The organism is Geodermatophilus sp. SYSU D01176 (assembly GCF_054050015.1).
Map to the genome: position 1 here is coordinate 1 of NZ_JBJGYN010000028.1, position 56,204 is coordinate 56,204.

The 56,204-nt window shown below is 75.3% G+C and carries 56 protein-coding genes and 1 pseudogene (1 of these 57 running past the window's edge); 25 read left to right on the forward strand and 32 right to left on the reverse strand.

Annotated elements, in window-relative coordinates:
* Positions 1-144: 144 nt before the first annotated feature.
* Complete coding sequence (locus ACI78Z_RS15425) at positions 145-681, forward strand: hypothetical protein (RefSeq protein ID WP_457037415.1); 537 nt, start codon at positions 145-147, stop codon at positions 679-681.
* Between the two features lie 41 nt (positions 682-722).
* On the opposite strand, the gene ACI78Z_RS15430 is transcribed toward ACI78Z_RS15425, so the two are convergent.
* Positions 723-1,778 carry an NlpC/P60 family protein gene (locus tag ACI78Z_RS15430; RefSeq protein ID WP_457037416.1) on the reverse strand — a complete coding sequence of 352 codons (1,056 nt, stop codon included), beginning with the start codon at positions 1,776-1,778 and terminating at the stop codon, positions 723-725.
* A 364-nt stretch (positions 1,779-2,142) separates the two neighbouring features.
* Here ACI78Z_RS15430 and ACI78Z_RS15435 point away from each other — a divergent pair, with 364 nt between their 5' ends.
* From ACI78Z_RS15435 to ACI78Z_RS15445, 3 genes are read left to right on the forward strand one after another with little or no spacing between them, the layout of a single operon-like run.
* Positions 2,143-2,355, forward strand: a complete 213-nt coding sequence (locus tag ACI78Z_RS15435; protein WP_457037417.1) for a hypothetical protein — start codon at positions 2,143-2,145, stop codon at positions 2,353-2,355.
* A gap of 43 nt (positions 2,356-2,398) precedes the next feature.
* A complete protein-coding gene (locus tag ACI78Z_RS15440; RefSeq protein ID WP_457037418.1) occupies positions 2,399-3,952 on the forward strand; it encodes a phytoene desaturase family protein in 1,554 nt (517 codons plus the stop codon).
* Entirely contained in the window at positions 3,946-4,815 is an 870-nt protein-coding gene (locus ACI78Z_RS15445) for a YihY/virulence factor BrkB family protein (protein WP_457037419.1), read from the forward strand. Before ACI78Z_RS15440 ends, ACI78Z_RS15445 begins: the two co-directional genes overlap by 7 nt.
* Here the strand turns inward: ACI78Z_RS15445 and ACI78Z_RS15450 are convergent.
* The 8 genes from ACI78Z_RS15450 to ACI78Z_RS15485 form a co-directional block, all read right to left on the reverse strand.
* Positions 4,779-7,184 (reverse strand): penicillin-binding protein, encoded by a 2,406-nt coding sequence (locus ACI78Z_RS15450; RefSeq protein WP_457037420.1) that lies wholly within the window; start codon positions 7,182-7,184, stop codon positions 4,779-4,781. The two genes, ACI78Z_RS15445 and ACI78Z_RS15450, sit on opposite strands and share 37 nt — an antisense overlap.
* A gap of 100 nt (positions 7,185-7,284) precedes the next feature.
* Positions 7,285-9,297 (reverse strand): HelD family protein, encoded by a 2,013-nt coding sequence (locus tag ACI78Z_RS15455; protein ID WP_457037421.1) that lies wholly within the window; start codon positions 9,295-9,297, stop codon positions 7,285-7,287.
* Between the two features lie 164 nt (positions 9,298-9,461).
* Positions 9,462-10,166: an acVLRF1 family peptidyl-tRNA hydrolase gene (locus ACI78Z_RS15460; protein ID WP_457037474.1), complete on the reverse strand. Its 705-nt coding sequence runs from the start codon at positions 10,164-10,166 to the stop codon at positions 9,462-9,464.
* Positions 10,124-10,528, reverse strand: coding sequence for a rhodanese-like domain-containing protein (locus tag ACI78Z_RS15465; protein ID WP_457037422.1), 405 nt, complete (start codon positions 10,526-10,528; stop codon positions 10,124-10,126). Before ACI78Z_RS15465 ends, ACI78Z_RS15460 begins: the two co-directional genes overlap by 43 nt.
* Before the next feature lie 20 nt (positions 10,529-10,548).
* On the reverse strand, positions 10,549-11,763 hold the full coding sequence (locus ACI78Z_RS15470; protein ID WP_457037423.1) for an MFS transporter: 1,215 nt from the start codon (positions 11,761-11,763) through the stop codon (positions 10,549-10,551).
* Between the two features lie 215 nt (positions 11,764-11,978).
* Positions 11,979-13,793: a phosphoenolpyruvate carboxykinase (GTP) gene (locus ACI78Z_RS15475; RefSeq protein WP_457037424.1), complete on the reverse strand. Its 1,815-nt coding sequence runs from the start codon at positions 13,791-13,793 to the stop codon at positions 11,979-11,981.
* A 244-nt stretch (positions 13,794-14,037) separates the two neighbouring features.
* Entirely contained in the window at positions 14,038-14,556 is a 519-nt protein-coding gene (locus ACI78Z_RS15480) for an SRPBCC family protein (RefSeq protein WP_457037425.1), read from the reverse strand.
* Entirely contained in the window at positions 14,553-14,882 is a 330-nt protein-coding gene (locus ACI78Z_RS15485; protein ID WP_457037426.1) for an ArsR/SmtB family transcription factor, read from the reverse strand. The genes ACI78Z_RS15480 and ACI78Z_RS15485 overlap by 4 nt, the downstream gene beginning before the upstream one ends.
* Before the next feature lie 73 nt (positions 14,883-14,955).
* Between ACI78Z_RS15485 and ACI78Z_RS15490 the strand changes: the two genes are divergently transcribed.
* A complete protein-coding gene (locus ACI78Z_RS15490; protein ID WP_457037427.1) occupies positions 14,956-15,174 on the forward strand; it encodes a hypothetical protein in 219 nt (72 codons plus the stop codon).
* Between the two features lie 77 nt (positions 15,175-15,251).
* The gene (locus tag ACI78Z_RS15495) at positions 15,252-15,494 is read left to right on the forward strand and encodes an acyl carrier protein (RefSeq protein ID WP_091377409.1); all 243 of its coding nucleotides are present in this window, start codon (positions 15,252-15,254) and stop codon (positions 15,492-15,494) included.
* A 101-nt stretch (positions 15,495-15,595) separates the two neighbouring features.
* Here ACI78Z_RS15495 and ACI78Z_RS15500 read toward each other — a convergent pair whose 3' ends face one another.
* From ACI78Z_RS15500 to ACI78Z_RS15510, 3 genes are all read right to left on the reverse strand, one after another.
* Entirely contained in the window at positions 15,596-16,246 is a 651-nt protein-coding gene (locus ACI78Z_RS15500; protein WP_457037428.1) for a DsbA family oxidoreductase, read from the reverse strand.
* A gap of 39 nt (positions 16,247-16,285) precedes the next feature.
* The gene (locus tag ACI78Z_RS15505) at positions 16,286-16,663 is read right to left on the reverse strand and encodes an FKBP-type peptidyl-prolyl cis-trans isomerase (protein ID WP_457037429.1); all 378 of its coding nucleotides are present in this window, start codon (positions 16,661-16,663) and stop codon (positions 16,286-16,288) included.
* 96 nt (positions 16,664-16,759) lie between these two features.
* Positions 16,760-17,506 (reverse strand): SDR family oxidoreductase, encoded by a 747-nt coding sequence (locus tag ACI78Z_RS15510; protein WP_457037430.1) that lies wholly within the window; start codon positions 17,504-17,506, stop codon positions 16,760-16,762.
* 59 nt (positions 17,507-17,565) lie between these two features.
* Here ACI78Z_RS15510 and ACI78Z_RS15515 point away from each other — a divergent pair, with 59 nt between their 5' ends.
* The gene (locus tag ACI78Z_RS15515; protein WP_457037431.1) at positions 17,566-19,275 is read left to right on the forward strand and encodes an alpha-glucosidase; all 1,710 of its coding nucleotides are present in this window, start codon (positions 17,566-17,568) and stop codon (positions 19,273-19,275) included.
* A 117-nt stretch (positions 19,276-19,392) separates the two neighbouring features.
* Here ACI78Z_RS15515 and ggh read toward each other — a convergent pair whose 3' ends face one another.
* Positions 19,393-20,742, reverse strand: coding sequence for a glucosylglycerate hydrolase (gene ggh / locus ACI78Z_RS15520; RefSeq protein WP_457037432.1), 1,350 nt, complete (start codon positions 20,740-20,742; stop codon positions 19,393-19,395).
* Positions 20,739-21,545 (reverse strand): sugar phosphate isomerase/epimerase family protein, encoded by an 807-nt coding sequence (locus tag ACI78Z_RS15525; protein WP_457037433.1) that lies wholly within the window; start codon positions 21,543-21,545, stop codon positions 20,739-20,741. The genes ggh and ACI78Z_RS15525 overlap by 4 nt, the downstream gene beginning before the upstream one ends.
* Positions 21,546-21,713: 168 nt before the next feature.
* Here ACI78Z_RS15525 and ACI78Z_RS15530 point away from each other — a divergent pair, with 168 nt between their 5' ends.
* The 5 genes and pseudogenes from ACI78Z_RS15530 (at position 21,714) to ACI78Z_RS15550 (ending at position 26,224) form a co-directional block, all read left to right on the forward strand.
* Complete coding sequence (locus tag ACI78Z_RS15530; RefSeq protein ID WP_457037434.1) at positions 21,714-23,126, forward strand: ABC transporter substrate-binding protein; 1,413 nt, start codon at positions 21,714-21,716, stop codon at positions 23,124-23,126.
* A gap of 14 nt (positions 23,127-23,140) precedes the next feature.
* On the forward strand, positions 23,141-24,079 hold the full coding sequence (locus tag ACI78Z_RS15535; protein WP_457037435.1) for a carbohydrate ABC transporter permease: 939 nt from the start codon (positions 23,141-23,143) through the stop codon (positions 24,077-24,079).
* Positions 24,079-25,026 carry a carbohydrate ABC transporter permease gene (locus ACI78Z_RS15540; RefSeq protein WP_457037436.1) on the forward strand — a complete coding sequence of 316 codons (948 nt, stop codon included), beginning with the start codon at positions 24,079-24,081 and terminating at the stop codon, positions 25,024-25,026. The genes ACI78Z_RS15535 and ACI78Z_RS15540 overlap by 1 nt, the downstream gene beginning before the upstream one ends.
* Before the next feature lie 4 nt (positions 25,027-25,030).
* A pseudogene (locus ACI78Z_RS15545) lies at positions 25,031-25,165 on the forward strand (winged helix-turn-helix transcriptional regulator); the annotation flags it as partial.
* A 51-nt stretch (positions 25,166-25,216) separates the two neighbouring features.
* The gene (locus ACI78Z_RS15550) at positions 25,217-26,224 is read left to right on the forward strand and encodes an ROK family protein (protein WP_457037437.1); all 1,008 of its coding nucleotides are present in this window, start codon (positions 25,217-25,219) and stop codon (positions 26,222-26,224) included.
* A gap of 10 nt (positions 26,225-26,234) precedes the next feature.
* Here ACI78Z_RS15550 and ACI78Z_RS15555 read toward each other — a convergent pair whose 3' ends face one another.
* Positions 26,235-26,612 carry a VOC family protein gene (locus ACI78Z_RS15555; protein ID WP_457037438.1) on the reverse strand — a complete coding sequence of 126 codons (378 nt, stop codon included), beginning with the start codon at positions 26,610-26,612 and terminating at the stop codon, positions 26,235-26,237.
* Positions 26,613-26,678: 66 nt separating this feature from the next.
* Between ACI78Z_RS15555 and ACI78Z_RS15560 the strand changes: the two genes are divergently transcribed.
* Positions 26,679-27,455 (forward strand): TetR/AcrR family transcriptional regulator C-terminal domain-containing protein, encoded by a 777-nt coding sequence (locus ACI78Z_RS15560; protein ID WP_457037439.1) that lies wholly within the window; start codon positions 26,679-26,681, stop codon positions 27,453-27,455.
* A 7-nt stretch (positions 27,456-27,462) separates the two neighbouring features.
* On the opposite strand, the gene ACI78Z_RS15565 is transcribed toward ACI78Z_RS15560, so the two are convergent.
* From ACI78Z_RS15565 to ACI78Z_RS15580, 4 genes are all read right to left on the reverse strand, one after another.
* On the reverse strand, positions 27,463-28,755 hold the full coding sequence (locus ACI78Z_RS15565) for an MFS transporter (protein WP_457037440.1): 1,293 nt from the start codon (positions 28,753-28,755) through the stop codon (positions 27,463-27,465).
* 102 nt (positions 28,756-28,857) lie between these two features.
* Positions 28,858-30,114, reverse strand: a complete 1,257-nt coding sequence (locus ACI78Z_RS15570; RefSeq protein ID WP_457037441.1) for an acyl-CoA dehydrogenase family protein — start codon at positions 30,112-30,114, stop codon at positions 28,858-28,860.
* A gap of 254 nt (positions 30,115-30,368) precedes the next feature.
* The gene (locus tag ACI78Z_RS15575; RefSeq protein ID WP_457037442.1) at positions 30,369-30,740 is read right to left on the reverse strand and encodes a cupin domain-containing protein; all 372 of its coding nucleotides are present in this window, start codon (positions 30,738-30,740) and stop codon (positions 30,369-30,371) included.
* A gap of 152 nt (positions 30,741-30,892) precedes the next feature.
* Positions 30,893-32,893, reverse strand: a complete 2,001-nt coding sequence (locus ACI78Z_RS15580) for an acetoacetate--CoA ligase (protein ID WP_457037443.1) — start codon at positions 32,891-32,893, stop codon at positions 30,893-30,895.
* A gap of 87 nt (positions 32,894-32,980) precedes the next feature.
* On the opposite strand from ACI78Z_RS15580, the gene ACI78Z_RS15585 reads away from it, so the two are divergent.
* From ACI78Z_RS15585 to ACI78Z_RS15610, 6 genes are all read left to right on the forward strand, one after another.
* Positions 32,981-33,388, forward strand: coding sequence for a DUF2237 family protein (locus tag ACI78Z_RS15585; protein ID WP_457037444.1), 408 nt, complete (start codon positions 32,981-32,983; stop codon positions 33,386-33,388).
* A 12-nt stretch (positions 33,389-33,400) separates the two neighbouring features.
* On the forward strand, positions 33,401-33,901 hold the full coding sequence (locus tag ACI78Z_RS15590; protein WP_457037445.1) for a glutathione peroxidase: 501 nt from the start codon (positions 33,401-33,403) through the stop codon (positions 33,899-33,901).
* Entirely contained in the window at positions 33,898-34,617 is a 720-nt protein-coding gene (locus ACI78Z_RS15595; RefSeq protein WP_457037446.1) for a mycothiol-dependent nitroreductase Rv2466c family protein, read from the forward strand. Before ACI78Z_RS15590 ends, ACI78Z_RS15595 begins: the two co-directional genes overlap by 4 nt.
* Positions 34,618-34,695: 78 nt before the next feature.
* Positions 34,696-35,778 (forward strand): FecCD family ABC transporter permease, encoded by a 1,083-nt coding sequence (locus ACI78Z_RS15600; RefSeq protein ID WP_457037447.1) that lies wholly within the window; start codon positions 34,696-34,698, stop codon positions 35,776-35,778.
* Positions 35,775-36,875 (forward strand): FecCD family ABC transporter permease, encoded by a 1,101-nt coding sequence (locus ACI78Z_RS15605; RefSeq protein WP_457037448.1) that lies wholly within the window; start codon positions 35,775-35,777, stop codon positions 36,873-36,875. The genes ACI78Z_RS15600 and ACI78Z_RS15605 overlap by 4 nt, the downstream gene beginning before the upstream one ends.
* Entirely contained in the window at positions 36,872-37,684 is an 813-nt protein-coding gene (locus tag ACI78Z_RS15610) for an ABC transporter ATP-binding protein (protein WP_457037449.1), read from the forward strand. The genes ACI78Z_RS15605 and ACI78Z_RS15610 overlap by 4 nt, the downstream gene beginning before the upstream one ends.
* A 30-nt stretch (positions 37,685-37,714) precedes the next feature.
* Here ACI78Z_RS15610 and ACI78Z_RS15615 read toward each other — a convergent pair whose 3' ends face one another.
* Entirely contained in the window at positions 37,715-38,719 is a 1,005-nt protein-coding gene (locus tag ACI78Z_RS15615; RefSeq protein WP_457037450.1) for a siderophore-interacting protein, read from the reverse strand.
* Positions 38,720-38,824: 105 nt separating this feature from the next.
* On the opposite strand from ACI78Z_RS15615, the gene ACI78Z_RS15620 reads away from it, so the two are divergent.
* Positions 38,825-39,823: an ABC transporter substrate-binding protein gene (locus tag ACI78Z_RS15620; protein WP_457037451.1), complete on the forward strand. Its 999-nt coding sequence runs from the start codon at positions 38,825-38,827 to the stop codon at positions 39,821-39,823.
* A gap of 16 nt (positions 39,824-39,839) precedes the next feature.
* Here ACI78Z_RS15620 and ACI78Z_RS15625 read toward each other — a convergent pair whose 3' ends face one another.
* The 3 genes from ACI78Z_RS15625 to ACI78Z_RS15635 form a co-directional block, all read right to left on the reverse strand.
* A complete protein-coding gene (locus tag ACI78Z_RS15625; protein WP_457037452.1) occupies positions 39,840-40,787 on the reverse strand; it encodes an EamA family transporter in 948 nt (315 codons plus the stop codon).
* Positions 40,788-40,833: 46 nt separating this feature from the next.
* A complete protein-coding gene (locus tag ACI78Z_RS15630; protein WP_457037453.1) occupies positions 40,834-41,238 on the reverse strand; it encodes a VOC family protein in 405 nt (134 codons plus the stop codon).
* Between the two features lie 70 nt (positions 41,239-41,308).
* Positions 41,309-43,108 carry a BCCT family transporter gene (locus tag ACI78Z_RS15635; RefSeq protein ID WP_457037454.1) on the reverse strand — a complete coding sequence of 600 codons (1,800 nt, stop codon included), beginning with the start codon at positions 43,106-43,108 and terminating at the stop codon, positions 41,309-41,311.
* A 256-nt stretch (positions 43,109-43,364) separates the two neighbouring features.
* On the opposite strand from ACI78Z_RS15635, the gene ACI78Z_RS15640 reads away from it, so the two are divergent.
* The 4 genes from ACI78Z_RS15640 to ACI78Z_RS15655 are packed head-to-tail and all read left to right on the forward strand — an operon-like array spanning position 43,365 to position 45,973.
* Positions 43,365-43,742: a hypothetical protein gene (locus ACI78Z_RS15640; RefSeq protein ID WP_457037455.1), complete on the forward strand. Its 378-nt coding sequence runs from the start codon at positions 43,365-43,367 to the stop codon at positions 43,740-43,742.
* A 21-nt stretch (positions 43,743-43,763) separates the two neighbouring features.
* Positions 43,764-44,567, forward strand: a complete 804-nt coding sequence (locus ACI78Z_RS15645; RefSeq protein WP_457037456.1) for a thioesterase family protein — start codon at positions 43,764-43,766, stop codon at positions 44,565-44,567.
* A 45-nt stretch (positions 44,568-44,612) separates the two neighbouring features.
* Entirely contained in the window at positions 44,613-45,506 is an 894-nt protein-coding gene (locus tag ACI78Z_RS15650) for a mechanosensitive ion channel family protein (RefSeq protein ID WP_457037457.1), read from the forward strand.
* Complete coding sequence (locus ACI78Z_RS15655; protein WP_457037458.1) at positions 45,503-45,973, forward strand: hypothetical protein; 471 nt, start codon at positions 45,503-45,505, stop codon at positions 45,971-45,973. The genes ACI78Z_RS15650 and ACI78Z_RS15655 overlap by 4 nt, the downstream gene beginning before the upstream one ends.
* Positions 45,974-45,977: 4 nt before the next feature.
* Here the strand turns inward: ACI78Z_RS15655 and ACI78Z_RS15660 are convergent, their stop codons facing one another.
* The 3 genes from ACI78Z_RS15660 to ACI78Z_RS15670 all read right to left on the reverse strand — a co-directional run bounded on the left by ACI78Z_RS15660 (position 45,978) and on the right by ACI78Z_RS15670 (position 49,945).
* Positions 45,978-47,006 (reverse strand): zinc-dependent alcohol dehydrogenase family protein, encoded by a 1,029-nt coding sequence (locus ACI78Z_RS15660; RefSeq protein WP_457037459.1) that lies wholly within the window; start codon positions 47,004-47,006, stop codon positions 45,978-45,980.
* Between the two features lie 192 nt (positions 47,007-47,198).
* Positions 47,199-47,777: a gamma carbonic anhydrase family protein gene (locus tag ACI78Z_RS15665; RefSeq protein ID WP_457037460.1), complete on the reverse strand. Its 579-nt coding sequence runs from the start codon at positions 47,775-47,777 to the stop codon at positions 47,199-47,201.
* Between the two features lie 767 nt (positions 47,778-48,544).
* Positions 48,545-49,945, reverse strand: coding sequence for a DUF222 domain-containing protein (locus ACI78Z_RS15670; RefSeq protein ID WP_457037461.1), 1,401 nt, complete (start codon positions 49,943-49,945; stop codon positions 48,545-48,547).
* A 129-nt stretch (positions 49,946-50,074) separates the two neighbouring features.
* On the opposite strand from ACI78Z_RS15670, the gene ACI78Z_RS15675 reads away from it, so the two are divergent.
* Positions 50,075-50,647, forward strand: a complete 573-nt coding sequence (locus ACI78Z_RS15675) for a YdeI/OmpD-associated family protein (RefSeq protein WP_457037475.1) — start codon at positions 50,075-50,077, stop codon at positions 50,645-50,647.
* Here ACI78Z_RS15675 and ACI78Z_RS15680 read toward each other — a convergent pair whose 3' ends face one another.
* The 6 genes from ACI78Z_RS15680 to ACI78Z_RS15705 all read right to left on the reverse strand — a co-directional run.
* Positions 50,648-52,105 carry an APC family permease gene (locus ACI78Z_RS15680; protein WP_457037462.1) on the reverse strand — a complete coding sequence of 486 codons (1,458 nt, stop codon included), beginning with the start codon at positions 52,103-52,105 and terminating at the stop codon, positions 50,648-50,650.
* Positions 52,106-52,180: 75 nt separating this feature from the next.
* A complete protein-coding gene (locus ACI78Z_RS15685) occupies positions 52,181-53,188 on the reverse strand; it encodes a C40 family peptidase (protein WP_457037463.1) in 1,008 nt (335 codons plus the stop codon).
* A gap of 198 nt (positions 53,189-53,386) precedes the next feature.
* Positions 53,387-53,875 (reverse strand): hypothetical protein, encoded by a 489-nt coding sequence (locus ACI78Z_RS15690; protein ID WP_457037464.1) that lies wholly within the window; start codon positions 53,873-53,875, stop codon positions 53,387-53,389.
* A 143-nt stretch (positions 53,876-54,018) separates the two neighbouring features.
* Positions 54,019-54,321, reverse strand: coding sequence for a hypothetical protein (locus ACI78Z_RS15695; RefSeq protein WP_457037465.1), 303 nt, complete (start codon positions 54,319-54,321; stop codon positions 54,019-54,021).
* Between the two features lie 303 nt (positions 54,322-54,624).
* On the reverse strand, positions 54,625-56,013 hold the full coding sequence (locus ACI78Z_RS15700; RefSeq protein ID WP_457037466.1) for a metallopeptidase TldD-related protein: 1,389 nt from the start codon (positions 56,011-56,013) through the stop codon (positions 54,625-54,627).
* A gap of 34 nt (positions 56,014-56,047) precedes the next feature.
* Positions 56,048-56,204: the 3' end of a TldD/PmbA family protein gene (locus tag ACI78Z_RS15705; protein ID WP_457037467.1), read on the reverse strand. Its footprint extends 1,358 nt past the window's final position; 157 of the gene's 1,515 nt are visible here — the last part of the coding sequence; the start codon falls outside the window, past its right edge — the gene reads right to left on this strand; the stop codon is at positions 56,048-56,050.

Below are 56,204 nucleotides of genomic sequence, written 5' to 3' on the forward strand. Positions count from 1 at the left end.
CCCCGACACGCGGCCCCGCCGTTCGGACCACCGCCCCCCGCAACCGCCGCCCCGCCGCCCCCCCCCCCCCCCCCCCCCCCCCCCCCCCGCCCCGCCCCCCCCCCCCCCCCACCTCGTCGTCCCCCCGTGGCAGGGTCCGTGCCCGTGCGGGGTCTGGCGCGGCGCGAGTTCTGCCTGGTCCTGCTGCGCCGGATGGCCGACCTGCGGCCGGACCTGGTGGCCGAGGCGCTGCCCCGGCTGGGCGCCACCCGCGCGGAGGCGCACGCGACGCACACCCGCTGGCAAGCGCTGCAGCACTCGCCGCGGGCGCCGCGCGGGCTGGCGCTGCGCTCCGCCGTCCTCGGCCCGCCGGAGGAGACCGAGGACCGCCGCTTCGGCGACCTCGACCTCGAGGTACGCCGCTGGCCGCTGCCGCTGTGGCCGCACCTGTCCTGGGAGGTGCTCACCGGCCCGGGCGGCAGCGTGCTGCAGGAGCACCTGGTGCGGGCCCCGGGCTCGCCCGCGCCGCAGGCGACGCCGGCCCGGCTGCGGGTGTGGGAGCACACGCTGGACGACGTGGTCGGCCTGCGCGGGGCGCGGAGCGTGGACCCGGGCGTGGTCACCCGCTGGGAGGTGCACCTGCCCGGCGACGTCCGCGCCCGCTTCGTCTGGGGCCTGCTCCAGTCCGTCGACCTGCGGTGACGCCCCGGGCGGCGGTCCCCGCGGGGACCGCCGACCCGGGGTCACACCGCGACGCGGTTGAACTTCGGCGTCGCGCCCATCACGTCGATGTTCGAGATCTTGACGACGTCGCCGGAGGTCGGGGCGTGCACCATCTGCCCGTTCCCGAGGTAGATGCCGATGTGGCTGACCGGGCTGTAGAAGGCGACCAGGTCACCGGGGCGCGCCTCGGCCCGCGAGACCGGCGTCCCCATCTGGGACTGCATGCGGCTGGAGTGCGGCAGGTCGACCCCGGCCGCCTTGAAGGCGTACTGCACGAGGCCGGAGCAGTCGAAGGAGTTCGGGCCGCCCGCCGCCCACACGTAGGGCTTGCCGCGCTGGGCCAGCGCGCGGTCGATCGCCGCCTGCACCGACCCGCCGGCGGCGACCACGGGGGCGGACGCCGCCACCGGCTCCTCGCGGGTGGTGCGGCTGGCCCGGCCGTTCTCGCCGGCGCCGTGCGCGGCCGCGGCTGCGTCGAGCGCGGCCCGTCGCTCGTCGGCGGACAACCGGGCGTAGTCGGCCTGGTAGTCGGTGATCTGGGCCTGCAGGTCTGCCTGTTGGCGGGCGACGGCGTCGTACTGCTGCTGGGCCTCGCCGGCGGCGCGGTCGGCCACGGCCCGAGTCTGGGCGGCGGTCTCCCCGGCGGCGACGGCCGCGTCGAGCAGCTCGCCCTGGTGGCCGGCCACGGCCTGCAGCAGCGTGACCCGGTTGACGAACTCGTCGGCGGACCGGCTGGTCATCAGCGCGTGGAAGGCCCCCATGCTCTCGCCGGTGAACGCGGTGCGAGCGACGCCGACGACGGACTCCCGGGCGCGGGCGACCTGCGCCTCCGCCTCGGTCACCGCCGCGGCCGCGGCCTGCGCCGCCGCCTGCTGGCCGGCCAGCAGCGCGCGCGCCTCGTTGAAGTCCTCGGTGAGGACCTCCAGCTCGTGGCCGCGGGCGGCGACGAGGGCCGCGGCCTCCGCGGCGGTGGTCGGCTCCTCCGCACCCGCGGGAGCCGGGGCGACCGCGACGCCGAGGCCGAGGGCGCCGGCGAGGACGAGGGCCGCGCGGCGGGCGGTGCGAGGGGTCGCCATGGTGCGGCGGCTCTCCGTTTCTCCACGGCCGCCCACCGGGTCAGCTGACGGGTGCGGGCAGGACGCTGCCCGGCGCTCCCGGCGGCACTGCCGGCGCGCGCTCCACCCCAGTCGTTCGGGAGGTTCCCGGCCCCGCGCTCCCGGGGAGGAGAGCGCCGGCTCGGCGGCATCCGCGGGGTGTCACCCAGGCTGGTGACGGAGCGCCCCGACGGATGTACTCACCGTAGGGGCGGTGACGCCGCCGTGACAATTACCCGGATGTGATTTGGGCGCATCTCGACTCAACTCCGCAGGCCACCGGCGACGGGTGGGACCGGTGTGACGGACGGGGTTCGCCGGGCGTGCCGCGGGGCACGCAGCGGTCATGGACCTGAAGCGCCCCCTGGTCGTGCTCGCCCTCGCCGCCGCGCTGGCCGGGTGCGGCGGCGGCACGGAGACCGGCGACAACACCGACCTGGACCGGGGCACCACCGAGTGCGGCGCCGCCGAGGCCGGCGCGACCGACGAGGAGCTCTGCGAGGACACCGAGCAGGACAACGAGGAGCAGACCGACGAGGAGGACGACGGCGACGGCTGAGCGCGGCCCGCAGCGGCAGGTGCGCTCCGGTTACGGTCCGCCGGTGGCTGCGCGCAGGTACGACGCCGTCGTCGTGGGAGCCGGGCACAACGGGCTGGTGGCCGCGGCCTACCTGGCCCGTGCCGGGTGGTCGGTGCTGGTGCTCGAGCGGCTCGTCGAGGTCGGCGGCGCCGCGGTCAGTCGGCAGGTGTTCCCCGGCGTCGACGTCCGGCTGTCGGCCTACTCGTACCTGGTCAGCCTGCTCCCCGACCGGGTCGTGGCCGACCTCGGCCTGCAGCTCACCCTCGCCGACCGCGCCGTCGCCTCGTACACCGCCGTCCCGGGCGGCCCGGGCCTGCTGGTCGAGCGGGACGAGGGGCCGGCCACCGCGGCCTCCTTCCGCGCCCTCACCGGCTCCGACGCCGAGCTGGCCGGCTGGCAGCGGTTCTACGGGCGGGTGGCCACGCTGGCCGAGGACCTCGCCCCGACCCTCACCGAGCCGCTGCTCGCCCCCGGCGACCTGGCCGCCCGGCTGCGCGACCCGCAGCTGTGGCACGACCTGCGCGAGCGGCCGCTGGCCGACGTGGTCGCCGACGAGCTGTCGCACGACGTCGTCCGCGGTGTCGCGCTCACCGACGGGCTGATCGGCACGTACGCCGACGTGCACGCCGACGACGGCCTGGCCGGGCGCTGCTTCCTCTACCACGTGGTCGGCAACGGCACCGGGCGGTGGCGGGTCCCCGTCGGTGGGATGGGCGCGGTGGTTGGCGCGATTGCCGCCGCGGCCCGCAACGCCGGCGCCGAGCTGGTCACCCGGGCGCAGGTGACCGCGGTCGAGCCGCGGCACGACGGCGCCACCGTCCACTGGACCGGCGACGACGGCACCGAACGCGCGGTGGACACCGGCTGGGTGGTCGGCGGCGCCGCCCCGGCCGTGCTCGACCGGCTGCTCGGCGAGGCCCCCCGCGTGAGCGCGGACGGCGCCCAGCTCAAGGTCAACATGGTCCTGGCCCGGCTGCCGCGGCTGCGCTCCGGGGTGGACCCGGCGGTCGCCTTCGCCGGCACCTGCCACGTCGACGAGGCCGCCTCCCGGCTCGACGCCGCGCACGCGCAGGCCGCGGCCGGGCGGCTGCCCGACGTCGTCCCGTTCGAGGTGTACTGCCACTCCCTGTCCGACCCCACGGTGCTCGGACCGGCCGAGCGGGCCGCCGGCTGGCACACGCTCACCCTGTTCGGCCTGCACACCCCCGCCGCGCTGTTCCGCGACGACCCGGACGGCGTCCGGGAGGAGGCGGTGCGCCGGGTGGTGGCCCAGCTCGACGCGCACCTGGCCGAGCCGCTGCTGGACTGCCTCGCCCGCGACGCCGACGGCCGGCCGTGCCTGCAGGCGGCCTCGCCGCTGGACGTCGAGGCGTCGCTGGCGATGCCGGGCGGGCACATCTTCCACGGCGACCTGTCCTGGCCGGTGGCGTCGACGCCGGACGAGGTCGGCACCTGGGGCGTGGGAACCGCGCACCCGCGGGTCGTGGCCGCCTCGTCGGGCGGCACGGTGCGCGGCGGCGCGGTCAGCGGCCTGGGCGGCTACGCGGCGGCCCGCGCCCTGCTGGACCGGTGCTGAGGCGGGCCTGGTCGGCGCGCCGGCTGCGCGCCGAGACCCGCGCCCTGCTGCGCGGGGCCGCCGAGCGGCTGCGCGGGCGGGACGTCGCGCTGATCGCCGCCGGCCTCACCTTCTACGCCGGCATCGCCGTGGTGCCGCTGCTGCTGGTCGCCTTCTCGCTCACCGCGCTGCTGACCTCGGCCGGGCGGGTGCGCGAGCTCAGCGACCGGGTGGGCCAGCTGCTGCCATCGGAGCTGGGCGCGCCGGGGGCACTGCGGACGCTCGCCGAGGCCGGCACCGGCCTGGACCCGCTGGGGTTCGTCCTGGCGCTGCTCCCGCTGTCGTTCTACGGCGAGGGGCTGCGGCGGGCGCTGCTGCGCTTCACCCCGCGCCAGGACCGGCTGACCGGCTGGCGCGGCCGGCTGCTGGCCCTCCCGCTGGTGCTCGCGACGCCGCTGCTGATGTACCCGGTGCTGCTGGCCGCCTCGTTGATGGTGGAGCTCACCGAGCGGGGCAGCGCGCTGGGCCCGCTCGCCGTCGGCTACTACTCCGTGCTGTTCGCGCTCACCGTGCCGCTGCTGTGGGGCTTCGGCGTGGTCGCGGCCGGGGACCTCGACCGGCGGGCCCTGGTGTCCGGGGCGCTGTTCACCGCCGCGTGCCTGTCGGGCTTCCTGCAGGGCTTCGTGCTGTTCCTGGCCCTGCCGCTGGCGCTGGGCGCGCCCTTCGGCGGGCTGACCGTGGTGGGCGCGGTCGTGGCGATCAGCCTGTGGCTGTTCCTGCTGCACCTGGTCGTGATCGGCGGGTGGCTGCTCACCCAGTCCCTCGACGACCGGCTGCGGCGCGGGGCTCAGCCGTCGTCCGGGCGCCCCCCACCGTCGTCCTGACCTCCCTGGTCCTGCCACTGCCCGGGGTCGGGCACCTCCGGTGCCGCCGGCGGGGGTCCGGGCTCGGGTGCCGGCGGACCGTCGGGCTGTGGCGGGGCCTCCGGCTGCTGCCGCTCCTGCCACTCGGGTTGCGGCGCAGGCGCGGGTGCCACCCAGTCCTCGCCGTTGCTCACCAGGATGGAGACGACCTGGCCCGGCACCGCGCGGGCGCCCCGCGGCGGGCTGGTGCCCAGGAAGGTGCCGGAGCGCCGGGCGCTGTCGGTCTCGACGGTCCGGTGCTCGAAGCCGGCGTCCTCCAGCGCCGCCCGGCAGGCCCGCACCGAGGTGCAGCCCGGGACCGGGCGGGTGTTGCCGTTCATGACCACCTCGTCGGCCGGCGGGAACTCCCCGCTGCCCCGCGCCTCCAGGATCGGCGCCATCGCGTCGCGCCAGACGGTGGCCGCCTTGCCGCCGCCGAAGCCGCCGACGTTCTGCTTGCGCTTGGGGTTCAGCACCATGACGCTCGCGGCGATCTCCGGGGTGTACCCCACGAAGGCGATCGAGTCGTTGTCCTGCGACGTCCCCGTCTTGCCGGCGATCTGGTGGCCCGGCACGTACGCGCGGGTGCCGGTCGCGCCGGAGTACCCCGGCTCGACGTCCTTGCGCAGCATCTGGTTGAGCGTGTTGGCCACGCCGGGCTTGATCGCCTCGGGGGTGCAACGGTCCCCGACGGCCAGCGGCTCGCCGTCCGACCCGAGCGCGGGGTCGCCGTGCTGGTCGAGCACCGCGGTCACCGGGACCACGTCGCACTGGGTGCCGCTGGCCGCCAGGGTCGAGTAGGCGCTGGCCAGGGCGAGCGGGCTGGTGGCCTCGGAGCCGAAGGTGAACGAGCCCCGGTTCTCGTCGATGATCTGCTGCGGCAGGTCCGGGTCGCTGAACTGGAACAGCCCCATCCGCTCGGCCATCCGCACCGGCTCCTCGACGCTGCCGAGGGCGTCCTCGAGGGCGAGGAAGTAGGTGTTGGACGACTGGTAGAGCGCGGTGGTGAGGTCCAGCGTCGAGCGGTAGGTACCGGCGTTCTCGACGTCGTAGCGCCCGGTGCCGTCCCGGTAGACCCGGGAGACGTAGGGGTCCGACGTCGTCAGCGTGTAGTAGCTGGAGAAGCCCCGGTCCAGCGCGGCCGCGGCGGTGAAGACCTTGTAGGTCGAGCCGGAGCCCTTGCTCGGGGCGGCGTTGAGGTTGAACGACTCCTGCGCCGGGTCGTTGCGGTCGTAGCCGAAGACGCGGTTGACGCTCATCGCCAGCAGGTGGCCGGTGCCCGGCTCGACGGCGGTGAACATGCCGGCCAGCGAGTTGCCCATGGACAGCGTCTCGAGGACGGCGGCGTCCCCGGCGCGCTGCAGGTCGGCGTCCAGCGTGGTCTGGATGACGTAGCCGCCGTTGTCCAGCTGCTCCTGGGTCAGCCCCAGCTCCTGGATGAGGTAGCGCTGCACGAAGTCGCAGACGAAGGCGCCGACCGTCGCCTCGGCGCAGCCACGGCGCGGGGCCGGTGCGGGGGCGAGGCCCAGCGGCTCGGCCTGCGCGGCGGCCGCCTGCGCCGGGTCGACGAGGCCCTGCTGGGCCATCCGGTCGAGGACCTCGTTGCGCCGCGCGGTGGCCGCCTCCGGGTCGGTGAACGGGTCGTCCTCGGTCGGGCTCTGCGCCAGGCCGGCCAGCAGGGCGGCCTGCGGCAGGCTGAGGTCGATGGCGTCGACGCCGAAGAAGGCCTGCGCCGCCGGCTGCACGCCGTAGGCGTTCTGCCCGAAGTAGACGATGTTGAGGTAGCGGGTGAGCAGCTCGTCCTTGGTGTAGGTGTCCTCGAGCGCCAGCGCCAGCCGGGCCTCGCGGAGCTTGCGGCCGAGGGTCTGCTCGGTGGCGGCGCTGCGCTCCTCGGGGGTGTCGGCGGTCTGCAGCAGGGTCTGCTTGACCAGCTGCTGGGTGAGCGTCGACCCGCCCTCCTGCACGCCGCCGGCGGCGATGTTCGTGAGCAGCGCGCGGGCCGTGCCCTGCACGTCGAGGCCGTGGTGGTCGTGGAAGCGGGCGTCCTCGATGGCGATCATCGCCTGCTTCATCACCTCGGCGATGCGGTCGCCGGTCACCGGGGCGCGGTTCTCCTCGTAGAAGGAGGTGATCACCTCGCCGTTGGCCGCCGTGAGCACGGTGTTCGGGGGCGGGGCGTCGACGGTGAGCTCGGTCGGCAGGTCGCCGAGCAGGCTGGTCGACTGCTGGGCGGCCACGGCGGGTCCGCCGACCCAGGGGAAGAGGAGTCCCGCGACGAGCGCTCCGGCGACCACGACCGTGGCGGCGAGCTTGAGCAGCGTCCTGGCCCGTGCGTCCGTGCGCAGGTCCATGGGCCCCCTTCCGTGGAGTGCCACTCGAACAGGAATCGGCGCCGTCCACAACGATCCGCGCCGTGCCGTCGGCCATCCTGGCCCGCGCACGCCACACCTGTCACGCAGCGAGCAGGTCCGGCAGGTCCCCGGCGTGCAGCACCACCAGCGTGCTCACCGCCCGGGTGAGGACGACGTAGAGCCGGTGCAGCCCGCGCGGCTCCGCGGCGACGATCGCGGCGGGGTCCACCACGACGACCGCGTCGAACTCCAGCCCCTTGGCCAGGGTCGCCGGGACGACGGCCAGCGCCCCCGCCTCGCCGTCGTCGCCGAGCACCGCCGCGGGCAGCCCGGCCTCCACCAGCGCGCCGGCCACCTCGGGCACGGCGGCGTCGGCGCAGACGACCCCGATCGAGCCCGGCGTGGCGGCCAGCTCGCGGACCACGTCGGGCAGCGGGCCGTCGGACCGGATCCGCAGCGACCCGGACCCGCGGCGCACCGCCGTGGCGGCCGGCAGCCCGGGCGCGATCGCCGGCAGCAGCCGGTTGGCGTACTCGAGCACCTCGCCGGGCACCCGGTAGCCGCGGGAGAGCGGCCGGACCTCGGTGTCCGGGCGGCCCAGGCCGGCGAGCGTGCGGCCCCAGTCGGCCGCCGACCACGGGCCGGTGGCCTGGGCGAGGTCGCCGAGCACGGTGAGCGACCCGGCCGCCAGCCGGCGGGCGATCGCGCGGCACTGCATGGGCGAGAGGTCCTGCGCCTCGTCGACGACCACGTGCCCGTAGCCGGCGGTGCGCTCCAGCAGCCCGGCGACCTCGTCGGCCAGCACCGCGTCGGCCTCCGTCCACGGCGCGGCGCGCAGCGGGCCGGCCGGGCGGAGCAGCAACGCCTGCTCGCCGTCGTCGAGCACGCCGCGGGCCGCCCGCGCCAGGACGGCGGGGTCGGTGAGCAGCGCGTGCACCAGCTCCGCGGCGTCCCGGGCCGGCCAGACCGCGTCGCAGAACGCGCGCACCTCGGCGCTGCGGGCGGCCCGGCGCGTCTCGGCGTCCGTGGGGCTGCCCCCGGCGGCCTCGGCCTGCCGGCGGGCGTCCTCGGCCAGCAGCATCGCCAGCCGCTCGCGGCCGGCGGCGTGGTGCAGCACCTGCTGGTCGTCGCCGGCCCGGCCGCGGCGGCGCAGGTCGTCGACGTACCGCTTGAGCCGCTCGACCGGCACGCGCCGGCGGCGCCCGGCCAGCGGCACCTGCACGTCGTCGGCCGGCTTGGCGATCGCCCCCCACAGCGCGCGGTGCAGCACCTCGGCCATGCGGGCGTCGCCCTTGAGGACGGCGACCTCCGGGGCGTCGGTGCCGCGCACCGTCACCCGGGCGGTCAGCTCGGCGACCGTGGTCTGCTCGACGTCGACCTCGCCGAGGGTGGGCAGCACCTGCTCGATGTAGCGCAGGAACGCGCGGTTGGGCCCGACGACGAGGACGCCGGTGCGGGCCAGCTGCCCGCCGTGCGTGTAGAGCAGGTAGGCGGCGCGGTGCAGGCCGACGGCGGTCTTGCCGGTGCCGGGGGCGCCCTGCACGCAGATCGACTCGGCCAGCGGCGCCCGCACGATCGCGTCCTGCTCGGGCTGGATGGTGGCGACGATGTCGCGCATCGGGCCGGAGCGGGGGCGCTCGATCTCCTGCTCGAGCAGCCGGCTCGGGACGGCGTCCCCCACCCCGAGCAGCTCGTCCTCGTAACTGGTCAGCTCGCCGCCGGCGAAGCCGAAGCGGCGGCGGCGCACCAGGCCCTGCGGGTCCGCGGCGCTGGCCCGGTAGAACGGCCGGCTCATCGGCGCCCGCCAGTCGATGACGACCGGGGTGCCGTCGGCGTCGCGGACGTGCCGGCGGCCGATGTGGAAGGTCTCGGTGCCGGTGTCGGTCCGCCCGAAGAACGGCGGGACGCCGGGGTCGGCCGCCAGCGCGCGCAGTCGCTCGGCGCGGGCGGCACCGAGCCGCTCGGAGGCCCAGGCGTCGACACCGGCGTCGACGACGGCGGAGGTGGCCGCCCGCATGGCGGCCAGGCAGTTGGCCGCGCGCGCCAGATGAGCGCGCTCGGCGGTGAGGACGGGATCGGGGGCGGTGGTCGTCTCGCTGGGTGCGGAGGACACGGTCGGAGGACGTTACGCCGTGACATCGCGGTCCTCCAGACCGCGCCGCGTCCAGGAGCCGTTCCCCAGCTGCGTCGAGCGCACTCCGTCACTGTCGGGGAGCCTCCGGCCCCCACTCCTCGCGCCGCCTCGCGGGCACCTTCCCCCGACGCTGCCGGCTGCCGTCAGGGACGCTCGTGCGGCTCCACGATGTGCACGTCGACGGCGCGGAACTGCTCCGGGGTCTGCAGCAGCACCGCCTTCGTCGGGTCGCCGACCTCCAGGGCGGGCCCCCGGCGCAGCGCGGCCAGCGCCCGCAGCCGCGGGTCGGCCAGGACGTCGTCGACCAGGCCGCGGTCCCCGCCGGTGAACAGCGCCGCCACCTCGCCGGCGTACGGCAGCAGCACCCGGACGGCGGTCTCGGCGGCCGCGCCCACCACCGCGTCGGTCTGGTGCGCCCGCCGCCGGGCGAAGCGCTGCTGCGACCAGCCACCGGCCGCCGTGCGCCCCTGGACCTGGCGCGCGTCGACCTTGGACACCACCAGGTCGGCGCCGTCGAACACCCCGACCGCCCACCGCCCGCGGCGGACCAGCAGGACGGCGGAGCGGTGCGGCACCCGGACCGCCGCGCTGAACGAGGACAGCAGCGCCGGCCCGGGCCGCCAGCCGAACGGCGCCCGCAGCGTGACCTCGGTGGTGTCCGCGAAGGTCACCCGCACGCCGCCGTCGACGGGCGCCACGGTGTCGACGGTGCCGTGCCGGGCGGCGACGCCGTCCAGCCAGCGGCCGAGGCGCTCGGGTGGGACGCGCAGCTGCCGGCCACCGCCGGCTGCCGGCCGGGATCGGGTCAGCCGGCGCTCCGCGTGGTGGGCAGGCCGGCCGCGGCCCAGGCCTGGTAGCCGCCGACGACGTCGGTGGCGCGGTGCAGGCCGAGGGCTCGCAGCGAGTCGGCGGCGAGGCTGGAGGCGTAGCCCTCGTTGCAGAGCACGATCACCTCGACGTCGTGGTCGGTGGCCTCGGGCAGCCGCGCGTCGCTGGCCGGGTCCAGGCGCCACTCGAGGACGTTGCGCTCGACGACGAGTGCGCCGGGCACCTCGCCGTCGGCCTCGCGCTGGGCGACCGGGCGGGTGTCGACGAGCAGGGCACCGCCGGCCATCCGCGCCGCGGCCTCGGCGGGCTCCAGCCGGCGGAGACGCCCGCGCACCTCCTGGAGCACCTCGTCGATGGAGCGGGTGCCGGCCGGGGTGTCCACGGGCTCCATCCTGGCCCCCGTCACCGCGCCATCGCCGGCTCGGCCGCGTGCTCGGCGGGCACGTGCAGCAGCCGCTGGGTGCCGGAGACGACGACGGCGGCGACCGCGGCGGCGAGGGTGGCCACCAGGAACGCGCTGCTGGCCCCGGTCGTGTCCACCAGCTTGCCGGCGGCCGAGGACCCGAGGGCCACCCCGACACCAAGCGCGGTGCCGATCCAGGTGAACGCCTCGGTCGTCGCCGAGCGCGGGACCAGCACCTCGGCCAGCGTGAAGGAGCTGATCAGGGACGGCGAGATCGCCAGCCCCGCGAGCACCACGAACGGGATCATCAGCCACACGTCCTGGACCAGCGCCAGCGGCAGGCTCAGCACGGTGAGCACACCGAGGGCGACCACCAGCCGGTGCCGCAGCGGGTGCCGCCAGTGCACGCTCCCCCAGCCGATGCCGCTGACCATCGAGCCGAGCGCCAGCGCGGCGATGAGGACCCCGGACAGCGGCATCGCGTCCCGCTGGTCGGCGAAGGCGACCAGCGCGATCTCCAGGGTGCCGAGCACCGTGCCGACCGCGGCGCCGACCACGAAGAGGACCTTGATGCCGGGCGTGCGGATCGCCGACGGGCCGGTGCGGGCGGCGTGCCCGTGCGGCGGCGGCTCGGTGCGGCCCTGCGCGGCGAACAGCAGGCTGCCGACGATGGCGAGGACGAAGGCGGTGACCACCCCGGAGGTGGCGTGCCCGGTCGTGGACAGGAAGGTGACCAGCACGGGGCCGACGATGAAGACGAACTCGTCGACCACCGACTCCATCGCCAGCGCGGTGTGCAGCCGGTGGGTGCCGCGCAGCAGGTGGGTCCAGCGCACCCGGATCATCGAGGCGACCGGCGGGATGCAGGCACCGGCCAGCCCGGCGGAGGCGAAGAGGATCCAGCGCGGCCAGTCCTCCTTGACCGCCGGCAGGAAGACGCAGCCCGCCGCGACGAAGACGGCGAGCACCGGCAGCAGGGTGCGGCGCTGGCCGTGGGTGTCCGCCCAGCGCCCGAGCAGCGGCCCCGAGATCGCCGTCGTCACCGCCCCGGTCGCGGCGACCGCCCCGCCCAGCCCGTAGCTGCCGGTCTCGGAGGCGATGAGCAGCACCGAGCCGAGGCCGACCATCGACAGCGGCAGCCGCCCGACGAACGCGGCCAGGACCATCGGCAGCGCGTGCGGCGTGCGGAGCACGTGCAGGTACGGGTTGGGCACGGGGGAGCGACCTGTCGTCTCAGGTGGGATGTGCCGGGTCGACGAGCCACGCTAACCGACGTGCGCAGGCGGGGCCCGGCGGCCACCGGATCATCCCGCACGTGCGCGGCCCGGGACGGCGCAGGGCCCCGCGCCGTAGAAGGACCCCCTGCCCCCCACCACTCGCACGCTCGCGGTGGGACCCTGCAGGGGGCCGTCCCGGCACCCCGCCGGGTTCACCTCAGCCGGTGCTCCAGGATGGCCAGCTCGTCCCACATGGTGCTCGGCAGCTTGTCGCCGAACTTCTGGAACCACTCGGTGATCTGCGGGATCTCGGCGCGCCACTCGTCCTTGTCGACGGCGAGGGCCTTCTCCACCTGCTCGCGGGTCATGGCCAGGCCGGAGATGTCCAGCGAGTCCGGCGTCGGCACGTGGCCGACCGCGGTCTCCTCGGCCGCCGCGGTGCCCTCGAGCCGCTCGACCACCCACTTGAGGACCCGGCTGTTCTCGCCGAAGCCCGGCCACAGGAAGCCGCCGTCCTCGTCCCGGCGGAACCAGTTGACGTAGAAGATCTTCGGCAGCTTGGTGGCGTCGTGGGCCTTGCCGGTCTCGACCCAGTGCCGGAAGTAGTCGCCGGCGTTGTAGCCGATGAAGGGCAGCATCGCGAATGGGTCGCGGCGGACGACGCCGACGGCGCCGGTGGCCGCGGCGGTCGTCTCCGAGGACAGCGTGGCGCCCATGAACACGCCGTGGTTCCAGTCCCGGGCCTCGGTGACCAGCGGGATGGTGGTCTTGCGGCGGCCGCCGAAGAGGATCGCCGAGATCGGCACGCCCTTCGGGTCGGTGTACTCCGGCGCCAGGATCGGGCACTGGGTGATCGGCGTGCAGAACCGGCTGTTCGGGTGGCTGGATGGCTCGTCGCTCTCCGGCGTCCAGTCCCGGCCCTTCCAGTCGGTGAGGTGGGCCGGCGGTTCGTCGGTCATCCCCTCCCACCAGATGTCGCCGTCGTCGGTGAGGGCGACGTTGGTGAAGACCGAGTTGCCCTTGTCGATCGTGCGCATCGCGTTGGGGTTGGTGTCCCAGCCGGTGCCGGGAGCGACGCCGAAGAGGCCGAACTCGGGGTTGAGCGCGTAGAGCCGGCCGTCATCGCCGAAGCGCATCCAGGCGATGTCGTCGCCCAGGGTCTCGACCTTCCAGCCCGGGATGGTGGGCTCGAGCATGGCCAGGTTGGTCTTGCCGCAGGCCGACGGGAAGGCCGCGGCGATGTAGTAGGTCTTCTGCTGCGGGCTGGTCAGCTTGAGGATCAGCATGTGCTCGGCGAGCCAGCCCTCGTCGCGGGCCATCACCGAGGCGATGCGCAGCGAGTAGCACTTCTTGCCCAGGAGGGCGTTGCCGCCGTAGCCGGAGCCGTAGGACCAGATGGCCCGCTCCTCGGGGAAGTGCACGATGTACTTGGTGTCGCTGCAGGGCCACGGCACGTCCTGCTGGCCCTCGTCGAGCGGGGCGCCGAGGGAGTGCATCGCCGGCACGAACGGCCGGTCGGTGCCCATCGCCTCGAGGATGGCGCTGCCGATGCGGGCCATGACCCGCATCGAGACGACGACGTACTCCGAGTCGGTGAGCTCGACGCCGAACATCGGGTTCTCGGCCTCGACCGGGCCCATGCAGAACGGGATGACGTACATCGTCCGGCCGCGCATGCACCCCCGGTACAGCTCGGTCATGATCGCCTTCATCTCGCCCGGGTCCATCCAGTTGTTCGTGGGACCCGCGTCGGCCTCGTCGACCGAGCAGATGAAGGTGCGGTCCTCGACGCGCGCGACGTCGCTGGGGTCGGAGGCGCACCAGAAGGAGTTGGGCTTCTTCTCCAGCCGGGTGAAGGTGCCGGCGTCGACCAGCCGCTGGGTGAGCCGCTCCCACTCCTCGTCGCTGCCGTCGACCCACACGACCCGGTCCGGGGTGGTCAGCTCGGCCATCTCCTGCACCCAGGCCAGGAGCCGGGCGTGGGTGGTCGGGGCGTTCTCGAGACCGGGGGTGGCCACGGAAGTCACGGCGTCTCCATCCTCTGGGCACACCGGGCGGGAAGCCGCCGGCGCTGGTGATCGTCCTGCTCGGTCGTCGTCCGGACCGCTGGGCGCCACGGGCGCCGGCGGGGTGCCGGGGTCCGGACAGCCTAACGGTGAGGACGACCACTGTAACCGTGAGAGACGTTACGTATAGGACGTCTACCCCGCGGGCCGAAAGCCCCTGGTGGGGTCCGCCCCGGCCACGGCATCTCCCCGGTCCGGGGCGGGGTCAGGAACCCGTCGACATCCCGTAGACCGGCCCGGCGACCTCGGCGGCGAAGGCGTCCCAGTCGCTGGGGCCGGGGCGTCCGCCGACCTCGGCGCCGAGCCTGTCGAGGTACCAGTGCCAGCCGGCGGCGAAGTCGGCGACGTCCACCCCGGCGGCGAACACCTGGCGGAAGCGCAGGACCGTCCGGTCGGCCTCGGACCACAGGTCCACCTCGAGGGTCCAGTCGTCCTGACCGACCCACTCGACGACCAGCCGGCGAGGGCGGTCGCACTCGACGATGCGCACCGGCTCGCCGACCGGGTCCTGCTCCTGGGTCATCGTGAACGTGCCGGTGCCGCCGGGGGCACGCTCGCCGTCGTCGTAGCGGCCGATCCAGCGGGCCAGCCGGTCGGGCTCGGTGAGGGCCGACCAGACGTCCTCGACGGGGTCGGGCCAGGACCGGCGGAACTCCAGCAGCTGCCGCCCGTCGTCCTCGGTGGTGACGACGCCACGCCGGGCCATCGCGTCCTGCACGGTCACGGGGTGCCTCCGTTCCTGCGGGCCCGCCCGCCGCGGGCCAGCTCGGTGTCCAGTGCGTCGAACCGCCGGGCCCAGAGGTCGCGGTAGGGCTCCAGCCAGTCGTCGAGCTCCCGCAGCGGGCGCGGGTCGAGCGAGTAGAGCCGCCGACGTCCCTCCACCCGGCTGCGCACCAGCCCGGCCTCGCGCAGCACGCGCAGGTGCCGGCTGATCGCCGGGCGGCTCACCGGGAACCGGTCGGCCAGCTCGCCGGCGGCCCGCTCGCCCCGCGCCAGCAGGGCGAGCAGTTCCCGCCGGGTGGGGTCGGCGAGGGCCGCGAGCGCCTCCATGCCATATGCGTAACACAGGGGTTACGCGTCCCGCCAGGGGTTGGTGCGCGGTCCCGCCGGGCACCGGGACCGCATGACCGTCACCGACCCGGACGTCCCGGACCCGCTCAACGACCCCCGCACGCTGCAGGCCGACCCCGGCGCCTACGGGCAGGGCGAGGACCTCGCCTCCACCGAGGACGACCCGATGTCGACCGGCGAGGAGGAACTGGCCGCCGGCCGCGACGCGGCCGACGACGCCGGGGGCGGCGACGTGACCGGCGGCGCGTTCTCCGAGGCGCCGCGCGACTGAGACGAAGCGGTCCGTTTCAGCCGCGTCCGGCCGGGAACCTCTCGGGACCCACAGTCCCCACAGCGAGGAGGCACGCGATGGCCACCGGTGAGACCGGCTTCGAGGACGTCACCTACGACCTGATCTCGGTTCAGTACCACTCGCTCAAGGCGGGGCACGACTACGGCCAGTACGTCCGTGACGCGGAGAACGCCGGGCTCCAGGACATCGCCGGGTTCTTCCGCGAGGTCATGGAGCAGGACTCGGCCCGCGCGCGGCGCTGCCACGAGTTCCTGCGGCAGCTGTCCGGGACCGAGCAGGGCGGCCCCGCGACGCAGTAGGAGGAGGACCCCGTCCCCTCACCGCCTGGGCCGCGGGTCCCACCCGGCCGCACCGGTCGTCGGCGCCCCGATGGCCGGTGCGGCCGACGTCGTCCGCTGGACTAGACCGCCACCCGGTGGCCGTCGGCCCACGCCCGCTCGAGCACCTGCAGCAGCAGGTCCGCGGGCTGCGCGCCGGCGGCGCCGTAGCGGCGGTCGACGACGAAGAACGGGACGCCGGTCGCGCCCAGCTCCTGCGCCGTGCGGGCGTCGGCGAGGACGGCGGGCCGGTAGCGGTGGTCGGCGAGCGCGGCGCGCACCTCGGCCTCGTCCAGCCCCACCTCGACGGCGAGCGCGGCGAGCGAGTCGACGTCGAAGACTGAGCGCCCCTCCTCGAAGTGGGCGTGCAGCAGCCGCTCCTTGACCTGGCCCTGCACGCCCCGCTCGGCGGCGAGGTGGATCAGCTCGTGGGCCAGCAGCGTGTTGCCGCTGACGCCGTCGGCCAGGTCGTAGTGCAAGCCCTCCGCGGCGGCGGTCTCCTCGACGTGCCGCATCATCCGGCGCATCTCCTCGGCCGGGCGGCCGTACTTCGCGGCCAGCGCCGGGAGGGTCTCGTGGGTCTCGCCCTCGGGGATGCCCGGGTCCAGCTGGAACGACCGCCAGACGACCTCGACCTCGTCGCGGTGCGGGAACCGCTCGAGCGCGGTCTCCAGCCGGCGCTTGCCGATGTAGCACCACGGACAGACGACGTCGGACCAGACCTCGATGCGCACGGACCGCACCAACCGGGGTGCGGTCCGTGCCATTCCCCGCTAGCGGACGCCGACGAGGTCCACCACGAACACCAGCGTCGCGCCGGGCTTGATGACCCCGCCGGCGCCGCGGTCGCCGTAGGCCTTGTGCGCCGGGATGGTGAGCCGGCGGCGGCCGCCGACGCGCATCCCCTGGATGCCCTCGTCCCAGCCCTGGATGACCATGCCGACGCCCAGCCGGAACTCCAGGGGGTCCCCGCGGTCCCAGGAGGCGTCGAACTGCTCGCCGGCCTCGTGGGTGACGCCGACGTAGTGGGCGCTCACCAGGTCGCCGGCCTTGGCCTCGGGGCCCTCGCCGACGGTGATGTCCTCGATCACCAGGTCGTCGGGGGCGGGGCCGGTCGGCGGCTCGACGTCGGGACGGGTGGGCTGGGCCATCGGTGCTCCTGGAGGTCGGTGCCGGGTTGGTCCCGACGGTCGTCCCATCCAAACAGCGCTCCGGCGGGGTCGCCGGGCGGGCTCCGGTCCGGTCGCTCAGCGGCCGCCGGCGACGTCGAGCACGCTCCCGGTGCAGTAGCCCGAGCCCTCGCCGAGCAACCACAGGACGGCCCCGGCGACCTCCTCGGCGCGACCGGCCCGACCCATCGGCACCACGGGCCCCAGCCGCGCGACCCGGTCGGGCTGTCCCCCGCTGGCATGGATCTCGGTCTCGATGATGCCGGGCCGGACGACGTTGACCCGCACACCCTCCCCGGCCACCTCGCGGGCCAGACCGATGCCGAGGGTGTCGACCGCACCCTTGCTCGCCGCGTAGTCGACGTACTCGCCGGGCGAGCCCAGGCGACTGGCGACCGAGGACACCAGCACGACCGAGCCGCCCGAGCCGCCGTGGCGGGTGGACATCCGCCGCACGGCCTCCCGGCAGCACAGGACGGCGCCGAGCACGTTCACGGCCAGCATGCGCTGCACCCGCTCCGCGGTGAGCTCGTCGACCCGCGCCCGCCGGCCCACGATGCCGGCGTTGGCCACCAGCCCGGTCACCGGACCCAGGCGGTCCGCGGCGGTGAACGCGGCCAGGACGTCGTCCTCGACCGAGACGTCGGCGCGCACCGCGACGGCGGTCCCGCCGTCGTCCTCGATCCCGGTCACCACGTCGGCGGCCGCGGCCGCGTCGCCCCGGTAGGTCAGGGCGACCGACCACCCGGCCGCCGCCGCGGCACGCGCGGTCGCCGCGCCGATGCCGCGGCTCCCGCCGGTCACGAGCACGACACCGGGAGGCACGGTCGGACCGTAGCGCCGAGCGGGTGCGCGGCGCACCGCGCCGTGCTGGGGTGGAGGTCGTGCCCGTCGAGCAGCCCCCGTGGTGGACCCGCGCCGTCGTCTACCAGGTCTACCCCCGGTCGTTCCAGGACTCCGACGGCGACGGGATCGGTGACCTCGGCGGGATCCTGCGGCGGATCGACCACCTGGCCGACCTCGGCGTGGACGTCGTCTGGCTCTCACCGGTCTACCCCTCGCCGCAGGCCGACAACGGCTACGACATCAGCGACTACACCGACATCGACCCGCTGTTCGGCTCGCTGGCGCAGCTCGACGAGCTGGTCGCCGCCCTGCACGACAGCGGGGTGAAGCTGGTCATGGACCTGGTGGTGAACCACACCAGTGACGAGCACCCGTGGTTCCGGGAGTCGCGGTCGTCGACGGACTCCCCCAAGCGGGACTGGTACTGGTGGCGGCCGCCGCGCGAGGGGATGGAGGCCGGCCGGCCGGGCGCCGAGCCGACCAACTGGCACTCGTTCTTCTCCGGGCCCACCTGGGAGCTCGACGAGACCACCGGCGAGTACTACCTGCACCTGTTCGACCGCCGGCAGCCGGACCTGAACTGGGAGAACCCCGAGGTCCGGCAGGCGGTGTACGCGATGATGCGGTGGTGGCTCGACCGCGGGGTCGACGGCTTCCGCATGGACGTCATCAACATGATCAGCAAGGACGTCGCCCCGGACGGCTCGCTGCACGACGGGCCCCCGCTGCCCGGGCTGCCCTACGGCGACGGATCGGCGTCCTTCCTGTGCGGGCCGCGGATCCACGAGTTCCTGCAGGAGATGCACCGCGACGTGTTCGACGGCCGCCGGGAGTCGCTGCTGCTCGTCGGCGAGATGCCCGGCGTGACGGTGGAGCAGGCGCGGCTGTTCACCGACCCGGCGCGGGCCGAGGTGGACATGGTGTTCCAGTTCGAGCACGTGGGGCTGGACTTCGACGAGTCCAAGTGGCGGCCGCGGCCGCTGCGGATGCGCGACCTCAAGGCCTCGTTCGGCCGCTGGCAGGCGGGGCTGGCCGACGTCGGCTGGAACTCGCTCTACTGGGACAACCACGACCAGCCGCGGGCGGTCTCCCGCTTCGGCGACGACTCGCCGCGGTTCCGGCGGGACTCGGCGACCTGCCTGGCCACCCTGCTGCACCTGCACCGCGGGACGCCCTACGTCTACCAGGGCGAGGAGCTGGGGATGGCCAACGCCCCGTTCGACAGCATCGACGACTTCCGGGACGTCGAGTCGCTCAACCACTTCGCGCAGGCGGTCGCGCACGGCGAGGACCCCGAGCAGGTGCTGGCCGCGCTGCGCCGGATGAGCCGGGACAACGCCCGGACGCCGGTGCAGTGGGACGCCTCCCCGAACGCCGGCTTCACCACCGGGACGCCGTGGATCCCGGTCAACCCCGACCACGTCGAGTGGAACGCGGAGGCCCAGCGCGCCGACCCGACCTCGGTGCTCGCCCACCACCGGCGGCTGATCGCGCTGCGGCACGCCGACCCGGTGGTGGCGCTCGGCGACTTCACCATGCTGCTGCCCGAGCACGACGAGCTGTACGCGTTCACCCGCAGCCTGGACGGCGCGACGCTGCTGGTCGCCTGCAACCTCGGCGCCTCGACCCACTCGCTGGGCGAGCTGCTGCCCGAGGCGGTCGGCGCCGAGCCGGTGCTGGGCAACCTGGGCGAGGGGGATCCCGGCGTCCTGCGGCCGTGGGAGGCGCGGGTGCTGCGGGTGCGCTGAGCCGAGCGCCGGGGACGGCGCGGCACTCTCCCCCGTGACGCTCAGGCGGTGAGTGCACCTGCACCCACCGCCTGAGCGCCCGGAGGGACAGGTGCGGTCGCCGGCGTCCTCGCCGGGTCAGGAGAGCAGCAGGTCCAGCGCCGCCGCCGCGGTCCAGGACTGGGCGGGGCTGCCGAGCGGCTCCCCGGTGAACGGCTCGTGGTACTCGGCGAACGAGCCCTCGGCCAGCTCGTCCAGCAGCGCCCGGCGCAGGGGCGCGGCCACGTCCGCCCGGCCGCGCCGTTCCAGCATCCACACGACGAACCAGTCGACCACCGGCCAGGTGGGGCCGCGCCAGTACGCGCGGGGCCGGAAGTCCGGCGACGCCGGGCTGGTGCTCGGCAGGACCGCGTGCCGCAGCCCGGGGTGCCCGGTCCAGCGCTCGGACCGCAGCAGCGCCACCATGGCCTGCTCCGCCGCCGGGTCCAGGCCGCCGCAGAGCAGCGGCGCGAACCCGGCCACCGTCTCCGCACGCAGCGGCGCGCCGGTCCGCAGGTCGGTGTCCAGGGCCAGCCCGAGCCCGGGGTCGACGCTGCCCGCCACGCCGGCCCGGAAGCGCTCGGCGTGCTCCTCGAGCTCGGCGACCTCCCCGGCCCCCAGGGAGCGGGCGATCCCGGCCAGCGCGTCACTCGCGGCGGCGAGGACGGCGGAGGCGAAGACGTCGGTGACCAGGAAACTGCCCGTCGCGCGGATGCGCGCGTCGTCGTAGCCGGCCCGCCGGAGCTCCGCGACGCCGCTGAGGTACCGGTCGTACTCCAGCCGGGTCGGGCGCTGGGCGGCGTCGCGGACGACGCGGGTGTCCCGGCGGCGGTACGGCACGAGGTCGGGGAGGACGGCGACGCGGGACCACGGCCCGTCCCACCGGGGGGAGTTGTCCATCCCGCTCTCCCAGCCGTGGTGGATGGTCAGCAGCCCGGTGCGCAGGGGGTCCCGTTCGCGGACGAGGTAGCGGTGCCAGGCCAGCACCCGGCGGTAGGCGCGGGGCAGCCAGGCCCGGACGCGTGCGGCCGCCGCGGGGCCCCGGCGGCCGGCGAGGGCCACGATGCGCTCGACGGCCAGGGCGTGCACCGGGGGCTGGCAGATGCCGCTGGTCCGCGGGGCGACCGGCGCGTCGTCGGTGACCTCGGCGCACCCCCAGCGGTCCGGCCCCGGGAAGTAGGCGGTCTCGCCGGGGTCGAAGACGATGTGCGGCAGCATGCCGGTGCGCCACTGCCCGCGGAACAGGTGGTCCAGCTCGGCGCAGGCCCGCCGCGGGTCGAGGTGGGCGAGGCCGACCGAGACGAACGCGGCGTCCCAGCTCCACTGGTGCGGGTAGAGGGCCGGGGCCGCCCGCGTCATCGTCCCCACGCCGTTCGCCCGCAGGACCGCCGCCGCGCCGGCCAGGAGCCCGGCGTCCCCCTGGACCGGCAGGTGACCGACGGCGCTCATGCCGCCGCCCGCAGTGCCGACCGCAGCATCGCCGTCGCCCGGGGCAGCACCCGGGCCGGGTCCCCGGACAGCCGGCACTCGAAGGCCAGGTGGCCGCCGTAGCCGATGGCCTCCAGGCACCGCAGCAGCGCCGCCCAGTCCAGGTGGCCGGCGCCGGGCTCGAGGCGGTTGCTGTCGGAGAGCTGCACGTGGCCGAGGCAGTCGGCGGTCGCGCGCAGCGCCGCCGGCGGGTCGGCCTCCTCGATGTTCATGTGGTACGTGTCCGCGCAGACCTGCACGCCGGCCAGCCCCGTCGTCCGGGCCAGCTCCGCCGCCTGCGCGAGGGTGTTGACCATGTGGTCCTCGTAGCGGTTGAGCGGCTCGAGCAGCAGCCGGACGCCCTCCCGGGCGGCGACCTCACCCAGCCGGCCCAGCGCGTCGAGCAGCACCTCGCGGTCGGCCTCGGCCGAGCGGGGTGGGGTGAACGGGGGCAGCCGCCGGGAGAACATGCCCCACGACGCCGGCGTGACCACACCCACCCCGCCGAGCGCACCGATGACGGCGAGCTGGGTGGCCATGTTGGCCACCGCGTCGGCCCGGCGCTCCGGGTCGAAGTCGCCGATGAAGTGGTCCATGTCCACGCAGACCGTGGGCATCTGGACGCCGTCGCGCCGGGCGGCCCGCAGCTCCGGCAGCCGCCTGCGGAGCGCGTGCCCGCCGGCGCCGCGCAGCTCGATCGCGTCGAAGCCCCAGGCGAGCGCGGCCTCCCACTTGGCCTGCAGCGTGTCGCCGGGGAGCAGCTGCTCCTGGACGGCCAGTCTCACGCGGCACCCCCCGCCACGTCGGGTTCGGCAGGTATGGCACCACTTTATTCGCGATCCGCGGCGCTTAATGCGTGCCGCGTCGGCATAACCGAGTTGTGACCCGCGCCGCGTTTCGAGCCGCTACTGTCCGGAGTCCGGCAGTGTCGCCGGCGACTCCGAGGAGAGCTGATGAGCGCGAGGAAGCGGCGGGTTCAGGTCTCGGCGGCGGCGGCCGGGGTGACCGTCCTCCTCGCTGCCTGCGGTTCCGGGGACGGTGGCGGTGGCGGTGAGGGCGGCGGCGACGAGGGCGGCCCGCTCACCGTGTGGACCCTGGAGAACCTCCCCGACCGCCTCGCCGCCCAGCAGGAGATCGCTGCCGCCTTCACCGAGAGCAGCGGCATCGAGGTCGAGCTCGTCGGCATCGACGAGGACCAGTTCAACCAGCTGCTCACCTCCTCGGCCGCCGCCGGGGAGCTGCCCGACGTCGTCGGCGCGCTGCCGCTGGCCGGCGTCCAGGCGCTCGCGACGAACGAGCTGCTGGCCCCCGACGTGGCCGCCGACGTGGTGGAGGGCCTGGGCGCCGACACCTTCTCCGAGCAGGCCCTCGAGCTGACCCGGGACGGGGACACGCAGCTCGCCGTCCCGAGCGACGGCTGGGCGCAGCTGCTCGTGTACCGCAAGGACCTCTTCGACGCCGCGGGCCTGGCCGCGCCGGAGACCTACGAGGCCATCCTGGCCGCGGCGCAGGCCCTCGACAGCCCGGAGATGGCCGGCTTCACCGGCGCCACCGCGCCGAACGACGCCTTCACCCAGCAGACCTTCGAGCACCTCGCCCTCGGCAACGGCTGCCAGCTGGTGGACGACGGGGGTGAGGTCACCCTCGACAGCGACCAGTGCGTCGCCGCGTTCGAGTTCTACGACCGCCTGATCAGCGACTACTCGGTGTCGGGCACCCAGGACGTCGACACCACCCGCGCGGCGTACTTCGCGGGACAGGCGGCGATGGTGGTCTGGTCCTCGTTCATCCTGGACGAGATGGCCGGCCTGCGGGCCGACGCGCTGCCCACCTGCCCCGAGTGCTCCGCCGACCCCGCCTTCCTCGCGAAGAACAGCGGCGTGGTGACCGCCATCGCCGGCCCGGACGGGGACGAGGGGGCGCAGTTCGGCGAGGTCGTCTCCTGGGCCGTGACCGCGGACGCGCAGACCGACGCGGCCACGCAGTTCGTCACCTACATGCTCGAGGACGGCTACGAGCAGTGGATCGGCTTCTCGCCCGAGGGGAAGGTGCCGACCCGGCAGGGCACCGCCGACGAGCCGACCCGCTTCATCGACGCCTGGGCCACCCTGCCTGCGGGCGTGGACACGAAGGCACCGCTGTTGGACTTCTACTCGGCCGAGGTGCTCGACGCCCTGCGGAACGCCCCGGACACCATCTCCCCGTGGGGCATCCCCCAGGGACAGGGCGCCCTCGTCGGGGCCTCCCTCGGTGAGCTGCCCGTGCCCCAGGCGATCAGCGCGATGACCGGCGGCGAGCTGGACCCGCAGCAGGCGGCGCAGCAGGCGGCCGACGCGCTCCGCGAGATCGCCTCGTCGCTGGAGTGACCGGGGGCCCGGCCGTGTCCACACGTCGTCGACCGCGCCCCGGCGAGCCCGGAGCACGCGGACGCGGGACCCTGCAGGCGCGCGAGGCCCGGACCGGGCTGGCGCTGATCTCGCCGACCGTGGTCCTCGTCCTGGTGCTCGTGGTGCTGCCGATCCTGTGGACGGTGGTGCTGGCCTTCCAGGACCTGCGGCTGATCCGGCTGCGCACCGCCGGGCTGTTCGGGGACTACACGTTCGAGAACTTCGTCGACGTCTTCAGCTCCCCCGGGTTCTGGCAGGCCCTGCTCACGACGCTGGTCTACGCCGGCTTCGGCACCGCGTCGGCCGTCGGGCTGGGCCTCGTCGCGGCGCTCGCCCTCCGGCGTCCCTTCCGGGGACGCGGCTTCGTCCGGGCGTCGCTGCTGCTGCCCTACGTGGCACCGGTCGTCGCTGCCACGTTCGTGTGGGGCGTCATGCTCAACCCGCAGTTCGGCATCGTGAACGAGATCGGCACGGGGCTGCTCGGCTGGGACGAGCCGATCGCCTTCCTCTCCGAGCGCCCGACCGCGCTCATCACGGTCATCGTCTTCGAGATGTGGCGGTCGTTCCCGTTCGCCTTCCTGTTCCTCACCGCCCGGCTGCAGGCCGCGCCGGCCACGCTGGAGGAGGCCGCGCGGGTCGACGGCGCGACCCCGACCCAGGTGTTCCGCCACATCGTCTGGCCGCAGCTGCTCCCGACGATCGCGGTGCTGGCGCTGCTGCGCTTCATCTGGACGTTCAACAACTTCGACGACATCTACCTGCTGACCGGCGGAGGAGCCGGCACCGAGGTGATCAGCGTGCGGGTGTTCGACTACCTGGTCAGCCGCGGGGACATCGGCGCGGCGTCGGCGCAGGCGCTGGTCCTCGCCACGGTGCTGATCGTCCTGGTCACCGTGTACTACCGGTTCGCCGCGAAGGACGAGGTGGCCTGATGACCCGCATGGTGACGGCGCCGGCGGACACGACGGCCGCACCCGACGCCCGTCCGTACCGGGCCCCCGCGGGGCGGGGCTGGTCGCGCAGCACGGTCGAGACCCGGGTGCTCGGCGTCCTGCGCTGGGTCGTGATCGTGGGGCTGGCGCTGTTCACGCTGTTCCCCTTCTACTACATGGTGCTGCTCTCCGTCCGCGACCTGAGCTCGCTGCTCCAGGACCCGGCCCGCCTGTGGCCGCTGCTCTCGGAGCTCACGGTCGGCACCTACCGCGACGTGCTCACCCCGACCGCGTCCGGCGGGCAGGGGTTCGTGCGGTTCATGGCCAACAGCGCCCTGATCGCGCTGGGCACGGTCGCGGTGACGCTCGTCTTCGCCGTCCTGGGCTCGTACGCCATCGCCCGGCTGCGCTTCCCGGGCCGACGCAAGGTCAGCGTGCTGTTCCTCGCCGTCTACCTGTTCCCCAGCATCCTGCTCGCCGTCCCGCTGTTCGTGTTCTTCACCCGCCTCGGCCTCCGCGGCGCCCTGGGCCCGCTCGTGCTGGTGTACGTGTCGCAGACGATCGCGGTCGCGATCTACACGCTCCGGAACTACTTCCAGACCGTGCCGGCCAGCATCGAGGAGGCCGCCGCCGTGGACGGCGCCAACCGGTTCACGATCATGCGCCGGATCACCCTGCCGCTGGCGATGCCGGCGATCCTGTCCAACGGGCTGTTCGTCTTCATGATCGCCTGGAACGAGTTCCTCTTCGCCCTGCTGTTCCTGGTGGAGGACCGGTCGCGGTGGACGGTGTCCCTGGGGCTGTCCCAGCTCGCGGGCAGCATCGAGATCCCCACGACCGTGCTCATGGCCGGATCGGTGATACTGACGCTGCCGATCGTCGTACTGTTCTTCGCCACCGAGAGGCTTCTCACCGGCGGCCTGACCGCCGGCGCCGAGAAGGGGTGAGGACCTGGGTGAGCGCGCCGGGCAGCTGCTCGAACTGATCCGCCGGGGCCGGGCCCGCACGCGCGGGGACCTGATCGAGCTGACCGGGCTGTCCCGCTCGACCGTCGCCGCCCGCGTCGACCTCCTGGTCGACGCCGGGTACCTGCGCGAGTCGGGCCGGGAGGCCTCGGTCCGCGGCCGGCCGTCGCAGGTGCTCGGCCTCGACGGGTCCCGCGGGGTGGTGCTGGCCGCCGACCTCGGCGCCGCGCACGCCTCCCTCGCGCTGTGCGACCTCTCCGGGCGTCCGCTGGCCGAGGCGGTCCACGAGGTCCGGCTGGCCGACGGCCCCGAGCCGGTCCTCCGGTGGGTCGAGCAGCGCTGGCGGGAGGTGCTGGACGCCTGCGGGGTCACCGCCGACCGGGTCCTCGGCCTCGGGGTCAGCGTGCCGGGCCCGGTGGACGTCGCGACCGGACGGGTCGTGCACCACACCCCCGTCCTGCCGGGCTGGCACGACCACCCGCTGCGCGACCTGCTGGAGCAGCGGTTCGGTGTCGTCTGCGTGGTCGACAACGACGCCAACGCCATGGCCCTGGGCGAGCACCACACCGCGTGGCCGGACTCCTCGCCGCTGCTGTTCGTGAAGGTCGCGACGGGCATCGGCGCGGGCGTGGTGGTCGACGGCCGGTTGCTGCGGGGCGCAGACGGCGCCGAGGGCGACATCGGGCACGTCCGGATCACCAGCGCCGAGGACGGCCCGCTCTGCGTCTGCGGTGCGCGGGGCTGCCTGGCCGCGTCGGCGAGCGGGCGGGCGCTGGCCCGGGCACTCCGGGAGCAGGGGGAGGACGTCCCGGACAGCCGGTCGGTCGTCGAGCTGGCGTCGACCGGCCACGCCGAGGCCACCCGGCTGGTCCGGGAGGCGGGGCTGGTGATCGGCGACGTCCTGGCGACCGCGGTGAGCCTGCTCAACCCGCGCGTGCTGGCCCTGGGCGGCGACCTGGCGCTGCTGCAGGACCACTTCGTCGCGGCCGTCTGCGAGCGGCTGTACCAGCGCACGCAGCCGCAGGCCGCCCGGGGCCTGCGCGTGGTGGCCAGCAGCCTCGGTGACCGGGCGGGCGTGGTCGGCGCGGCCCGGCTGGCGCTCGAGGAGGTCCTCTCCGCGGAGGCCGTGGACCGCGCCCTCGCGGGCCGCCAGCAGGCGGCCGGCCGGCCGGTTCCCTAGCCCTGCGCCGCTATCCGTTCCAGTCCACGAGCTGGACGACCACGCCGTTGGGGTCGCGGACCTGGAAGGCGCGCTCGCCCCACTCCTCGACGGTGAGCGGCATGGTGATCGCCACGCCCTCGTCCTGCAGCCGGCGCAGCTCGCCCTCGAGGTCCTCGACGACGAAGGCGAGGATCATCCCGGCGGCGGGCACGTCGCGCTGGTCGGCCGGCAGCGTGGGCAGGCCGCGACGCAGGAAGGCGACGTGGACGCCGGCGTCCTCGCGGGTCAGCGAGGCGAAACCGTCGGCGGCCATCTCCTCCCGGAACCCGAAGTGGCGGCTGAGGAAGGCGCTGCTGGCCGGGACGTCATCGACGTTCAGCGAGACGGCGGTGGCGGTGATGCGCACGGAGGCCTCCTGGAAGTGATTCGGACTCCGTACACTGTACGCTGATTGCGTGGGGAGGATGCCGACGTGCCGACCGACCGGAGCAGCGCGGGCGACGCCGCCCGCACCCTGACCCTGCTGTGGCGGCAGCCGCCCGCGGGCCCTCGACGCGGACCGGCGCGCGCCCTGGACCTCGACGCGGTGCTGGCCGCGGCCGTCGGCCTGGCCGACCGGGACGGCCTGGAGGCGGTGGCCATGCGGGCGGTGGCGCAGACGCTCGGGGTCGCGCCGATGACGCTCTACACCTACGTGCCGGCCCGCGCCGAGCTGCTGGACCTCATGCTGGACGCCGTCCACGCCGGGATGGCGCGCCGCGACACCGCCGGCCGGCCGTGGCGGGACCGGGTCGCCGCCGTCGCGGAGGAGAACCGGGCGCTGTTCGCCGCCCACCCCTGGGCCGCCGCGGTGTCCACGCTGCGCCCGCCCCTCGGGCCGGGCTCGATCGCCAAGTACGAGCACGAGCTGGCCGCCTTCGACGACCTGGGGCTGGACGACGTCGTGCGCGACGACTGCCTCACCCACCTGCTGTCGTTCGTGCAGGCCAACGCCCGGGCGGCCGCGGAGGCGCAGGCCGCCCGGCGGCAGAGCGGGGTGGACGACGCGCAGTGGTGGGCGGCGGCCGGGCCGCTGCTGGCCCGGGTGCTGGACCCGGCGCGGTATCCGCGCGCGGTCCGGGTGGGGACGGCGGCCGGCGCCGCGCACGGCAGCGCGCACGGCAGCGCGCACGACCCCGCCCACGCCTACCGCTTCGGCCTGGAGCGGACCCTCGACGGGCTGGCCGTGCTGGTGGAGGGGCGCGGTTGACCCGGGCTCAGGCCGGCGCGCCCACCGGCTCGGCGGCCGGCCGCCGGTCCAGCGGGTGGGCGAGCTCGTCGACCGGCATCCGGGCGGCCAGGACGGCGCCCACCGCCAGCACCAGCGGCACGCAGCCGGCGACGAGGAAGGTCGCGGTCAGGCCGATCCACTCGCTGACCGGGCCGGCCATCGCCATCGACAGCGGCAGGAACGCGCCGGAGACGAGGAAGTCCAGGCTGGAGACCCGCCCGAGCAGCGCCGGGGGCACCCGCCGCTGCAGCAGCGTGCCCCAGATGACCATGCCGCTCTGGAAGGTCGCGCCGGTGACCAGGCCGGCGGCGACCATCACCTCCAGCCGCGTGGTCAGGCCGAAGACGGCGATCGGCAGGCAGCCCAGGCCCCACAGCAGGACCATCACCGTGAGGTAGCGGCGCGGTAGCGGGCGCGAGGAGACGACCAGGGAGCCCAGCGCACCGCCGACGCCGAAGGCGGTGAGCACCAGCGCGTGGCCCATCGGCCCGCCGTCGGCCCGGTCACGGATGGCGAAGGGCGCCAGCACCTCGAAGGGGCCGAGCATGACCAGCAGCATCAGCGAGGCGAACACCAGCGTGGCCAGCAGCCAGGGCGTGCGGACCATGTAGGCGAAGCCCTCGCGCAGGTCGGTGGCCATCGACCGCAGGGGGTGCACCGGGACGGCGGCCGGCTCGCGGCGGACCGGGGTGACCGGCAGGGCCGCCATGCACAGCGCCGCGCCGGCGGCGGCCGCGGCGGTGACCAGCAGCGCGACGCCCGGTGAGACCGCCGCGACCAGCAGCCCGGCCGCGGTGGGGCCGGCCACCTGGTGCAGCACCGGCCGCATCGTCCCCTCGAGGCCGTTGGCCGCCAGCAGCTCGTCCTCTGGCAGCAGCGCCGGGACCAGCGCGGAGTAGGCCGGGTAGTACAGCCCCATCCCGACGCCGCCGAGCAGCCCGACGCCGGCGAGCAGCCAGAGCGGCAGCGCGCCGGCCATCGAGAGCGCCGCGACGCCGGTGACCGGGACCGCCTGCAGCAGTGCCACCGCCAGCAGGATGTGCCGCTGCGGCACCCGGTCGGCGAGCACCCCGCCGAGCAGGGCGACGGCGAGCATGCCGCCGGCGGTCAGCCCGCTGACCAGGGACACCTCCGCTGGGCCGCCGCCGAGGGCGACGACCTGCCAGATGACCGCGACCGCCCAGGACCCGTTGGCCAGCAGCGACAGGCCGAGCGAGACGGCGAGCAGCCGGTAGGGGCGGTGCCGCAGCGGCTGCAGCGCCCTCGGCAGGCCGGCCATGGTGCTCTCCCCGTCGTCCGTACCGCCCGGAGGTGCCCGTGGGCGGCACGGACCATGGTGCCGGTCGGCGTCCGGCCGCCGCGCGCGATTTCTCGGACGGCGTTACCCGAGGGGGGACCTGGGCAGGATGCGGTCGCTGATGATGCGCTTCTGGATCTCGCTGGTGCCCTCGAAGATCGTGGTCAGGCGGGCGTCGCGCCAGTGCCGCTCGACCTGCCGCTCGGTGGTGTAGCCGTTGCCGCCGTGCAGCTGCATGGCCTGGTTGGTGACCCGCACCGACATCTCGGTGGCCTCCAGCTTCACCATCGCCGCCTCCCGCTCGCAGGGGACGCCGAGGTCGAGCAGGTGGGCGACCTGCCGGTAGAAGGCGCGGGCCTGCTCGACCTGCGCGGCCATCTCGGCGACGGCGAAGCGCAGCGCCTGGAAGTCGCCGATCGGGTGGCCGAACTGCTCGCGCTCCTGCAGGTAGAGGACGGAGTCCTCCAGCGCGGCGCGGGCCAGCCCGACGGCGCGGGCGGCTGTGTGCACCCGGGCGGTGTTGAGGAACAGCTGCGCCTGGGCGAACCCGGCCCGCTCGGCCCCGGCCCCGGTCCCGTCGCTGGCGGCCGCCTCGTCGATGACGTTCCCCCGCGGGATGCGGACGCCGTCGAAGCTGAGGTCCCAGGTCAGGAAGCCGTGGTAGCCGATCTTGTCGATCGGGGAGCCGGTCAGGCCCGCGGGGAACGCGCCGCGCTCCTTCTCCAGCAGCAGGTTCAGCAGGCCCGCCGAGCGGCGCTCCCCCGGCTCGGGGTCGCGCTCGCGCGCCAGCACCTGGATGAAGTCGGCGGCCTCGGCGTTGCCGCACCAGCGCTTGCGGCCGGTGACCACCCACTCGTCGCCGTCGAGCACGGCGCGGGTGGACACCCCGGCGAGGTCGGACCCGGCGTCGGGCTCGGACAGCGCGATGGCGCCGATCCACTCCCCGCGGGCGCTGCGGGCCAGCAGTTCGTGGCGGCGGTCGGCGTCGGCCAGCGACGTCCCGAGGCCCTGCGAGCGGGCCAGGATGCTGGCGGTCGACATCCAGGCGCGGGCCAGCTCCTCGCTGACCATGCAGTACTCGAAGACGCCCAGGCCCAGCCCGCCGTGCTCGGCCGGGACGGTGATGCCGAAGTACCCGAGCTCGGCCAGCCGGGCCAGCAGCGACGCCGGGATGAGGCCCTTCTGCGGGTCGAGCTCGTTGGCGACCGGCAGCACCTCGTCCATGGCGAAGCGGCGGGCCTGCAGTTGCAGCGCCTCCCGCTCGGGCGTGTGCCACGGCGGCAGCAGGGCCGGCGGCTGGGGCTCGAGCAGCTCGGTGGGGTGGTCCTGGGGCGACGTCATCGTCGTGGGGCCTCTCCTCGGCGGCGGGTGACCACGGTCCACCCTCCGGGCAGCCCCCGGGCGCCGCACGGGACACCGCCGCAGGAGTTACCGATGGCACAGCAGCTCCCCCGTCGCACCCCCGGGCAGCAGGCGTCACGGGCACGCGGGCAGGGGCCCCGCCGGCGGCCGCGCCCGGGCGCCGGCGGGGCCGCCGGGTGTGCCGGGGGACGACCGTCCGGGCAGCCGGACGCCGCCCCTCCGTGTCGCCGGACCTACTGCTTGGCCGCCCAGACCGAGGCCCCGTGCCAGTCGATGGCCACCACGGGCTCGTCCCCCACGACCCAGGCGTCGTGTCCTGGCGGCAGGCTCGTGACGTCACCGGGACCCGAGTCGAGCTCTGTCCCGTCCGCCATCACGACGTGGATCCGGCCGGAGACCTGGTACTGCTGGTGCGGTGCCTGGCACAGGTCGGTCCCGGCCACCGGCTTCACGTGCTCGGACCACCGCCAGCCGGGCTGGACCGTGATCCTGCCGACCTGGGCGCCGCCGGCCAGGTTGAGCAGCTCCAGCCGCCAGTTGTCCCCTTCCCGGACCTCGTCGGGTCGGTCGAACGACATGTGCTCCACGGGCTGCGTCTGCGTCACTGGACTCCCCTCCCCGATCGAACTGCTGCGGACGAGTCCAGTTCTCCTCGCTCGTCGCAGACGGGTCAACCCCCGTTGACGGGCACGCGACAGGCCCACCGGCTCGGCGATCGGGCCACGTACGTCGCCCTCCGAGCGGCGGGCCGGTCACGTCAGCGGACGCCGCGCTCCTGTGCCAGGGCGACGTAGTGCTCGACGGCGGCCGGGTCGTCGACCGCGCCGGCGTTCAGCGCCTTGGCCGGGTCGACGCCCTGGAACAGCCGCTTGAGCGGGACCTCCAGCCGCTTGCCGGTGCGGGTGTGCGGCACCGCGGGGACGACGAGCACCTCGTCGGGCACGTGGCGCGGGCTGGCCTGGGAGCGGATGGCGGCCTTGATGCGGGCCACCAGGTCCTCGCTCAGCTCCTCGCCGTCGGCGAGCTTGACGAACAGCGGCATCCAGTAGCCGCCGTCGCGCTGCTCGACCCCGAGGACGACGCAGTCGACGACCTCCGGGATCGACTCGACGGCGGCGTAGATGTCCGCCGTCCCCATGCGGACGCCGCCGCGGTTCAGGGTGGAGTCCGAGCGGCCGGTGATGATGCAGGTGCCCCGCTCGGTGACCTCCATCCAGTCGCCGTGCCGCCAGACGCCGGGCCACGGCTCGAAGTAGGCCTCGCGGTACCGGGACCCGTCGGGGTCGTTCCAGAAGCACAGCGGCATGGTGGGCATCGGCTCGGTGATGACGAGCTCGCCGAGCTGTTCGGTCACCGTCCGGCCGTCCTCGTCCCACGACGCCGCGGCGACGCCGAGCATCGGCCGCTGCAGCTCCCCCGCCGTCACCGGCAGCAGCGGCGAGCTGCCGATGAACCCGGTCGCGACGTCGGTCCCACCCGACAGCGAGCCGAGCAGCACGTCGTCCCCCACCGCCTCGTAGACCCAGTGGTAGGCCGAGGCCGGCAGCGGCGAGCCCGTCGACCCGACGGCGCGCAGGGCCGACAGGTCGTGGGTCTCCCCCGGCCGGATCCCCGCCTTCTCGCAGGCGGTCAGGTAGCCGGCGCTGGTGCCGAGGTAGGTGATGCCCGTGCGGGCGGCCAGCGCGAACTGGGCGTCGATCGACGGGTACGCCGGGGCGCCGTCGTAGACGACGACGGTGGCGCCGACCAGCAGCGCCGACGTCGAGATGTTCCACATGATCCAGGCGGTGGACGCGTACCAGAAGAACCGGTCACCGGGGCCGACGTCGAGGTGCAGCCCGAGCTGCTTGTGCTGCTCGAGGACGACGCCGCCGTGGCCGTGCACGATCCCCTTGGGCAGCCCGGTGGTGCCCGACGAGTAGACGATCCACAGCGGGTGGTCGAAGGGGAGCGGCTCGAAGACCGGCTCCTGGCCGTCGGCGACCGCGTCGGCCCAGGGCAGGGCGCCGTCGGGCACCTCGCCGGGGTGCAGCCGGGGGACGGCGATCGTCGTCCGGACGCTGGGCAGCGCCGCCCGGAGCTCGGCGACGACGTCGCGCCGGTCGTACTCCTTGCCGTTGAAGCGGTAGCCGTCGACGGCGACCAGCACGGTGGGCCCGATCTGGGCGAAGCGGTCGAGCACGCTGCGGGTGCCGAAGTCCGGCGCGCAGGAGGACCACACCGCGCCCACCGCCGCCGCACCCAGGAAGGCCACGACCGCCTCGGGGACGTTGGGCAGGTAGCCGGCCACCCGGTCCCCGCGCTGCACGCCGAGCCGGCGCAGCGTGGCCGCGAAGGCCCCGACCTGCGCGCGCAGCTCCGCCCAGCCGGTCTCGACCGGCTCGGTGTCCTCGGCGACGGCGATCAGCGCCGGGCTGCCCGCGTCGACGGCGCCGTCCCGGGGGTGCCGCAGCGCCTGCTCGGCGTAGTTGACCGTCGTCCCGGGGAACCACTCGGCGCCGGGCATCGCGCGGCGGGCGAGCACCCGGTCGTCGGGGACGCCGGGCAGCACGCCGGACCAGTCGGCGACCTCGGCCCAGAACTGGTCGAGGTGCTCGACCGACCACCGCCAGATCGCGTCGTAGTCCGGGGGGTCGCCGAGGTCGACGCCGCGGCGCCGGGCCACCCGGTCGGCGAACCGCGCGAGGCGGGTGGCCCGGATCGACTCGGGCGTGGGGCGCCAGAGGACAGCGGGCCCGGCAGACGTGTCGGCACTCACAGCGCCACCCTGCCACCCCCGCTGCAGCTCCGGCGGACCCGGGAGCCGGGGAGCGCGGACCGCCGTTCGGCAGCAGGATGGGGACCCATGAGCGAGCCGCAGGGCGAGATCGAGCGCAACGTGCTCGGCGGGCCGCTGCAGCCGTGCGGCACCGAGCCGCTCACCGGCTTCTACCGCACCGGCACCTGCAGCAGCGGCCCGGAGGACCTGGGCAGCCACACCGTGTGCGCCGTCGTGTCCGCGGAGTTCCTGGAGCTGCAGCGCGCCCTGGGCAACGACCTGACCACCCCGCGGCCGGAGTACGGCTTCCCGGGCCTGCGCCCCGGCGACCGCTGGTGCGTGGTGGCCGCGCGGTGGATGCAGGCCTACCAGGCCGGCGCCGCCGCGGGGGTCGTCCTGGCGGCCACGAACGCCCGCGCGCTCGAGGTCGTGCCGCTCGAGGCCCTGCGCCAGCACGCGGTCGACGTCCCCGACGACCTGAGCGACCTGGACTGAAAGAGGATCCCCGTGCCCCCCACCGACCTGCTGGACACCCCGGTGACCACGCTCCAGGGCGAGGCCACCACGCTCCGCGGGCTGGCCGGCGGCGGCGCGGCGCTCGTGGTGAACGTCGCCAGCCGCTGCGGCCTCACCCCGCAGTACACCCAGCTCGAGACGCTGCAGCAGGAGTTCGGCGCCAAGGGGCTCACCGTCGTCGGCGTCCCGTGCAACCAGTTCGCCGGTCAGGAGCCGGGCACCGCCGAGGAGATCGCGGGCTTCTGCTCGACCACCTACGGCGTGACCTTCCCGATGACCGAGAAGCTCGAGGTCAACGGACCGGGCGCGCACCCGCTGTTCCAGTGCCTCACCGGGGCGCCGGACGCGTCGGGTGAGGCGGGCGAGGTCCGGTGGAACTTCGAGAAGTGGCTGGTGGACCGCGACGGCGAGGTCGTCGCCCGGTTCCGGCCCACGACCCAGCCGGACGCCCCCGAGGTCCGGCACGCGATCGAGGAGGTCCTGGGCCGATGAGCGACGCCGACCTGCACTTCTGGTTCGACCCGGTCTGCCCGTTCGCCTGGATGACCAGCAGGTGGGTGCGCATGGTCGCCGAGCAGCGCGAGTACCGCGTCGAGTGGCGGCTGATCTCGCTGCGGCTGCTCAACCGGAAGGTGGACTACGACGCCCAGTTCCCGCCCGAGTACGAGGCCGGCCACACCGCCGGGCTGCACCTGCTCAGGGTCGCCGCCCGCGCCCGGGCCGAGCACGGCCCGCAGGCGCTCGACCCGCTCTACGCCACGCTGGGCCGGCACGTCTTCGAGGACCCCGCCGGCCAGCCGCCGCCCGAGCGCGCCACCGGCCGGGCGTTCCTCGAGCAGGTCCTCACCGAGGCCGGGCTGCCGCTCGACCTGGCGGCCGCCGTCGACGACCCGTCGTGGGACGCGGAGATCCAGGACGAGACCGACGCTGCCCTGCGGCTCACCGGCAGGGACGTCGGGACGCCGATCCTGCAGTTCCGCCCGCCGGGTGGTGCCGCGTTCTTCGGCCCGGTTATCAGCCGGCTGCCCACCCCCGAGGACGCCGTCGCGCTGTGGGACCACGTGATCGCCCTCGCCGGCTTCCCGGGCTTCGCCGAGCTCAAGCGCAGCCTGCGGGAGCGGCCGCAGCTGCCGGCGTTCGGCGTCCGCCCGGGCGAGGCGGGGCTCGAGGAGGACTGGCACGGGGGCAGCCGCCGCCAGCACCGCTGAACCGGGCGATCGGCCGACCCCGGCGCGCGGGACTAAGGTGAGCCTGGCCTATCTCGCCGTCTGCCCCTGGAGCCGCTCGTGTCCTCGTCGACCGATGCTGCCCTGCGCCGGGCTCCGGACGCGACAGGGGCCGGCGGCGCGTTCCGGGGCGACCTGCTCGAGCGGCGCCGCAGCCGCCTGCTCGGCCTGGTCCTGCTGCTCGTCCTGGTGGTCGCCGCCGCGACGCTGAGCATCGCGGTCGGCTCCCGCAGCATCGGCCTGGGCGCCGTGTGGCAGGCGCTCACCGACCCGGGTGTCCCGACCGAGGAGACTGTGATCGTCCGCGAGCTGCGGGTGCCGCGCACCGCGCTCGGGCTGATGGTGGGGCTGGCACTCGGCATCGCCGGGGCACTGGCCCAGGGCCACACCCGCAACCCGCTGGGCGACCCCGGCCTGCTGGGCGTCACCGCCGGCGCCTCACTGGCGGTGGTGCTGGCCATCCACCTCCTCGGCGTCGGGACGCCGGCCGGCTACGTCTGGTTCGCCTTCGCCGGCGCCCTCGTGGGCACCGTGCTCGTCTTCTCGCTCGGCTCGGCCGGCCGCGGCGGCGCCACCCCGGTCACCCTCGCGCTGGCCGGCGCCGCGCTGTCGGCGCTGTTCTACGCGCTGGTCCGCGCGATCCTCGTGAGCGACACCGACAGCCTCGACGCCTTCCGTTTCTGGGTGGTCGGCGCGCTGGCCGGCCGCGGGGCCGACGTCGCCTGGCAGGTGGCCCCCTTCATCGTCGCCGGGCTGCTGCTCGCACTGCTCAACGCCCCCGCCCTCGACCTGCTCGGCCTCGGGGAGGACGTCGCCCGCGGCCTGGGCCAGCGGGTGTGGCTGGCCCGGCTGGTCGGGCTGGCCGCGGTCACCCTGCTGTGCGGCGCGGCGACGGCGGCCTGCGGTCCGATCGCCTTCGTCGGCCTGGTCGTGCCGCACGCCGTCCGCGCGTTCACCGGCCCGGCGCACCGGTGGCTGATCCCCTGCTCCGGCCTGCTCGGGGCCGCGCTGCTGCTGGTCGCCGACGTCATCGGGCGGGTCGTCGTCCGGCCCGGCGAGCTGCAGGTGGGCATCGTGCTCGCCCTCGTCGGCGCGCCGTTCTTCATCGCGCTGATCCGCCGGCGCCGGATGGCCGGCCCGTGACGCAGCTCGCGCCCCCGCCGGCCGGGACCCCCGAGCGGGTCCGCCAGCCCGGGGAGACCGTCGTCCGCGTCGGGCCGGTCTCCGGGCGGGTGCGCTGGCGGCAGGTCGGCGTGGCGCTCGGCGCCGCGGTCGCCGCCGTCCTGCTGGGCGCGGTCAGCCTGGGCCGCGGCGACTTCCCGATCGGGCTGACCGACGTGCTGCGCACCCTGGTGGGGCTCGGCGAGGGGACCGAGGAGTTCATCGTCCTGCAGCTGCGGGCGCCGCGGATCGTCATCGGTGCGCTGGTCGGGCTGGCCCTCGGCGTGGCCGGTGCCCTGTTCCAGACCTTCGCCCGCAACCCGCTGGCCTCCCCCGACGTCCTCGGCATCACCCAGGGCGCGTCGGCCGGCGCGGTCGCGGCGATCGTGCTGGGCGGGACGGCGAGTGGCTCCGGGCTGCTCGGTGGCGTCGGCATCCCCCTGGCCGCGCTGCTCGGCGCGCTGGTCAGCGGCCTGCTGCTGCTCCTGCTGGCCTGGCGGCGCGGCATCGACGGCTACCGGCTGGTGCTGGTCGGCATCGCGCTGTGGGCGGTCGCCGCGGCGCTCACCGACTGGCTGCTCACCCGCGCCGAGATCCACGACGCCGCCACCGCCTACGTCTGGATCACCGGATCCCTGAACGCCCGCACCTGGAACGAGGCAGTGCCGCTGCTGGTGGCCCTCGCCGTCCTCCTGCCCGCCGCGCTGGCCGGCAGCCGGGCGCTGGGGGTCGTCCAGTTCGGCGACGACACCGCGCGGGGCCTGGGCGTGCGCCTGGTCCCCACCCAGGCGCTGGTCGTCCTGGTCGCCGTCGCGCTCACCGCTGCCGCCGTGGCCGCGGCCGGCCCGATCGCCTACGTGGCGCTGGTGGTCCCGCAGCTCGCCGTCCGGCTCACGGGCGGCTCGCGGCCGCCCTTGCTGGCCTCCGGCCTGCTCGGCGCCGCGCTCGTCGTCGGCGCCGACCTGCTCACCCGCACCGTGCTCCCCCAGGCGCTGCCCGTCGGCGTGCTCACCGCCGCCGTCGGCGCGCCCTTCCTGCTCTGGCTCCTCGTCCGCGGAAGGCGGCGATCGACGCTGTGACCAGCACCCTCCCCCGGACCGGAACGGTCCGTCTCGCCACCGAGTCGGTCAGCCTCGCCTACGACGACCGGGTCGTCGTCCGCGACCTGGACCTGCAGCTCACCGAGGGGTCCTTCACCGCGATCGTCGGCCCCAACGGCTGCGGCAAGTCCACGCTGCTGCGGGCACTGGGCCGGCTGCTGCGCCCGGTCGGCGGCCAGGTGCTGCTGGACGGCCGGTCGATCGCGCGGACGCCGACCCGTGACGTGGCCCGCGTGCTCGGCCTGCTGCCGCAGACCCCGGTGGCCCCGGAGGGCCTCACCGTCGGCGACCTCGTCGCGCGGGGGCGGCACCCGCACCAGTCCTGGCTGCGGCAGTGGTCCCGCGACGACGAGGCCGCGGTCGCCGAGGCGCTGACCTGGACCGACATGGCCGACCTCGCCGACCGGCCGGTCGACGAGCTCTCCGGAGGGCAGCGCCAGCGGGCCTGGATCTCCATGGCGCTGGCCCAGGGCACCGACCTGCTGCTGCTCGACGAGCCCACGACCTACCTGGACCTGTCCCACCAGATCGACGTCCTCGAGCTGGTGGCGCGGCTGCACGCTGAGCGCGGCCGCACGGTCGTCGTCGTGCTGCACGACCTCAACCTGGCCGCCCGCTACGCGCAGCGGCTGGTCGCCATGGACGACGGCCGGCTCGTCACCTCCGGGCGGCCGGAGGAGGTGCTCACCGAGCTCCTGCTCGCCGACGTCTTCGACCTGGAGGCGCGGATCGTGCCCGACCCGGTGACCGGGACGCCGATGGTGGTGCCGGTCCGCCGCCTCCGCTAGGGGCGGCGCTCTCCGCGGAGATCGCCGCCCTCAGCCCGCGACGCCCTCGCGCCAGTAGCCCATGAACGCCACCGACGCGCGGGGGACGCCGAGGTCGCCCACCAGGCGGCGGCGCAGCGTCTTCACCACCCCGGCCTCCCCGGCCAGCCAGGCGTAGCAGCCCGAGGCGGCGTCCGGATCCGGCACCTCCCAGAGCAGCTCGTCGCCGACCTCCTCCGGCGGGGCGGCCGGAGCGGAGGCGATGCCGAGCTCGCACAGCGCGGCGTGCACCGCCGGCACCAGCCGCGAGCCGCGGGCCGCGCCGTCCCGCGGCAGCCAGCGCAGCGTCGCCCCGGCGGGCAGGGCGACGTTCATCGCGTCGCCGGCCTCCGGCACCTCCAGCAGCGCGGTCACCGAGCGCGGGCTGCGTCCACCGGTCCGACTCCGCGCCTCGGTCCGCTCCTCGCTCGCACCTCGCTGCGATGCTCCCTCGGCTGTCGTCGGACGGCTCCCCAGGGACTCGAGGATCGCGCAGACCGCGGGGACGGCGGTCTCGTCGCCGGCCAGCACCAGCGTGCGGGCGGCCGGTGGCGGCGCCCACTCCACGCCCCACGGCCGGCCGGCGCCGGGGCGGTCGGGGCCCAGCAGGGTGATCCGGTCACCGGGCACCGCCACGGCCGCCCAGCTGGCGGCCGGGCCGGCGTGCCCGTCCTCGACCCCGTGCAGGACGACGTCCACGTCGAGCTCGGCGCGCTCGGGCCGGACCGCCCGCACGGTGTAGGTGCGGATGACCGGACGGTGCTCCTCGGGCATCGCGCAGTAGTCGGGGTACCAGTCCTCGCCGCGGTCGCGCAGCCGGTCCAGCCCGGCGTCGTCGCGGGAGAGCACCAGCTTGAAGCGCTGGTCGCAGCCGGCCGCGCCGAACCCGGCCAGCTCCGGCCCGGTGAGCGTCAGCCGCACGAAGCTCGGGCCCAGCCGGCGGACGGCGGCGACGGAGGCGTCGAAGAACTGCCAGGCGGGGGCGGCCACGGCCTCCGGCCGCGCGGTGAGCGTCATGCGTCGTCCCCCCGTCCCGGCCGGCCCGTGCGGCGACCTCCTTAGGTGAGGCTAACCTGAGCGCCCAGTCGGGGGAACACCCCGGACCCGTTCGGAGGAGATCCGTTGCAGCGCAGAACCCGCCGCCTGGCCGGCGCCACCCTCACCCTGGCCGCGTTGGTCGCGACGGCGGGCTGCGCCGGCGAGAGCGCCGAACCCGCCACGGCCGCCGAGGAGGGCGGCTGGAGCTTCACCGACGACCCCGGGAACACCGTCGAGCTCGACGCGACACCTGCGCGGGTCGCCGGCCTCAACGACGTGGTGGCCTCGCTGTGGAACTACGGCGTGGAGCCGGTCGCCAGCTTCGGGCAGACCTCCGCGGCCGACGACGTCGCGTTCGCGGGCAAGGACCTCGCCGAGCTGGAGATCGTCGGGGAGAGCTACGGGCAGATCGACCTCGAGCGGCTGGCCGCGGCCGATCCCGACGTCATCGTCACCTCGGTCTACCCGACCGACTCCTCGGGGACGATCGACGAGAGCCAGCCGCTCTACGGCTTCGAGTCGCTCCAGCAGCAGGAGCAGGTCGCCGAGATCGCCCCCGTCGTCGCGATCGCCTACCGCGGCTCGGCCGCCGACGTCATCGAGCGGACCGTGGCGCTCGCCGACTCCCTCGGTGCCGATGCCGAGGTCGTCGACGCGGCCCGCGAGGACTTCCGGGCGGCGTCGGCGGAGCTCACCGCGGCCGGCGAGCGCGGGATCACCGTGCTGCCGGTCTACGCCACGGCGAGCGAGGGCTGGTGGATGGGCAAGGCGCCCGACGACCCGTCGCTGCGCCTGTACTCCGACCTCGGCGTCGACTTCGTCGACCCGGGCGGCGACACCTACTTCTGGGAGTCCGTCAGCTGGGAGCAGGTGACCGACCACCCGAGCGACGTGATCCTGTACTCGCTGCGCGGCGGGGAGACCCCGGAGCAGATGCGCGCCCAGCCGACCTACACCCTGCTGCCGGCGGTGCAGGCCGGCCAGGAGCACCCCTGGAAGTACATCGGCATGGACCACAGCGCCCAGGCGGCGTACATGACCGAGCTGGCCGGCTGGCTGGACGCGGCCCGGAAGGTGACCTGAGCGCGGGACGCGCGGCTCAGGCGGGGGCCGGCTCCGGCACGGGAGCCGGCCCCCGCGCCGTCCGGGCGGTCTGCGCGAGCGCGATCCCGCCGAGGACGACGAGGCCGCCGAGCACCTGCCAGCCGGACAGCACCTGCTCCACCCACAGCCAGGCCACGACCGAGGCCAGCACCGGCTCCACCGTGGCGATCAGGCCGGCCGTCGTCGGCGGCAGGTGCCGCAGCGCCGCCAGCGACAGCCAGAACGGCAGCGCCGCCCCGAGGACGACGATCCAGCCGACCAGCACCCACAGCGGCAGCTCGAGCGACCCGAGGGAGACCGGCACGGGGACGCCGAGCGCCGCGGGGTCGAACGGCCAGAACGGCGCGGCCACCGCCCAGAACAGCGCGGCCGCGACGAAGCTCCAGCAGGTGAGCACCACCGGGTCGCGGGTGGTCGTGCCCCGCTCCCCCATCAGGTAGTAGGTCGCCAGGCACAGGGCTGCCGCGAGCGCCGCGGCCACCCCGCCCGCGTCGAGCGAGCCGCCGCCCTGCCACACCTCGGCCACCAGGACCAGCCCCGACAGCGACAGCCCGAGCGCGGCCCACAGCCGGCGGCGGACCCGCTCCCCGCGCACCAGCCACACCCACAGCGCGATGAACACCGGCGCGGTCATCTCGAAGACCAGGGCGATGCCGACCGGCAGCCGGCCGATCGCCACGTAGTAGAGGCACTGGGTGAGCGCGATGCCGACCACCCCGAAGGCGGCCAGGAAGGGCACCTCCCGCCAGGACACCCGGAGCCGCCCCGGCGCGACGACGCCGAGGACGGCCAGCAGGACCACCGCCGCCCCGCCGCAGCGCAGCGCGGTCAGCCACGGCGCCGGGACACCGGCCTGCAGGGCAAGGGTGGAGACGGTGCCGTTGACGGCGAGCAGGCCCGCGGCGCCGACGGTCAGCGCGGAGCCGAGCGGAGGACGGGGCACGAGGACGACGGTAGCGACCGTCACGCTCCTAGACCCCTACCGGGGGTCACTGCACCGCGGCGGGGTCCATCCAGGCGACCTCCCAGACGTGGCCGTCGGGGTCGGTGAAGCTGACCCCGTACATGAACCCGTGGTCCTGCGCCGGCATCCACGGCTTCCCACTGGAGGCCAGCGCCCGCGCCAGCAGGTCGTCGGCCTCCTCCCGGCTCCCGGCCGACAGCGCGTTGAGCACCGTGGTCGACCGCGCCGGGTCGCCGATCCGGTCCGCGTCCGGGACGAAGTCGGCGAACCGGTCGCGGGTCAGCAGCATCACCACGATGTTGTCCGCGACGACGACCGCCGCCGTCCGCTCGTCGGAGAACTGCTCGTTGAAGCCGAAGCCGAGCCCGCCGTAGAAGGCCTTGGCGGCGGCCAGGTCGGCCACGGGCAGGTTGACGAAGATCCAGCGCACGGTGTCCTCCCGTCGTCGCGGGGGCCCGGTCGGCCCCGTCCCAGGTACAGACGGGGCCGACCGGCCGGACTCATCGGCCGCGGCCGGAGACCGGCGCTGCGGCGTCGGCCGGGCGGGGCTCGGCGGCCGCGGGCGGGGTGGTGCCGGTCGCGGTGTCCGGGACGCCGTCGCGGTCGGCGTCCGGCGCGGGCTCGACCACCAGCACGAAGTCCTCGCCGTGCCGGGTGATGCCCTCGACGACGGCCTGCTCGACCGCCTCCACGGCGGCGGTGTGCCGCAGCATCATCGGATCCGAGCGCACGTCCTTGGCCAGTGACACCGCCAGCCCCACCATCACCAGCGCGAAGGGCAGGGCGGCGATGATGGTCAGGTTCTGCAGCCCGGTGAGCGCCTCGTCGCCGCCCACCAGCAGCATGATCGCGGCTACCCCGCCCATGACGACGCCCCAGAAGACGACCGTCGGCCGACTCGGCTCGAGGGTGCCCCGCTCGGACAGCGACCCCATCACGATCGACGCGGCATCGGCCCCGGACACGAAGAAGATGGCGACGAGCACCATGACCAGCACGGTCATCAGCGTGGCCAGGGGGAACCCGTCCAGGACGCCGAAGAGCTGGCCCTCCGCGGTCGCCTGCCCGCCGATGCCGGCACCGCCCCGCTGGGCGGCGATCCCGGCCCCGCCGAAGACCGCGAACCAGACCAGGCTCACGACGCTCGGCACCAGCAGGACACCGGTGACGAACTGCCGGATGGTGCGGCCGCGACTGATCCGGGCGATGAACAGACCGACGAACGGCGTCCAGGAGATCCACCACGCCCAGTAGAAGACGGTCCAGCCGCTGAGCCACTCGGCCAGGGCGTCGCCGCCGCTGGCCTCGGTCCGGGCGGCCATCTCGCCGAGGTCGGCGACGTAGTTGCCGAGCGTCGTCGGCAGGAGGTCGAGGATGAAGACCGTCGGGCCCGCGACGAACACGAACACCGCCAGGACCAGCGCGAGCACCATGTTCGTGTTGGCCAGCCACTGGATGCCCTTGGCGATGCCGGTGACCGCCGAGGCGACGAAGGCCGCGGTCAGCACCGCGATGATCCCCACGAGCAGCCCGTTGCCGACGTCCCCGGCCCAGCCGAGGATCTCCGCGCCGCTGCCGATCTGCAGCGCCCCGAGCCCGAGCGAGGCCGCCGACCCGAACAGGGTCGCGAAGATCGCCAGGATGTCGATGACCTTGCCGGCCGGGCCCTCGGTGCGTCGCGCCCCGAACAGCGGCGCGAAGGCAGCGCTGATCAGCTGCCGGCGGCCGCGCCGGAAGGTGCCGTAGGCGATCGCCAGACCGACGACGGCGTAGATGGCCCACGGGTGCAGCGACCAGTGGAACAGCGTGGTCGCCATCGCGGTCTCCACGGCCTCGGGCGACTCGGCTGCGACGGTGCCCGGCGGCGGCGAGACGTAGTGCGCCAGCGGCTCGGCGACGCCGAAGAACATCAGTCCGATGCCCATGCCGGCGCTGAACATCATCGCGATCCAGGAGACCGTCCGGAACTCGGGTGCCTCGTCGTCCCGGCCCAGCGGGATGCGCCCGTACCGGCTCGCCGCCAGCCACAGCACGAAGACGACGAACGCCGACGCCAGCAACACGAACAGCCAGCCGAGGTTGTGCATCACCCAGCCCAGGGCCGTGCCGCTCGCGCTCCCGAGACCCTCCGGCGTCACGAATCCCCAGGTCACGAAGCCCAGGGCGACGACGGCGGCGATGCCGAAGACGACCCGGTCCAGCGCCGCCCCGCGGTCGGCCGGCGACGGCGGTGGCTGGGCGACGGCGGGGTGGACCCCCGCGGCCCCGGGTGGATCGGTGTGTGGTGGTGTCGTGGTCACAGGTGTCCGTGGCGCCGGTGCCGGCGCACCTCCCTCTCTCGCTCGACGTCGGACGCCGCCGGCACCGGGGCGCCGACGGCAACCCGTCCACGGTAGGGACCTCGTGGGACGGGCGCGGCCCCGCCGGCAGCTGGGCGGGACCGCCTCGAGAGGACGACCGGTGCCTGTGTGCCCGCCCCGGGGGCCGGGCACACACCGGGGCGAGGTGCCGCCCGGCCGGGACGGCGGCGCCGCGACAGGGGGAGGGCACCGAACCGTGAGCGAACCGCGTCCGCCCTGGTCGGCCCGGCGTCGGCGGCTGCTGGTGGGGCTGGTGGTGGGTGCGGTCCTGGGCGGGCTGGGCGCCGTCGGCCTGCCCGGCGAGTACGGCGTGACGGCGGGCTTCGTGGCCGCTCTCTGCGCCTTCCTCCTCGTGGTCGCCCTGGTGGTGTTCATCACCGTCCCCGGGCCCGACACCCTGGGCACCCTGTTGCGCACCTCACCGCTGGCCGGCGCCTCGCTCGTCGTCGCCGTCCTGCTGGTGCTGGCCAACCCGACCGGGTCCTCGCTGCGCTGGCTGTGGGTCGCCGCCGCGCTCGCTGCCGGGGCGTGGACGGCGTTCGCCGTCTGGGAGACCCGCCGTTCCGGCGGCTGACCGCGGCGGCAGACTCCCGACGTGACCGCAGGCCTGCCCACCGCCCTCTACGTCCCCGACGGCGACGGCTTCGTCGCCACCGAGCTGACCATCGGCCCGTGGGACTCGGGGCTGCAGCACGCGGGCCCGGTCGCGGCGCTGCTGCTGCGGGAGGCCGAGCGGGTCACCGACATCCCGGAGGGGCAGACCGTGCGGCTGGCCTTCGACATCCTGGCGCCGGTGCCGGTGGGGCCGGTGCAGGTCAGCGCCCGGGTGCTGCGGCCCGGACGGCGGATCGAGCTCGTCGAGGCGGTGCTGACGACCGGCTCCTCCCCCGCCCACCCCGCGCGGCCGTCGATGCGGCTGACGGCCTGGCGGATGCGGACCTCCGCGGTCGAGGGGACGCCGGACGCCGCCGTGCCGATGCCCGGGCCGGAGCAGAGCCGCCCGGAGACGGCGGACTTCTTCACCACCGACGTCGCCTACCACCGCGCGCTGGACTGGCGGTTCGCGCACGGCTCCTTCAACGCGCCCGGACCGGCCGCCGCGTGGACCCGTCCGCTATGCACCCTGGTCGAGGGCGAGCCGATGAGCCCGCTGCAGCACCTGCTGGTCATGACCGACGCCGCCAGCGGCATCTCCGCCGTCCTGGACTGGCAGCGGGCCACCTTCGCCAACGTCGACCTCACCGTGGCGCTGGTCCGGCCGCCGGCCGGGGAGTGGCTCGGCGTCGACGCCGTCACCACGATCGGCCCGGCCGGCGCCGGGCAGTGCTTCGCCGACCTGTACGACACCCGTGGCCGGATCGGCCGCTCGGCGCAGGCCCTGTTCGTCGCTCCGCGCTGACCAGGGATTGGCGTCGCCGACGTCCGCCGAGGAGGCTGGGCACCGATGGAAGCACTGGACCCCCTGCTGACCTGGCTCGCCGGGCGCGGGCTGGAGATCGCCCTGCTCGTCCTGGGGTCGGTGCTGCTGGCCCGGTTCGTCGCCTGGGTCGGCGAGAAGATCACCGACCGCATCGACGCCCGCGCGACCGGCGGCGACGCCCTAGTGCGCTCCGAGGCCGCCAAGCACCGGCACTCGCTGACCCAGGTGATCACCTGGACGCTGATCGTCCTCATCTACGCGATCGCCGTGTTCGCCGTCCTGGAGCGGGCCGGCATACCGATCGGCGGGCTGGTGGCGCCGGCGACCGTGCTCGGTGTCGGGCTGGGTTTCGGCGCGCAGCGGATCGTCGGCGACGTGCTGGCCGGCTTCTTCATCATCACCGAGCGGCAGTACGGCTTCGGGGACGTCGTCTCGATCCAGGTGGTCGGCGGGGTCGAACCGGCCGAGGGGACGATCGAGGACGTCACGCTGCGCGTCACCCGGCTGCGCTCGGTCAACGGTGAGGTGATCACGCTGCCGAACGGGCAGATCGTGAAGGTCACCAACCTGTCCCGCGACTGGGCGCGCGCCGTCGTCGACGTCCCGGTGCCGACGACGGTGGACGTCAGCCGGGTCAACGACATCCTCCGGGAGGTGGGCGCCGAGGCCTTCCGCGACCAGCGGCTGCGCCCGCTGCTGCTCGACCCACCCAGCGTGATGGGGGTGGAGACGATCGACCTGGAGCAGGTGAACGTGCGCATGGTGGCCCGCACGCTGCCCGGCAAGCAGTTCGAGGTCGGCCGCGACCTGCGCGCCCGGATCGTCCTCGCCTTCCACCGCGCGGGCCTCAACGTCCCGGCGCCCACGGCGGCCGCACCGTCCGCCGACCTCTCGCCGTCCTCGGACGGTGCGCGGTGACCACCCCGGGAACCAACGGCCCGGACGAGACGGCCCCGCAGGTGACGGTGAGCACCGCGCCGCCGGCCGCCCCGCGCCGCTGGTGGTCCTCGGTGCCGCACCACCTCGGCCGCGCGCGCACCTCGACCGTCGTCCTGGCCCTGTTGTTCGTCGGGCTCTACGCGCTGTACCTCAACGTCCGCCCGCCGGACCCGACGGCCGTGACGACGCCGGCGCAGGAGTCGACGGTGCAGACACCGGCCCCCTCGGACCCACCGCTGCTCCCGACCGGGACCCCGGAGCCGACCACGACGGCGCCTGCGCCGACGACGACACCGGGGACGTCCGCCCCCACCCCCACGCCTCCGGCGGAGACGACCGGGGAGGTCCCCGCGGAGTCCACCGCGCCCACGACCGCGGACGAGGGGACGACGGCGCCGGTGCCGACGACCGCCGCGCCGACCGCGACCGGCGCCCCCGGCTCCTGACCGCTCAGAAGCGGGTGACCACCGCGATGCCCGGATCACGGCCGACCGCGGCCAGCGCGGCGCCGGCGTCGTCCAGGGGCAGCTCGCGGGTGACCAGCGCCTCCGGCCGCAGCCGGCCGGCGGCGATCAGGCCGAGCATCGCGGGATAGGTGTGGGCGGCCATGCCGTGGCTGCCCAGCACCTGCAGTTCCCGGGCCACGACGAGGTCCATCGGCACGGCGGGTCGGCCCTGCGCGGGCGGCAGCAGGCCGACCTGCACGTGCCGGCCCCGCGGACTGAGGCAGCGCACCGAGTTCTCGCAGGTGACCGCCGCGCCGAGGGCGTCGAGGGAGACGTGCGCGCCCCCGCCGGTCAGCTCGGCCACCGTGGCCGGGACGTCGTCGCCGCCGTCCACCGTGTGCTCGGCACCCAGGTCGGCGGCCAGCCGCAGCGCCGCCGGGGAGACGTCGACGGCGACCACCCGGGCGCCTGCGGCCACCGCGACCTGCACCGCCGAGAGCCCCACCCCGCCGCAGCCGTGGACCGCGACCCACTCCCCCGGTCGCACCCGCGCCACCTGCACCACCGCCCGGAAGGCGGTGGTGAAGCGGCAGCCGAGGCTGGCGGCGGTGACCGCGCCGAGGTCGTCCGGCAGCGCGACGAGGTTGACGTCGGCGGCGTCCAGGGCGACGTAGCCGGCCATCGAGCCCCAGTGCGTGAAGCCGGGCTGCGTCTGCCGGGTGCACACCTGCTGCTCCCCGGCCGCGCACTGCGTGCAGCGGCCACAGGCGTTGACGAACGGGACGGTCACCCGATCACCCGCCCGCCAGCGCCGCACGTCCGCACCGACCGCAGCGACGGTGCCGGCCAGCTCGTGCCCGGGCACGTGCGGCAGGACCACGTCCGGGTCGTGTCCCTGCCAGGCGTGCCAGTCGCTGCGGCAGACCCCGCTGGCGTCCACCCGGACGACGACGCCGCCGGGTGCCGGATCGGGGTCGGGGACCTCCCGCACGGTCAGCGGGCCACCGAAGGTCTCGAACACGAGTGCGCGCACCCCGGCAGCCTCTCCCAGGCAGCTCTCCCGGCTGCGGGCGAGGTCGCCCTCACCGTGCCCGGCCGGTGCCGCGGGAACGGCCGCCGGACGTGCGCACGGGCGCGGCCGCCGAATGGCACCACGACGCCGAGCAGCGCGCCCGCGCCGAGCCGTCCGGTTCACGGCCCCCCGCGGGAGTTGCTGGGTGCGGCGTCAGTCCGGCGCGTCGCCGGGGGTCTGCCCCGCCGGCGGCAGCGGTCGGCGGACCACCGGACGGACCTTCCGGGCGCTGTCGAGCCGCTCGGTGTAGCTGGCCGCGTTGCCGCGGATGTGCTGCAGGTCGTCGTCGGTCGCCTGCCGGATCACCTTCGCGGGGACGCCGGCGACGAGCGAGCCCGGCGGCACCTGCGTGCCCTGGGTCACCACCGCGCCGGCGGCCACGATCGACCCGGAGCCGATGTGCGCACCGTTCATGACGACGCTGCCCATGCCGACCAGGACGTCGTCGTCGACGCGGGCGCCGTGCAGGACGACACGGTGCCCGACGGTCACGCCTCGACCCACGACCAGCGGGTAGCCGGGGTCGGAGTGCAGCGTGCAGCCATCCTGGATGTTGGAGCCCTCGCCGATCTCGATCACCTCCGCGTCGGCGCGCGCGACAGCGCCGTACCAGATGCTCGACCGCGGGCCCATGGTGATGGCGCCGACCACGACGGCCGTCGGCGCGACGAAGGCCTCGTCGTCGATCTTGGGGGACCCGAACGGCAACTCGGCGATGTAGTTCTCGGCCACGGGCGACAGCACAGCACAGGGTCGTCGCTGCCGCACCGGGGTCGCGCTCCCCATCGCGTTCCACGGTCGACTCCCGGCCACCGCGCCGCTCCGAGAGCCAGTAGTACGGGGGTTCGGTGACGGCGGTCAGGCCGGTGGGGGTGGTGACGGTCAGGGTGCCCTCGGGGGTCAGCGCGTAGGCCCAGCCGGGTGCCTGGTGATTGCCGCGGTGGTTGGTGGTGCAGAAGCCGGCCAGGTTGGCCGCGGCGGTGGGCCCGTCGGGGTGGGGCCGGACGTGGTCGAGTTCGCCGGCCCGGGGAACCCGGCGGCGGCAGCCGGGAAACCGGCAGTGCCGGTCCCGGGCCCGCACGAACCGGTCCAGCGCGGCGTCCGGCCGGTAGCCGTCGGCGCGGCCGGGCGGGCCCAGGCCGGGACGCCCGGTCAGATCGTGCCCGCAGGCCTGCGGGCGGCACCGGCACGCGGGCCGGCCGCAGTGCCCGGCGCGGCGCAGCCCGGGCAGGTCGGTGAGGGTGAGCAGGGCGCCGGTGGTCGCGTCGGTGACCGCGATCCGCGGCCGGTCGGCCAGCCCACCGCCGCCCGTGGCGTCGAGGGCGGCGATTGCGTCGCTGGCGGCGCTCACCCGCCCGGCCGGGCTCGCCTGCCATCTCGCCTCGTCGGCGGCGTCGGCGCGCCGGGCGGTGCGCACCGTCCGCTGCGCTGAGCCCAGGGCGAGCCCGGCGGCGTGCCGCCGCCCCGGCGTCCGCCACGGCGCGGTCCGCGGCCGCCCACTAGCCCGAGCCGGGGGTGGCCGCGGGTGAGGCGGGCGGGTGCTCGGCGCCGGGATCGGGCGGAGAGGGGTCGTGGTCGTCGAGCCACGCGCACGCGTCGGTCCACGGGCCGGCGTCCCATCCGTCCGGCTCGCCGAACCCGCCGGTGTCCTCACGTTCAGGCCACGGGTCGGGGTCCCACCCGGCTGACTCGGGTGGCGAAACGGGGAACCAGCCAGGATCAGCGGGCGCGGGCGCGGGGTCGTCGCCGAAGCCCTGGCGCACCAGCTCATCGAGCCACCGGTCGAAATCGGCGTCGCCGAGCTCGGCGGCGGCCCGCTCGACCGGGCCGCCCACGGAGTCGTCCGGCTCCTCCCTGACCTCAGCGAAGACGGCGAAGACGGCGGGATCATCGGCGGGTGCCACGTCGCCGGCGGCGTGGGTGTCGGTCTCATGGGTGGCGTCCTCGTCGGCGGCGACCGGGACCGGGTCCAGGCCGGCGAAGGCGCGGGCCAGTTGGCGGGCCATCTCCGCCGGCACCGCCACGCCGTCCACCTCCCCCAGGGCGTCCCCGCCCAGCGCGGTGTGCACCGAGGCCACGATGGTCAGCAGCGCCTGCACCGGCGGCCGCTCGGACTCCCCGGGCCGCAGCACCAGATCCAGCAGACAGTCCACCAGCTTCTCTCCGCGGCTGCGGGCATCCCCTGGCTCTGGCTCGAGGGCGTCCACATGGGCCGACAGGGCCCGGTACAGCGCCTGCGCCTCCGGCGTGGCGCACACCACCGTCAGCGCCGACAGTCCCGCGCTGCGCTCCGGGCGCACCGTGATCCCCCGCGCCCGCAGCGCCCGGGCCAGGTCGCGGGCGGCGTCGCGGGCGTTGTGTCGCGCGACCACCCGGCGCACCCGGTCGCCCAGCGCGGCCGGGGTGGTCACCCGCCCCCGCGCGGCCATCCAGGCCAGCAGCTCGGCCTCCACCCGGGCGCGGGTGGCGTCGTCAGCGATCGGCGCCACGTGCTCGATCAGCGACCACAGGTGATCCGGGTGCAGCAGCCCGCCCTCCAGCGCATCCAGCACCCGGGGCAGCCGGCCCACCAGGGTCAGCGACCGCGCCAGTTCCGCCTCCGCCTTCTGCACGGTGATGTCCAGCGCGATCGACAGCTCCTGGGCCGCCCACTCGCTCACCGGACGCAGCACCTCCGGCCGCACCGCCCACCGCTCCGCGCTCATCGCCCCGCGCTCACCCTGCTGACGGTCGGTGGACGCCGGCCGGGACGCGGCGAACGCCGCCACCGCCCGCGCGCGCAGCGCCGCCTGCCGGGACATCTCCCGCGCCGCGGCCTGCACCGCACCCAGCGGCCCGGCCGCCCAGCCCACCCCGGGCGCGGACCAACCCCGCGTGCCGGCGCCCGCCCCATCCTTCACGCGTTCGATCGTATGTTCGACAAAGGAGCGGTGCAAGAGGAAACTGCAGCTCAACCGGTCAACGATGGCGCGAATCAGGCGCCATGGAGCGAGGTGGAAGCCTTCCGCATCGCGCCGGCCGCCGTCAGGATGGCCGCCGTGACCGTGCCGACCGACCTCCCCGTGCTGACCTTCGCCGACCGGGCGGCGCTGGAGGAGTGGCTCGAGACCGAGCACGCGACCGCACCCGGGCTGTACGTGCGGCTGGCCAAGAAGGGATCCGGCGTTCCCTCGGTGACGTACGCCGAGCTGGTCGAGTCGGGGCTGTGCTTCAGTTGGATCGACGGGCGGTCGCAGCGCCTGGACGACACCTCCTACCTCCAGCGGATCACCCCGCGCCGGCCGCGCAGCGTGTGGTCGCAGAAGAACGTGGCCGCGGTCGAGGCGCTCACCGCCGCCGGCCGGATGCGCCCGGCCGGGCTGGCCGCGGTCGAGGCCGCCCGGGCCGACGGCCGCTGGGAACGGGCCTACGCGGGCCCGGCCACCGCCACGGTGCCCGAGGACCTCGCCGCCGCCCTGGCCGCCGAGCCCGCGGCGCAGCGGGCCTTCGACGACCTGGACGGCCGGAACCGCTACGCCCGGAAGGACCCTCCTACCCCCCACCGCTCGCAGGCTCGCGGCGGGACCCTGCAGGAGGGCCGGGAAGGTCGCCGTCCCTACTGACTACTCGGCGACGCCTGCCCGCTCGGCCCAGAACCGCGCGTCCCGCCAGCGCCACAGCAGCATGAGGACGACGCCGGCGACCATGATCCCCACGCCGATCACCAGCGGCGGCCCGAGCCCCAGCCAGGCCGCGCCGGTGTAGCTGTTGGCGGGGTCGGCCAGGTCCCGGACCGACAGCGCGAGCAGCCAGAGCAGCAGCCCGGCGCCGACGAGCGGGCCGACGCCCAGCAGCAGCAGGTCGCGCAGGCTCCGGGTCAGCCGCCGCCGGAACCAGACCGCGCAGGCGATGCCGGTGAGCGCGTAGTAGAGCGCGATGAGCAGCGAGAGCGCGGTGATCGAGTCGAACAGCGCGTTCTCCGACACCGCGCTGACGCCGAGGTACCAGACCACGGCCACGCCGGCGACCCACCAGGTGGAGACGTCCGGCGTCCGGTGGCGCGGTGAGATCGACCCGAACCGCGCCGGCAGCGCCGCCCGCCGGGCCATCGACAGCCCGGTCCGGGACGCCGGGATGATCGTCGTCTGCGTGGAGGCGATGGCCGAGGTGGCGACGGCGAGCAGCACCACCCAGTCCCAGCCGCCGAGCACCTGCTCGGACAGCAGCGCGAACACCGCCTCCTCCTCGTCGGCGTTCTCCGCCAGGTACCCCGTCCCGGCGAAGGAGACGACGGCGACCGCGACACCGAGGTAGGTGAGCACCAGGACGACGGTCGCCAGCACGCCGGCCCGGCCGGGGGCGGTACGGCTGTCCCGCGTCTCCTCGGTGAGGTTGACCGCGGACTCCCAGCCCCAGTAGGCGAAGACGCCGAGCAGCAGCCCCCCGGTGAGCGCCGCGCCGCCGGCGCCGAACGGGTCCAGCCAGGACCACGCGGGGTCCAGCCCGCCGAACGGGCTGTCGCCCCCGAGCCCGCGGACGAGCGCGACGACGGTGAAGACCGCCAGCGCCGCCGTCTGCGCGGCGATCAGCCCGTTCTGCACCCGCGCGGACAGCTCGGTGCCCAGCACGCACAGCGCGGCCATGAGCACGATCACCAGCACGCTGAGGCCCAGGACGACGGGCGTCGAGGACTCCCAGCCGTCCAGCCCGGCCGCGAGCAGGGAAAAGCGGACGCCGACCTCGGCGAGCGACCCGATCACGAGGACGCCGGTCATCGCGATCGCCCAGCCGCCGATCCAGCCGGCCCACGGGCCCATCGCCCGGGTGACCCAGGAGAACGTCGTCCCGCAGTCGGGGTCGTCCCGGTTGAGCGCGGCGAACGCGCCCGCGACGAGCAGCATCGGCACGAACGAGGCCAGCAGGACGCCGGGCGCGTGCACGCCCACCAGCGCCACGAGCGGCCCGATCACCGCGGCCAGCGAGTAGGCGGGCGAGGTCGCGGCCAAGCCGACCACGAGGGCGCCGCCGAAGCCGATCGCGTCGGGACGCAGGGTGGGCGGGGACTCTGCAGCCCGGGTCACGGTCCGCGAGGCTACGGCTCCCCCGCGGCGCAGGAGCCGGCCCCCCCTGCAGGGTCCCGCGGGAGCGGCCGGTCGTCAGAGGACGCGGCGGGCGCCCACGTAGCCGCCCATGTCCACGCTGGTCACCGCGACGGGGACGCCGTGCGTGCGGGCGTGCACCATCTTGCCGCCGCCGATGTAGATGCCGACGTGGCTGATCGGGGAGTAGAAGAAGACGAGGTCACCGGGCATGAGCTCGCTGCGCGACACGGCGACGCCCATCCCCGCCTGGGCGCGGCTGGAGTGCGGCAGCGAGACGCCGGCGGCGGCGTAGGCGAAGCCGGTCAGCCCGGAGCAGTCGAAGCCGTCGGGGCCGGTGCCGCCCCAGACGTAGGGGTCGCCGACCTGCGCCAGGGCGGCCGCGAGCACGGCCGCGACGTCGCCGCTCGGGGCGGCGGCCACGACCGCGTCGGCGTCCGCGGTGAGCGCCGGCCCGGCGACGGCGGTGCGGACGGCGGCCTGCTCGGCCGCCGAGAGGGCCGCGTAGTCGCTCTCGTACTGCTCCTGCCGCGCCTCCACCTCGGCCCGCTGGCGCTCCAGCTCCGCGAGGGCTGCGGTGGCCTGCGCCGCGGCGGCGTCGGCGTCGGCACGGGCCTGGTCAGCCGCGCGCTGGGCCACCGAGACCTCGGCGAGCAGCCCCTCGGTGTGGGCGGCGATGAGGTCCAGGGTGGTCATCTGCTGGACCACGTCGGCCGCGGACTCGGAGGTGAGGAAGGCGGCCATCCGGGACTGCGAGGTGCCCGCGGTCTGCGCGATGGCGGCCAGCCGTGGCGCGTAGCCGGCGAGGACCGCCTCGGCCTCGGCGGCGGTCGCCGCGGCAGCTGCCGCGGCCTGCTGCTGGGTGGCGACGGCCAGCTGGGCCTCGTGGAGTTGCTCGTCGAGGGTGGCCAGCTCACGGCCGGCCTCGGCGACCAGCCGCGCGGCCTCGTCCGCGGTCGTGGGGGTGGCGCCGGCGGTGGCCGGGGCCATCAGCACGGTGACCGCGGCGGCGACGGCCAGCGTGGCCCGCGACCAGCGTCGGCTCGTCGTCCGGTTGCGGCCCATGACCGGCCCCCTCTCGCCGCGCCCCGTCCTGGGAAGTGGACGGTGTTCCGAGCGCGTGAACACGCACGGTAAGGGCGCAACGTCAAGGGGTAGGGTTCGGCGCGCGGGTCCGGGACGAGGGCGGGCGACTCATCCGTCACACCCGTCCCGCGGGACCCGCGCGTCCCGGCAGGACCGCCGTCCTGTCGGGGGTGTGCGCTACCGCGGGCGCGGCGGGGCGGAGCCAGCGGGCAGGCGGTCGGGCGCGAGGGGGACCAGCCGGTCAGCCACCGCGCCGGTCACGAAGGAGTAGACGGCCTTGCCGCCGATGTCGACGACCTGGTCGCGGCGCGACCAGGTCCACGGGGGTGCCCCGACGCCGGTGGCGTTCTCCAGGGTCTGGTCGGTGGCCAGCCGCACCGACGTGTGCCAGGCCGACGCGCGCCAGCCGCGCAGCCCGCTGGCCGACCACACGCCGCGCAGGGCACCGACGAGCGCGCCGGTGCCCCAGTGCATGAGGTGGTTGCGCACCGGCGGGCGCGCGGATCCGGGCAGCCGTCGGCCCGTGGTCAGCGCCGTGAGGGTGCGCCCGGGCACGTAAGAGTTCGGCCGGTGCGTGACCGACTGCTCGGCCTTCTCGGCCAGCGTCATCGCTGCAGTGCCGGCCAGGCCGGCGAAGGCGCCTCGGAGAGCAGCTCGTCCCAGCATGGAGGCGCCCTACCCGGGCGATGCCTCGGCGGAACCGCGGCGTGTGCCGGCGGCTCCGCCCGAGGCTGGTGACGTGCTGGAACGGCCACCCTTCAGGGGCCCGCGCCGAGCATGCGAGGCGTGGGGGGAAGGGTGGCCCTCTCTCAGCCGGCGAGGGGCTCCGGGGCGTCGAGGCTGGCGACCATCCCCAGGTCCCGCACGATGGCGCCGAGCTCGTCGGCGGTCCACGGCTCGCAGCAGTCGCAGCCGCCGTCGCGGTAGCTCGCCAGACCGATCAGGCCCTCGGTCTGGTCCTCGGCGACGGCCAGGGTGCCGGTGGTCGGGTGGCGGTGACAGGCGCACGCCGAGACGCACAGGCCCAGGCCCCAGCCGGACACCACGACGGTGTGCCCGTCGTTCCACACCCTGCCGACCTGGAAGACCGACGGCTTCTGAGTCCTCGTCACGGGACCTTCCCCTCACCGTTCCGGCTGCGCCGGAGCCCGTCTGTGGCCGGGCGGACGAGCTGTCCACCCGGTGCACGTTTCGGCGTGCGCGCGGAGTGGTGAAGCCGAAGGTCGCTCACTCCGCAGCACAGACGGTAGGCGGACGTACGCGCAACGTCATGGCGCCATGCGCGACGACTGTGACGGACCGGTCGCCCCACCCCCACCGGTCACAACCGCCCCACGTGTTCGGGTCCCGGGACGCCCGGCCTCGTCCCGGGCCCGCCCTGAGCCTGCGAAGGGTGGGGAGGACGGGGTCCTTCCTCAGCTGGCGGGCGACACCGAGCTCATGTTGAAGTCCGGCACCCGTACGGCCGGCATGGCGGCGCGCGTGAACCAGTCGTTCCACTCGCGGGGCAGGGTCCGTTCGGTGCGGCCGGCCTGGGTGATGCGGCCGAGCAGGTCGACCGGCGACTCGTTGAACCGGAAGTTGTTCACCGCGCCGGTCACCTCCCCGCCCTCGACGAGGAAGACGCCGTCGCGGGTGAGCCCGGTGAGCAGCAGCGTCTGCGGGTCGACCTCGCGGATGTACCAGAGCGTGGTGAGCAGCAGGCCGCGGTCGGTGGCGGCGACCATCTCGTCCAGCGACTCCGTGGCGCCCGGCAGCTCGAGGACCAGGTTGTCGACGGTGGCGGTGGCCGGCGCGGTGGTCTTCAGCGCCCACGCGCGCGGCCGGATCAGGTTGGTGAGCACGCCGCCGGAGATCCACTCGACGGCCGGCGTCGCCATGCCGTTGTCGAACACCGAGGCCGACCCGGACGAGCCGCTCACCACCTGGAACGGGCAGGCCTCCAGGCCCGGCTCGAAGGGGTCGCTGCGCAGCGTCAGCGGCAGCGCGGCCAGCCGCTCGCCGATCCGGTTGCCGCCGCCGGGCTTCGCGTAGACGTTGCGGCCCTCGTCGGCGTCGCGGGCCTCCATGGTCCAGTGGGCGTAGATCATCAGGTCGCTGACCGCCGAGGGCGGCAGCAGCGTCTCATGGCGCCCGGCGGGCAGGTCGACCCGGCGCTGCGACCAGCCGAGCTTGCGCTGCACGTCGCCGACCAGGTCGGCCACCGACACGTCGAGGAAGTCGCGGGTACCGACACCCGCCCACACCGAGCGGCTCATGTCGCCGCTCTTGCCGTTGAGCTCCACGCGGCCGCTGGGCTGGTCGTGCCGCAGCCGCAGCCCGGTGGACGTCCCGAGGTAGGTGGTGGCCATGCCGTGCTCGGCGTACCCGAACAGCAGTTCGCCGCGGTCGCGCGCGCCACCGAAGGCCTCCCCGAGCGCCGGGGCGAAGTCGCGGAAGACGCCGATCGAGGTCTCCGCGGCATCGGCATCCCAGTCGCCGGCGCCGGGCGGGGCCTCGCTGACCAGCGGGACGGCGTCCTCGGCCGGTCCGGCGTCGCGGGCGGCCTGCTCGCTGGCGGCCACCAGCTCCTCGACGTCCGGGCTGCCGGTGCGGGCCACCGTGCCGGCCGCCATCCCGGCGCCACCGTCGAGGAACGAGATCACGACGACCCGGCGGGAGCGCATCGACCCGTTCGTGGTCAGGCTGTTGTTCGCCCAGCGGAGGTTGGCCTCCGAGCTCTCCACCACGAAGGCGACCTGCCCGTCGGCGGTGGAGGCGGCGAGCGCCTTCTCGACGACGTCCTGCGGCCGCGACCAACTCATCGTCCCGCTCCTCGCTCGCTGGCGCTCGTACCGCTCATCTCCCGGCCTCCTGCGCCGTGTTCAGGATGTTGACGTCCTCGAACAGGGCGACCGGGCAGCCGTGGCTCACCGGGGCGACCTGCCCGGGCTGGGCCTTGCCGCAGTTGAACGCGCCGCCGAGCAGGTACGTCTGCGGGCCGCCGACGACGCGC

What these genes read in the sequence shown, in the direction of transcription:
- ACI78Z_RS15430 (WP_457037416.1), bottom strand. Translation starts at nt 1,778, where the DNA reads ATGGCGACCCCTCGCACCGCCCGCCGCGCGGCCCTCGTCCTCGCCGGC.
- ACI78Z_RS15435 (WP_457037417.1), top strand. Translation starts at nt 2,143, where the DNA reads ATGGACCTGAAGCGCCCCCTGGTCGTGCTCGCCCTCGCCGCCGCGCTG.
- ACI78Z_RS15450 (WP_457037420.1), bottom strand. Translation starts at nt 7,184, where the DNA reads ATGGACCTGCGCACGGACGCACGGGCCAGGACGCTGCTCAAGCTCGCC.
- ACI78Z_RS15485 (WP_457037426.1), bottom strand. Translation starts at nt 14,882, where the DNA reads ATGGAGGCGCTCGCGGCCCTCGCCGACCCCACCCGGCGGGAACTGCTC.
- ACI78Z_RS15490 (WP_457037427.1), top strand. Translation starts at nt 14,956, where the DNA reads ATGACCGTCACCGACCCGGACGTCCCGGACCCGCTCAACGACCCCCGC.
- ACI78Z_RS15495 (WP_091377409.1), top strand. Translation starts at nt 15,252, where the DNA reads ATGGCCACCGGTGAGACCGGCTTCGAGGACGTCACCTACGACCTGATC.
- ACI78Z_RS15505 (WP_457037429.1), bottom strand. Translation starts at nt 16,663, where the DNA reads ATGGCCCAGCCCACCCGTCCCGACGTCGAGCCGCCGACCGGCCCCGCC.
- ggh (WP_457037432.1), bottom strand. Translation starts at nt 20,742, where the DNA reads ATGAGCGCCGTCGGTCACCTGCCGGTCCAGGGGGACGCCGGGCTCCTG.
- ACI78Z_RS15530 (WP_457037434.1), top strand. Translation starts at nt 21,714, where the DNA reads ATGAGCGCGAGGAAGCGGCGGGTTCAGGTCTCGGCGGCGGCGGCCGGG.
- ACI78Z_RS15540 (WP_457037436.1), top strand. Translation starts at nt 24,079, where the DNA reads ATGACCCGCATGGTGACGGCGCCGGCGGACACGACGGCCGCACCCGAC.
- ACI78Z_RS15565 (WP_457037440.1), bottom strand. Translation starts at nt 28,755, where the DNA reads ATGGCCGGCCTGCCGAGGGCGCTGCAGCCGCTGCGGCACCGCCCCTAC.
- ACI78Z_RS15570 (WP_457037441.1), bottom strand. Translation starts at nt 30,114, where the DNA reads ATGACGTCGCCCCAGGACCACCCCACCGAGCTGCTCGAGCCCCAGCCG.
- ACI78Z_RS15585 (WP_457037444.1), top strand. Translation starts at nt 32,981, where the DNA reads ATGAGCGAGCCGCAGGGCGAGATCGAGCGCAACGTGCTCGGCGGGCCG.
- ACI78Z_RS15595 (WP_457037446.1), top strand. Translation starts at nt 33,898, where the DNA reads ATGAGCGACGCCGACCTGCACTTCTGGTTCGACCCGGTCTGCCCGTTC.
- ACI78Z_RS15615 (WP_457037450.1), bottom strand. Translation starts at nt 38,719, where the DNA reads ATGACGCTCACCGCGCGGCCGGAGGCCGTGGCCGCCCCCGCCTGGCAG.
- ACI78Z_RS15650 (WP_457037457.1), top strand. Translation starts at nt 44,613, where the DNA reads ATGGAAGCACTGGACCCCCTGCTGACCTGGCTCGCCGGGCGCGGGCTG.
- ACI78Z_RS15675 (WP_457037475.1), top strand. Translation starts at nt 50,075, where the DNA reads ATGGCCGCCGTGACCGTGCCGACCGACCTCCCCGTGCTGACCTTCGCC.
- ACI78Z_RS15685 (WP_457037463.1), bottom strand. Translation starts at nt 53,188, where the DNA reads ATGGGCCGCAACCGGACGACGAGCCGACGCTGGTCGCGGGCCACGCTG.
- ACI78Z_RS15690 (WP_457037464.1), bottom strand. Translation starts at nt 53,875, where the DNA reads ATGCTGGGACGAGCTGCTCTCCGAGGCGCCTTCGCCGGCCTGGCCGGC.
- ACI78Z_RS15700 (WP_457037466.1), bottom strand. Translation starts at nt 56,013, where the DNA reads ATGAGTTGGTCGCGGCCGCAGGACGTCGTCGAGAAGGCGCTCGCCGCC.